Origin of the sequence: Rhodococcus sp. DMU1 (genome assembly GCF_012272955.1) — a bacterium.
GTDB lineage: Bacteria > Actinomycetota > Actinomycetes > Mycobacteriales > Mycobacteriaceae > Rhodococcus > Rhodococcus aetherivorans.
Map to the genome: position 1 here is coordinate 1,756,317 of NZ_CP050952.1, position 57,135 is coordinate 1,813,451.

The following is a 57,135-nucleotide window of genomic DNA, read 5'->3' on the forward strand; positions in this document are numbered from 1 at the left end:
ACGGCACGTTCTGGCCGTACCAGCCCGTCACCGCGGTGGGCACGGCGATGATCGCGGCCCACCCCGTGAGCTTCCTCATCACCATGTTCAGCCGCGCGTCCTGCAGCGACAGGTTGGTCTCGAAAACCGTGGTGACCATGTCGCGCAGCGACTCGGTCCACTCCGTCGCGCGGATCACGTGGTCGTACAGGTCGGTGTACCAGCCGTCGAGCTCGACGGAGTTTCCCCGCTCGGCCCGGTGCCGCATCACCGCGGCCACCACCTCCCGCATCGGCAGCACGACCCGGCGCAGCTGGACGAGTTCCTTGCGTACCCGGTAGGTGTGACGCTGGAGCGCGCGAATGTGCGCGCGCTCGTCGAACAACCCGTCCTCCAGTTCCTCGATCGCGTCGTCGAGCCCCTGAATGGTCTCGAACTGGCCGTCGACGACGACGTCGAGCAGCCCGTGCAGCAACGCGGCGGTGCCGTGCCGGAGCAGATCGGAGTTGTCGTCCCAGCGCCGCATCACCTCGCCGACGTCCAATCCGGTGCCCCGATGCACCGTGACCAGGCCGCGCGGGACCACGAACACCGAGACCCGCGTGATCCTGAGCCGTGACCCGTGCGCATCGGCCGGCTCGCTCTCGTCCGCCAGCGACGTGGCGTAGATCGTCATGAAGGTGTGGGTGGCGTAGCGGGTGACCTTCGTGCGTTCCGCGTGCGCCACGACGTCCTCGACGGCATGCGGATCGAAATCCAGCTCGTCCGCGACGTCGGACAGCTCGCGGTGCGTCGGATCGTGCAGGTCCACCCACACCAGGGCCCCCTCGTCCTGAAGGTGCTCGGAGACCTCGGCCAGCGGATAGTTCTCGGCGACGAGCCGTCCGTCGCGCCAGAGCCGGGTGCGGACGTGGTCGGGAACAGCAGCGGTCACGTTCGCAGTCTGCCCTACCCGTCCGCCGACGCGTGCCCCGACGGCCGGTGCTCAGAGCGCGGTGCTCGTGCCGCCCGACTCCGTCAGCCGCAGCATCTCGTCGAGAAAGGCCTCGTCCACCGCCGGCCAGTCCGGGGGCCACAGCAGAGTCTGCAGCCGGTCGCGGAGCAACGGGAGGACCTGCACCACATGGGCTCCACCGTCGACGAGATAGCGGAGCATGCCCAGCCGCCCGCACGTGGCCACCGCGGGGGCCAGCACCTCCTGGGCCTCCTCGAGACGTCCGGCCGCGTGCAGGCACGCCACGAGCAGCCGCGCCGCCTGCAGTTCGGCGCGGTACCGGCCGCGGCCGGACACCCGGCGATGCCACAGCCGGGCCCAGTCGCAGGCCCGGGCCACGTCCTCGGCCCGGCCCGTGCCGTAGAGGAGACGGATGGCGGTGGCGTCCTCCACCTGCGCGGTGATCTCCGCGATGCCGTCCGGATCCGGGGCGTCGGAATCCGGCATCTCCCGCGGGGCGGGCCGCGGAACCGGCAGGCCGAGCCGCACGCGTTCGTTGATCACCCGGGCACGCAGCCGCGGCAACCGGTAGTCGTCGGCGGCCCGCGCTCCCTCGTCGAGCAGTGCCGCCGCCGCGGCGCGGTCGCCGCGCAGCGCCTTGAGCCGCGCGGCCGTGACGAACCGGGCGATCATGAAGTCCGGTACGCCGCCCTCGGTTCCGAGCTCGTGACTCTCGTCGAGCAGAGCCTCGGCCTCGGCGATCCGGCCCTGCTCGTAGAGCAGCTCCCCGAGCATGGCGGCGGCCAGGCGCGCGGCATGGGTGTGGACGCCGCCCCCCTTGCGGGCGGCCCGCAACCCCGCGCGGAAGTGCCTTTCGGCCGTGGCGACGTCGAGCTGCTCGTTGGCCGCGATGCCGAGCAGGCACAGCCCGTACACGAGGCTGAAGGGGCCGTTGGTGGCCCGGTGGTACGGCTCGGCCCACCGCTGCCGTCGCCGCGCCGCCTCGAAGTCGAACCGGTAGACGTCCACGAAGGTCGCCACGTTCGCCGCGACGGACACCACCCAAGGGCGGAAGGTGTCCGGGTCGTCCAGGCACGGCGCGACCTTGTCCGCGACGCCGGCGGTGTGGTCGGTGGAGGCGGCGACGACACCGTCGACGACGTCGGCCTCGACCTGCAGGACCGCGATGTCCTCCTCGGGCGCGTTGCAGCAGCTCAGGCATCCCCGGGCCGCGGCGAGGGCGACGCGGGTCTGGTCGGCCCGTTGCAGCAACGCGTTCGCCCACGCGACGGTCATCTGCAGCTGCGGATGCGCCGCCACCCCACGCGGCGGCAGTTTCGCGACCAGCGCCAGCAGCGTCGTCATGTGGGAGTGCTCGACCAGGAGCATCCCGTCGGCGGCGACCATCTCGACCGCGAGTTCCGGCTCGTCGGCGCTGAGCGCATGGTCCACGGCCTCGCGCAGCATGTGCTGGCGCGCAAACCATTCCGCGGCGGCGTGGTGCAGCGCGCCCACGCGTTCGGGGTGATCGCGTTCGAGCCGGCGGCGCAGGAAGTCCGCGAACAGCCGGTGGTAGCGGAACCAGCGGCCCTCGTCGTCGACCCGGCGCAGGAACAGGTCCCGCTCCTCGATCTGCTCGAGCATCGCCTGCCCGTGCGGGTCGCCGGTGAGCGCGGTGGCGAGGCTGCCGGTGATCTCCTCGGTGATCGACGTCGCGAGCAGGAACTCGTACACCTCCGGCTCGAGGGTGTCGAGCACGTTGTCCGCGAGGAACTCGCCGATGGCGTGGTGCCGGCCGGAGAGGTTCTCGATCAGCCCGGTCGGATCCTCACTGTCGCGCAGCGACAACGACACCAGTTGCAGCGCGGCGACCCAGCCGTCGGTGACGTCGGTCAGGTCGCGGACGTCCTCGGGCTCGAGGTCCAGGCCGCTCACGTCGCGCAGAAAGGCATCGGATTCCTCGGCGTCGAAACGCAGGGCGTCCGAGTCGATCTCGATGAGCTCGTCGAGGACCCGCATCCGGCTGAGCGGTAAGCCGGCCTGGCTCCGGCTGGTCACCACGATCTGCAGGTGATGGCACCCGCGGTCGAGGAGGAAGTCCAGTGCGGCGACGGTCCCCGGGGCGGTGACGAGGTGCCAGTCCTCGATCACCAGGGCCATCGGCGCCTCCTCCCGGTGGATCTCGTCGATCAGGGTGGACAGCACGTACCGCTCAGCGTCGTCGCCGTGGGCCTCGAGCACCTGCCGCAGCTGACGGGCGAACTGCGGACGCACCTGCCGGAACGCCTCGATCAGATGGGTGAGGAACCACACCACGTTGTTGTCGTCCCGATCGACCGCGAGCCACGCCACCGCAACACCCTCGGCGGTGAGTACCTCCCGCCACTGGGCGGCCAGCGTCGACTTCCCGAACCCGGTCGGGGCGTGGATCGCGACGAGGCGGCGGCGCCGGCCGAGGCGCAGCCGGTCGATGAGCCGGGTGCGCTTCACCAGCGGCCGGGTGGGTGCCTGCGGCCGGAATCGGGTTGCCGGCACCGGCGGCGTGGTGATCGCGGTGGGCGTGGGGTGCGGTCCGGTGGTGTGCGTGGTCCCCGCGACCGGCAGCGGCCCGAGACTGTCCGGACCCACGGGCAGCGCCATCTCGTCCACGTCGCAGCCGCCGCGCTCCTGCGCCTGCTGCAGCAGCTCCCCGAACTCCGCGGCGGACTGCGGACGGGCATCCGGCTCGGTGGCCATGCCGCGCTCGAGGGCCGAGCACACGTCGTCCGGGACGCCGGTGCTACGCAGATCCGGGACCGGTTCGGTCGTGATCCGCAGGAACTGTGTGACGACCTGCTCGCCGCGGCGCCGCTCGAACGCCGCGTGCCCGGTCAGCGCACAGAACAGGGTGGCGGCCAGGCCGTAGACGTCGGCGGCCGGGGTGGGCGGCGTGCCGGCCAGGATCTCCGGCGCGGTGAACGCCGGGGAGCCGGTGATCGCGCCCGACGAGGTGTGGAAGCCGTCGCCGATGCGCGCGATGCCGAAGTCGGTCAGCTGCGGTTCGCCGTACTCGGTGAGCAGGATGTTCGCGGGCTTGACGTCGCGGTGCAGCACGTCGGCCCGGTGTGCCGTCTCGAGCGCCCCGGACAGCTTGACGCCGATGCGCAGCACGTCCGGCCACGGCAGCGGTCCGTAGCGGCGGATGCGGGCCTCGAGCGAGTCGTGCGGGTGGTAGTGCATCACCAGGTAGGGCCGGCCGCTGCCGGTCGTGCCGACCTGCAGCACGGTGACGATGTGCGGGTGCCCGGAGAGCCGGCCCATCGCGCGCTGCTCGCGGAGGAACCGTTCGAGGTTGTCGGCGTCGAGCGTCGCGGTGAGCACCTTCACCGCGACGGTGCGGTCGAGTGCCGTCTCCCGGCACCGGTACACCACCCCGAAACCGCCGCGGCCGATCTCCACGGCGTCCGCGAACCCCGCGAGGCGCAGATCTTCGACGGTCTCGTCCTCCGCCGCGCCGGCGTGGGAGACCGGGGCTCGCCGGGTGGCGAGTGGATCGTTCTCTGCCATCGGGGCACTCACCTCACGTGGATTCCTCCAGGATAGTCCCGGGTGTGGCGGGCACGACACGGATCGATCGCCGGTTCTCCATTACCGTTGTCCGGCCGGGCCTCCCGGCAACGACGGCCGGAAACTCCGGGAAACGACACTGCGATCGGAATTGGGAAACGATGAAGAAGACTCTCGCGGCGCTGTTCGGTACGGGTGCGGTGCTGCTCGCGGCGGCCTGCGGATCGTCCGGCGACTCCGGCTCCGCAGGCGAGGGGACCACCGAGTCCACCACCGCCGCGCCGAGCACGAGCCAGGTCACCGGAAGCACCGGCATCGAGCTGGGCCAGAGCTACGACCAGATCTGCAGCGCCCTGGTGCCGTACTTCGACCAGCTCGAATCCTGGGGGCAGGACCGCACCCAGGCCGCGACCTCCGTCGCCGACGCGCAGAAGTCGCTGCCGGGTTGGGCGGAGCTGAGCGAGGAACAGCAGGCCGAAACGCTGCGCGCCGTCGAGAACGCCGGCAAGGGGCAGTGCTGACCGGCGACTCAGCTGCCGGCGACGAGTTGTTCGGCCGGTTGCGGCGCCTCCCGGACGTGGAGGCGCCCAACCTGGTCGCCGTCGACGCCGCCGACAGGTTGATCCTCGACGAAGCCGACGCCGCGCTCGCCGCGGCGCCGGCCGGGACCGTCGCGGTGATCGACGACCACTACGGCGCCCTCACCCTCGGCGTCGCCGTGCGGTACTCCGCGTCGGGGATCCGGGTGCACCAGGACTCGGTGGTGGGGGAGCGGGCCCTGGCCGCGAACGCCGCGCGCGAGGGCCTGTCCGATCGCTTCACCGTGCACGGACTCGGGGCCGATCTGCTCACCGGGGCCCGGGTGGTGCTGCTGCAGCTGCCGCGGTCGCTCGCCGCGCTCACCGAGATCGCCGAGACCGTCGCCCGGCACGCCGACCCCGGCGTGACGGTGTTCGCCGGTGGCCGCGACAAGCACATCACGCCCGCGATGAACGAGGTGCTGGCCCGGAGCTTCACCGAGGTCCGGGCCTCCCGGGGCCGGCAGAAGTCACGGGTGCTCACCGCCCGCGGCCCGATCGCCGCCGAGCCGACCTACCCGGTGACCGAGACAGTGACCGACGTCGGGCTCACCGTCGTCGCGCACGGGGCCGCGTTCGCCGGTTCCCGCCTGGACATCGGCACCCGATTCCTGCTGGACTTCCTGCCCCGGCTGCCACGCGACGCGAAGACCGCCGTCGACCTCGGCTGCGGCACCGGCATCCTCGCCGTCGCGGTGGCCCGGCGGTTCCCCGGGCTGCGGGTGATCGCCACCGATCAGTCGGCCGCGGCGGTCGCGTCGGCCGCCGCCACCGCCGCCGCGAACCACGTCGCGGACCGGGTCGAGGTCCTGCGCGACGACGTGGCCGGGTCGCTGCCGGACGCCTCCGTCGACGTGGTGCTGTGCAATCCGCCGTTCCACGTCGGCGCCGCCGTGCACACGGGCGCGGCCGTGAAGATGTTCGACGCGGCCGCCCGGCTGTTGCGCCCGGGCGGTGAACTGTGGACCGTCTACAACACCCACCTGAACTATCGTGGGATGCTGCAGCGGACGGTCGGCCGCACAGAAGTTGCAGGACGCAACCGTAAGTTCACCGTGACCCGCTCCGTGCGCACCCGGTAGAGTCCGGTTTGTCCGTGCTCGGCTCCGGTCCGGGGAACTCCCGGCGTCCGCGGATCGTTGAACGGACAGAACCGACCACGAGAAGGGATGTGCACGGTGCGCACCACCAGTAACCCGGTGTTCCGCAACCTGCCCAAGCAAGAGGGCGGCGGATACGCCACGTTCGGCTCTGCGACGGCGGGCGCCGCGCAGGTCACCCAGCAATTCGGCCAGCCGCAGTACGCGCAGGCGGACCCCTGGGCCCGGCCCACCACCGAGCGGTCGATGACGATCGACGACGTCGTCACCAAGACCGGCATCACGCTCGGCGTGCTGGCGATCTCGGCGCTGATCTCCTACGTCCTCGTCAACGGCAACGTGAATCTGGCCGCGCCGTTCGTCATCGGCGGTGGTCTCATCGGCCTGGTCCTGGTCCTCGTGGCCACCTTCGGCCGCAAGATGGACAACCCGGCCATCGTCCTGGCCTATGCCGTCGCCGAGGGCTTCTTCCTGGGTGCGCTGTCGTTCATGTTCACCGACATCACCTTCGGTGGCGCCGGCGGCGGAACCCTGATCGTCCAGGCGGTGCTCGGCACGTTCGGCGTGTTCTTCGGCATGCTCGTCGTCTACCGCACCGGGGCGATCCGCGTGACCCCGCGTCTGACGCGCATGATCGTCGGCGCGCTGATCGGTGTCCTCGTCCTGGCGCTGGGCAACCTGGTGGCGAGCTTCTTCGTCGACGGCGGCCTGGGCCTGCGCGACGGCGGCACCCTGGCGATCGTCTTCAGCCTCGTCTGCATCGGCATCGCCGCGTTCAGCTTCCTGCTGGACTTCGACGCCGCCGATCAGCTCATCCGCGCCCAGGCGCCGGAGAAGGCCGCGTGGGGCGTTGCCTTCGGTCTGACCGTCACCCTGGTCTGGCTGTACGTCGAGATCCTGCGCCTGCTGTCGTACTTCCAGAACGACTAGCCGATCTCTCCGGCCACCGTGCCGACCGCGGGCCCCGGGAACAGCCGTTCCCGGGGCCCGCGGCGTGTCCGGGGCAGCCACAGCCGGGCAGCCGCCGACGTCAGCGGCGGCTCCGGCACCGGACCGCCCGCCCAGTGACCCAGCGCGGCGGCCAGCACCGGCAGCAGGTGACGGGCCGCCAGCTCGTATCCCGCGGCCGAGGGATGGAACCCGTCCGCGGAGAACAGGCGGTCCGGCGCGGAGAGGAACTCGGGCGTCAACAGGTCTGCCAGCGGCACCGGATGCCCACCGGCCGCGCGCGTCGCCGCGGCCTGCGCGCGGGCCAGTTGCCGCCCCCACGTCCGCACCACCGTGCGCAGCGGCTGGGGGATCGCGCCGACCACCCCGAGGTCGGGGCACGTGCCGACGACCACGACGGCGCCGCCGGCGCGCAGCCGGTGCACCGCCGAGCCCAGCCGCTGCGCCGAACGATGCAGCGACTGCTTCGCGGTCACGTCGTTGGCACCGACCAGGATGACGGCCGCGTCCGGCGGCGGTCCCGCCACGTACATCGCGTCGACCTGCCCCGCCAGGCCCCGCGAGGTGGCCCCCGCGATCGCCTTCGTGCTGAGCCGGACCCGGCGACGGGACTCGTCGGCCAGGGCGCGGGCCAGCAGCACCCCGGGCACCTCGGCGGCGCTCGCGCAGCCCAGGCCGGCCGCCGTCGAATCCCCGAAGATCATCAGGTGCAGGTCGAACGGCACGTCGCGGCGCCACGGCACCGGGGACTGCGCTCCGGGCAGGTACACCCCGTCCGCCTCGGGCGGCTTCGCCCAGGTGCGGCCGATGACGCCTCTCGCTTCCGTCGCCTGGCGCATCAGGTACGTGTACGTCAGCCACGAGGCGCCGCCGGCGCCGGAGCCGGCGGCGACGGCCGTCGCGCCGGCCAGCGCCGCGGCACGCCACGAAGTTCGGGGCACGGTGGATCACCTTTCCGAGAGGACGGCCACACCCTGAAGTTGCCGTGTCCAGTGTGCGTCGTATGCGTCGCTCGAGCAGCCGGAACGGCGTTGCGCAGAGGCATCTGAGACCATGGAGGAATGCGCATAGCGGATTCCGTCGTCGGTCTCATCGGAAACACGCCGCTGGTCAAGCTCAACTCGGTGACGAAGCCGGGTTCGGGGCTGGTCGCGGCGAAGGTCGAATACTTCAACCCCGGTGGCAGTTCCAAGGACCGCATCGCGGTCAAGATGGTCGACGCCGCCGAAGCCTCGGGTGCGCTGAAACCGGGCGGCACCATCGTCGAGCCGACCTCCGGCAACACCGGCATCGGTCTCGCGCTCGTCGCGCAACAGCGCGGCTACAAGTGCGTGTTCGTGTGTCCCGACAAGGTCAGCGAGGACAAGCGCAACGTGCTCCGCGCGTACGGCGCCGAGGTCGTGGTGTGCCCGACCGCGGTGCCCCCGGAGCATCCCGACAGCTACTACAGCGTCTCCGACCGGCTCGCCCGGGAACTGCCCGGCGGCTGGAAGCCCGACCAGTACTCCAACCCGGCCGGGCCGGAGAGCCACTACGAGACCACCGGCCCGGAGATCTGGCGCGATACCGACGGCAAGGTGACCCACTTCGTCGCCGGCGTCGGCACCGGCGGCACCATCACCGGCACCGGCCGCTACCTCAAGGAGGTTTCCGGCGGCAAGGTCAAGGTGATCGGCGCCGACCCGGAGGGCTCCGTCTACTCCGGCGGCACCGGTCGCCCGTACCTCGTCGAGGGTGTGGGCGAGGACTTCTGGCCCAGCGCCTACGACCCCTCGATCCCCGACGAGATCATCGCCGTCTCCGACGCGGACTCGTTCGACATGACCCGGCGTCTCGCCCGCGAGGAGGGCCTGCTCGTCGGCGGGTCGTGCGGCATGGCCGTCGTCGCCGCCCTGAGGGTCGCCGAGCGCGAGGGACCGGACGCGCTCGTCGTGGTACTGCTTCCCGACGGTGGGCGCGGCTACATGTCGAAGATCTTCAACGACAAGTGGATGGCCTCGTACGGTTTCCTGCGGGCCCCGCTCGACGGCAAGCCGGACGATTCGACCGTCGGCGACGTGCTGCGCAGCAAGTCGGGGGAGCTGCCCGCCCTCGTGCACACGCACCCGTCGGAGACGGTCCGCGACGCCGTCGAGATCCTGCGCGAGTACGGGGTCTCGCAGATGCCGGTCGTGGGTGCCGAGCCGCCCGTCACCGCCGGTGAGGTCGCGGGCAGCGTCAGCGAGCGCGAGCTCCTCAGCGCCGTCTTCGAGGGCCGCGCGAGGCTGGCCGACCCCGTCGCGAAGCACATGAGCCCGTCGCTGCCGCTGATCGGTGTCGGCGAGTCGATCGCCGCCGCTACGAAGGCGTTCGGCGACACCGATGCGCTGCTGGTCATCGACGACGGCAAGCCCGTCGGCGTGATCACCCGTCACGACCTGCTCGGGTTCATCAGCGCGGGCTCGTAGCGGCCGCGCCGGTGGCCCGGGGTGTGTTCCCCGGGCCACCGGCGTGTGCCCCCGACTAGGCTGAGCCGCATGAGTGAGCAGCGCAGCCACGGCTTTTCCACCCGAGCGATCCACGCCGGATACGATCCCGACCCGGCGACCGGCGCCGTCAACGTCCCCATCTATGCGAGTTCGACGTTCGCGCAGGACGGGGTCGGCGGGATGCGCGGCGGATTCGAGTACGCCCGCACCGGAAACCCCACCCGCAAGCCGCTCGAGGCGAACCTCGCGGCCATCGAGGCGGGCACCTTCGGCCGGGCCTTCAGCTCCGGCATGGCCGCCACCGACTGCCTGCTGCGTTCGGTGCTGCGGCCCGGCGATCACCTCGTCATCCCCAACGACGCCTACGGCGGCACCTTCCGGCTGATCGACAAGGTGTTCACGCAGTGGGGCATCGAGTACACGCCCGCGCCCATCTCGGACGTCGACGCCGTGCGCGAGGCGATGCGCCCCACCACCAAGCTGGTGTGGGTCGAGACCCCGACGAACCCCCTGCTCAACATCGGCGACATCGCGGCCCTCGCCGACGTCGCGCACACCGGTGGGGCGAAGATCGTGGTCGACAACACGTTCGCGTCGCCGTACCTGCAGCAGCCGCTGGCCCTGGGGGCCGACGTCGCACTGCACTCGACCACCAAGTACCTCGGTGGCCACTCCGACGTGGTCGGCGGCGCGCTGGTCACGAACGACGAGGAACTCGACACCAGGTTCGCGTTCCTGCAGAACGGTGCGGGCGCCGTCCCGGGCCCGTTCGACGCGTACCTGACGATGCGCGGCATCAAGACGCTGGCACTGCGGATGGAACGGCACAGCGACAACGCCGAGAAGATCGTCGAGCTGCTCGACGGGCATCCCGCCGTCGCCCAGGTGATCTACCCCGGCCACGAGGCGCACCCCGACCACGCCGTCGCCTCGAAGCAGATGCGCCGGTTCGGCGGCATGGTCTCGCTGCGCCTGGCCGGCGGCAAGCAGGCCGCCCTCGACTTCTGCGCACGAACCGAGATCTTCACCCTCGCCGAGTCCCTCGGTGGTGTCGAGTCGCTGATCGAGCACCCGGGCGCGATGACGCACGCCTCGACCGCCGGGTCGCTGCTCGAGGTCCCGGAAGACCTGGTGCGCCTGTCCGTCGGCATCGAGGATGCCGCCGACCTCGTCGCGGACATCGAGCAGGCACTGGAGGCGTAAACCCGGATGTGACTGCGGCGAGGGGGCGGATGTGGGCGCCTCTTCTCGCATGTGGCCGCAGGAACCGCCCTCTCGACCCCCGAACCTCCTGGTCGACCGCGCGGTGATCGAGCGCCGCATTTCCTGTTGATGTAACTTCGAGTTCGCTGTGTGGCGCGTCACAACAGCCAAACTGGAACAGGTTCTTACATATATATGATATCCAAGTAACGAAACCGCACCGGTGACAGAGATCACAAGTACGGTGAAGGCGGTCGTCTGAGGGATGGGGAGTTCGCGTATGTCAGTTGACCCGTCGGCGGTGATTGTGGCGGTGGCCACGGCGGCGAGTGCCCTGGTACAGGGAGCGGACATCCCGGATCAGATCAAGGAACAGGTGACGCAGGCGGTCGAGTCGTTCCAGACATCGGCCGAAGCCTCCGCCGCGACCACGGACCGGCAAGTCGCCGATCTGGTGGCGGGGTTGCCCGAGCCGATGCGTCCGGCGGCGGAGCAGGCCGTGGCGGACGCGACGTCGGCGGCGAAGGACGCGCTGATGCCGCACCTGCCGGCGGAGGCGGCCGCGGTGCTCGAACCGCCGCCGGCGCCGGTGGAGAACCCGGTGCAGGCCGTGCTCGAACAGGTGCCGTCGGTGCTGGCGCCGGCCGCGCCGGCGGGACGGCCGTCGGTGTTCGGGGCGCCGGCCACCGGGGCGACGGGCAGCGACGCGTGGGCGCCGGGTCCGGCGTGGGGTGGCGGCGCGGTGACGTTGCCGTCGATCCCGGCGATCCTGCCCGGGACGAACCTGGCGCCGATCGGCGCGATCGCGGTGTTCGCGCCGTGGCTGCGCAAGGCCGGACAGTTGTGCGACGGGGTCGGCGCGCCGGTGCTGGCGGCGCTGTACTCGGCGGAGAACGGCTTCCGGTACGGGCCCAGCGCCCCGGTCTCGCCGGTGGGGGCGAAGGGGCCGGGGCAGTTCATGCCCGGAACCTGGGATGCCTACGGCAAGGACGCCGACGGGGACGGGCGGGCCGATGTGCTGGGCATCGCCGATCCGGTGATGGCGTCGGGGAATCTGTTGTGCGACAACTACCGGCAGATCGAGCAGTGGAAGGCGCAGGGGGTGGTGCGCGGGGACACCCTGGACCTGACGTTGGCGGCGTACAACGCCGGGCTGGGGGCGGTGCGCCGGTCCGGGGGGATGCCGTCCGGGTCGCCGGACTACGAGAACCAGACCAAGCCGTACGTGGCGAAGATCCGGGCGACGGAGATGGTGTTCGCGCGGCTGCTCTCGCCGTTCTTCGGGCTGGGGTTGCCGGGGATGACCGAGACCGGCAACCGGGTGGTGGACCTGGCGTTCCGGTATCTGGGGCTGCCGTACGTGTGGGGTGGCGGCAACGTCAACGGTCCGTCGGGGGGAGGGTTCGACTGCTCGGGCCTGACGTCGTACGCGGTGTACGCGGCGACCGGGGTGAGGTTGCCGCGCACCTCGCAGACGCAGTGGCGGGTCGGCACCGAGATCCCGATCCAGCTGGCCCGGCCGGGGGATCTGGTGTTCGGCAACTGGCAGTCCGACGGGCCGGGGCACGTGGGCATCTACATCGGCGGCGGTCAGATGGTGCACGCCCCGACGTTCGGGGACGTGGTGCGCGTCGGCGCGGTCTTCCCCGGCATGAAGGCCCGGCGCCTGCTCTGAACCGCCTGCCCCGGGCGCGCGAGAAGGGCCCGACCGGAGACCGGTCGGGCCCTTCACGTCGTGCCGGCCGCGCCGCGAGGCGGCTGCCGCCGATCAGCTGTGGTACGGCTCCGCGCTGACGAGCGTCACCTTCATGGTGCTGCCGTTGGGGAGCGTGTACTCGCGGGTCTCGCCGACCTTCGCGTCGATCAGGGCACCGCCCAGCGGGGAGCTGGGCGAGTAGATCTCGATCTCGTTGCCCCGGGCGCCTTCCTCACGGGTGGCGATGAGGAACGTTTCCTTGTCGCTTTCGTCGCCGTCGTAGTACACCGTGACGACCGAGCCGGGCAGCGCGACGCCGGACTGGGTGGGCGCAACACCGACCTTCGCGTTGTTCAGCAGTTCCTGCAGCTGACGAATCCGGGCCTCCTGCTGACCCTGCTCCTCGCGAGCGGCGTGGTAACCACCGTTCTCCTTGAGGTCGCCCTCTTCACGGCGCTCGTTGATCTCGGCCGCGATGACGGGACGATTCGCGATGAGCTGGTCGAGTTCTGCCTTGAGTCGGTCGTACGACTCCTGTGTCAGCCAGGTCACCTGGGTCTCGGTCATCCTCGATCACTTCCTTCGGGTTGGAGCCCCCGGCTCCGTCGACTGGTCGCCGCACTCGCAGCGACGACGGCAACGCGGATCCCTCGAACGTTCCCCCCAAGCCAGTGGCGAACAGGACCGCACTGCTTCCTATGCAGCAATACACGGCCCCAAAGGGTGGAACCGTGTATCCGGCGATTCTAGCACCAACGTGGTCTCCACCACGGAATCCGCAGCGTGCGGTCAGTGTGCGCGCAGGTATTCGGGCACGTCGAAGCTGCAGCCGTACATGTCCGCCATGCCCGGGCGCTGCGACGTCACCACCGGTGCGTCCATCAGCAGGGTGCCGGACTCGGACGAGGGGATCAGCACCTCGCGGCGGCCCGTTTCGGACCCGTCCTTCGACCGCGAGCGGATGATGCACACCGCCTCCTGCGACGGATCCTTCCGCGTCACGGTGAACTGCACCTGGACGGTGGAGTCGTCGACGACGGTGTAGGTGACGACGTCGCTCTCGATCTCCGGGGTGCCGAACTTCTGGTAGAGCAGGAACGCCCCGACCACCCCGACGACGAGCCCGACCGCGACCAGCGCCCACAACCAGGTGCGGCGGGATCCGCCCGTCGCCGGGTAGCGGCCGGTCGGGTAGCGGTCGATCGGGGTGGTGTCGGTCATCACATTTACTTTCGTGCACCCGCGAAGGCCGCGGGGGCGTGGCTGACGATGGACGTGTCAGGTGGAACTATAGGGGAGGAACCCAGGACGCCGGCTCGCAGTGCCGGTGGTCCGGGCCGCGACGATGCAGCCGACGGCGAGGTGGAGGAAAGACGTGAGCGGACTACGGCTCATGGCCGTGCATGCCCATCCCGATGACGAGTCGAGCAAGGGTGCCGCCACGACGGCCCGCTATGCCGCGGAAGGGCACGAGGTGCTGGTGGTCACCCTCACCGGGGGTGAACGCGGCGACATCCTCAATCCCGCCATGGACATCCCCGGGATCCAGGACCGCATGCCCGAGGTCCGGCGCGAGGAGATGGCCGCGGCCGCCCGCATCCTCGGCGTGCAGCACCGCTGGCTCGGCTTCGTCGACTCCGGGCTGCCGGAGGGCGACCCCAAGCCGCCGCTGCCCGAGGGCTGCTTCGCGCTGGTGCCCCTCGAGGAACCGACCCGCAAGCTCGTCGAGGTGATCCGCGAGTTCCGGCCGCACGTGATGACCACGTACGACGAGAACGGCGGCTACCCGCACCCCGACCACATCCGCTGCCACGAGGTCTCCGTCGCGGCGTACGAGGCGGCCGGCGACCCGGATCGGTTCCCCGAGGCCGGCCCGGCGTGGAAGGTGCAGAAGCTGTACTACTCGCACGGGTTCATCCGCAAGCGCCTGGAATTGTTCCGCGAGGAGTACGAGCGGCGCGGCGAACCGTTCCCCATGGAGGAATGGCTCAAGCGGTGGCGCACCGAGCAGGGCGACATCATGGCGCGGGTGACCACGCAGATCACCTGCAGCGACTACTTCCCGAAGCGGGACGACGCACTGCGCGCCCATGCGACGCAGATCGACCCCAACGGCTCCTTCTTCGCCGTGCCGCTGGACATCCAGCAGAAGGTGTGGCCGACGGAGGAATTCGAATTGGCCAAGACCCGCGTGCACACGGCGATCCCCGAAACGGATCTGTTCGCGGGCCTCGAGGACGGACAGGTGAGATGACGGTAGGCATGCTGGCGGCCGAGGTTCTGGCCCAGGACCCCACCGGCCCCGAATTCGGCAAGGCGTCGCCGCTCGGTCTCGCGCTCATCGTGATCCTGCTCGTGGCGACCGCCCTGCTGATCCGCTCGATGAACAAGCGGCTCGGCAAGCTGCCCGAGACGTTCGAGCCCGAGCATCCGGAGCCGGACCAGGCCGCGGACGAGGGGACCGATCGCGGGGCCGCGGAGAGCCGCAAACCCGACCACCCCCAGCCCCCGATGGCCACCAACTGACGGGCGCGTCGTGACACCCCCGGAGCCGTCGGTGCCCGGCACCCGCAACCGGAACACCCTCGGCGAGGCGACCAGCCCCTACCTGCGGCAACACGCCGGCAACCCGGTGCACTGGCACCAGTGGGGTGACGAGGCGCTGGCCTGGGCCCGGGAGCGGGACGTGCCGGTCCTGCTGTCCGTGGGGTACGCGGCGTGCCACTGGTGCCACGTGATGGCGCACGAGTCGTTCGAGGACGAGGCCACCGCCGCGCTGATGAATGAGCACTTCGTGTGCATCAAGGTGGACCGGGAGGAACGCCCGGACATCGACGCGATCTACATGAACGCCACCGTCGCGATGACCGGGCAGGGCGGCTGGCCGATGACGTGCTTCCTCACCCCGGACGGCGCCCCGTTCTACTGCGGCACCTACTACCCGAAGATGCCGCGCGGCGGCATGCCGTCGTTCACCCAGCTGCTCGAGGCGATCGCCGAGACCTGGCGCAACCGTCGCGCCGACGTGCACCGGTCCGCCGTCGCCATCGTCTCCGAGCTGCGCCGCGGCAGCGGCGGCCTCGCTCCCGGCGAGCGCCCGGTGGACGCCGCGCTGCTCGACGCCGCCGACGCCGCCGTCGCCGCCGACGAGGATGCGGTGCACGGCGGGTTCGGGGGCGCCCCGAAGTTCCCGCCGTCCGCGCTGCTCGAGGGTCTGCTGCGCGGATACGAGCGCAGCGGGAACCCGGCCGTGCTGTCCCTCGTCGAGCGGACGGCCGAAGCGATGGCGCGGGGCGGCATCTACGACCAGCTGGCCGGCGGCTTCGCCCGTTACAGCGTCGACGCCGGGTGGGTGGTCCCGCACTTCGAGAAGATGCTCTACGACAACGCGCTGCTGCTGCGGGTGTACGCCCACCTCGCGCGACGGACGTCGGCGCCCTGGGTGCGACGGGTCACCGAGGAGACCGTCGAGTTCCTGCTGCGGGACCTGCGCACGGCCGGGCGCTGCTTCGCCTCCGCTCTCGACGCCGACACGGACGGGGTCGAGGGCCTGACCTACGTGTGGACCCCCGGGCAGCTGGCCGAGGTCCTCGGCGACGACGCGCAGTGGGCGGCCGAGCTGTTCACCGTGACCGACGCCGGCACCTTCGAACACGGCTCGTCGGTGCTGCAGCTGCTCGCCGACCCGGACGATGCCGAGCGCTACGAGCGGGTGCGGGCCGAGCTGTTCGCCGCCCGGCTGCAGCGGCCGCAGCCCGGCCGCGACGACAAGGTCGTCACGGCGTGGAACGGTTTCGCGATCACCGCGCTGGCCGAGGCCGGTGCCGCGTTCGGCCGCACCGACTGGGTCGACGCGGCCGTCGACTGCGCCCGGGCCCTGCTGGACCTGCACCTGGTGGACGGACGGCTCCGCCGTGCCTCCCTCGGCGGCACGGTCGGCGCCCCGGCAGGTGTGCTCGAGGACTACGGCGCCCTCGTCACCGCCCTGCTGGCGGTGTACCAGGCGACGGGCGACGCCGCGTGGCTCGACCCGGCCCGGGCCCTCGCCGACGTCGCGTTGACGCACTTCCAGGATCCGGCGCGGCCCGGAAGCTGGTTCGACACCGCCGACGACGCCGAGACCCTGGTGGCGCGGCCTCGTGACCCGATCGACGGCGCCACCCCGTCGGGGGCGGCGCTGATCTCCGAGGCCCTGCTCACCCTCGCCGCGGTCGTGCCCGAGGACCCGCGGTACGCCGACGCGGTGGACGCGTCGCTGCGGTCGGCGGTGGTGCTGCTCGAGCGGGCGCCGCGCTCGGCCGGGCACTGGCTGACGGTCGCCGAGGCGGCGGTGCGCGGCCCGATCCAGGTGGCCGTGGTCGGCGGCGGCGAGCTGCTCTCCGTCGTGCGGCAGGCGGCCCCCGGCGGCGCCGTCGTGGTCGGCGGGGACCCGGACTCGTCCCCGTTGCTGGCCGACCGCCCGCTGGTCGACGGAGGGCCGGCGGCGTACGTGTGCCGCGGATACGTGTGCGACAGGCCGGTCACGACGGAGGCCGAACTGCGCGCGGCGCTCTCGGCCTGAGCGGTCCGGGGCTCAGCCGGCGCGGGACGGAGTGAGCAGCGCCGGCAGCGGAGCGTCGATGCCGTTGCCGTCGAACGCCTCGAGCACCGCGCGGGCGATCGCCCGCTGCACGGCCCACTGCTTGCCGGCACGCGTGCGCACGGTGATCCGCAGCGTCACCGACTCCGGGGTGACGGAGTTGACGCCGAGCATCTCGGGCGGCTCGAGGATGTCGCCGGCCAGGTCGTCGCGTTCGACCGTCTCGAGGGCCGCGCGCAGGGCCACCTCGCAGGCCCGGTGCACGTTGGCGGCGTGGGCGATGGGGGAGTCGACGACGGCGACGGCGTAACCCTGGCTCATGTTGCCCACGCGCAGGATCTCGCCGTTGCGGCAGTACCAGAGGGTGCCGCTGATGTCGCGGACGGTGGTGACCCGCAGGCCGACGGATTCGACGGTGCCGACCGCGTCGCCCAGGTCGACGACGTCGCCGACGCCGTACTGGTCCTCGAGCAGCATGAACATTCCGGAGATGAAGTCACGCACCAGGTTCTGCGCACCGAAACCGAGGGCCACGCCGACGATGCCGGCGGACGCGATGAACGGCGCGACGTTGAGTCCGAGCGTGCCGAGGATCTGCAGGACGCACCAGACGAGCACCACGACGGAGACGCCGGACTTGAGCACCGAGCCGATCGTCTCGGCGCGCTGCGTGCGCCGCTCGTTGACCAGCACGCCCGGCAGGCCCCTGGGGGCGCGTTCCTGGAAGGGCCGGAGCAGGCCGGGTTTGCCGTTCTGGTGCCGCGGCTTCGTCATCCGGTCGATGAACCGGTGCAGCACATACCTCAGGATCAGCGCTGCCACGAGGTATCCCGCGATCGTCAGCGGCCGCTCGACGAGCCACTCCCGGTTGGTTTCGGTCAGTTCGAATGCCAGTCGCTGAACAGTCATCCCGGCCGAGTCTACGGATCCGTGCCGCGGCTGCCACCGATGTGATCTTCGTCCGAACGGGTTTACCCGAACACCACCAGCCACACGGCAACGGCATGGCACAGCGCGGCGAGCACAGTCGCCGCGTGGAAGAACTCGTGGTAGCCGAAGACGTGCGGCCACGGGTCGGGCCACTTGGTGGCGTAGAGGATCGCGCCGATGCTGTAGAGGATGCCGCCGACGAGCAGCAGCACCATCGGGACGATGCCCGCCTCGTCGATCAGCTGACCGGCGACGGGGACGATCGCCCAGCCGAGCAGCAGGTACAGCGGGACTCCCACCCAGCGCGGCGCGGTGGGCCAGAGCATCTTCAGCGCGACCCCCGCGAGGGCGCCGGCCCACACCACGAACAACAGGGTGCGGCCGGTCTCCGGCGGCAGGGCGAGCGTCGCGAAGGGGGTGTAGCTGCCGGCGATGAACAGGAAGATCATCGAGTGGTCCGCACGCTTCATCCACGTGCGTGCCCGCGGATTGTGCCAGTGGACGCGGTGATAGAGGGCGCTCACGCCGAACACACCGCAGACGGTGAGGCTGTAGATCACCGTCGACCAGCCCGCGGGCGGATCGGCCACGGTCTGCGACAGGACCACCAGCGCGATGCCGGCCACCACTGCGACGCCGAACGCCCACAGATGGATCCAGCCGCGCATCCGCGGCTTCACGGGCAGTTCGTCGATCCCGAAAACCGTCATGGTCGGGCCTCCCTTCGATACCGAAGAGTAACCTACGCTTCCGTAACTTTCGCGGTGTGCCGGATCCGCGACGGGGCGGAGGCCGGCGCACGGGCGTCGGCCACGACCGCCGCTGCGACCGGAGACGACCGTGAGCGTAATGTGACCCGCGTGGTGATCTCGGGGTGAACGCGCGCGGCCTGCTGTATCAGCTCTACGAACGACGGCTGCTGAGCAAGCTGGACGGCGCGCAGCACCCCCGGCACGTCGCCGTGATGTGCGACGGCAACCGTCGCTGGGCCCGCGAGAACGGGTTCACCGACGTCAGCCACGGGCACCGCATGGGCGCACTGAAGATCGCCGAACTGCTGAGCTGGTGCGACGCCGCCGGCATCGAGCGGGCCACCATCTACCTGCTCTCCACGGAGAACCTGCAACGTGAGCCCGAGGAGCTCGAGGCGCTGCTCGAGATCATCACCGACGTCGTCGAGGAGATCTCCGGGCCGGAGCAGAACTGGAGCGTCAAGATCGTCGGCACGCTCGACCTGCTGCCGGACGAACTGGGCCGGCGGCTGAGCGAGGCCGCCGAGCGCACGCAGGGGCGCACCGGCACCCACGTCAATGTCGCGGTCGGCTACGGCGGCCGGCAGGAGATCGCCGACGCCGTACAGGCCCTGCTCCGGGCCAAGCAGGCCGAGGGGCTCGACGGCGAGGGCCTGGTCGAGGCCGTCACGGTCGAGGCCATCAGCGATCACCTCTACACCTCGGGGCAGCCCGATCCCGATCTCGTCATCCGGACCTCCGGCGAGCAGCGGCTCTCGGGCTTCCTGCTCTGGCAGAGCGCGTACTCCGAGATCTGGTTCACCGAGGCCTACTGGCCGGAGTTCCGCCGCGTGGACTTCCTTCGCGCCCTGCGCGACTTCGCGGCGCGGCACCGCCGGTTCGGGACGTAGCCGCGGTGTGTCCTTCGGGCTGTTTCCGCCGCCCGAAGGACACACCGGCGGCGAAGCCGCCTACAGCTTCCGCAGGCGCAGGCGGTTGACCGAATGGTCGGAGTCCTTGCGCAGGACCAGCGTTGCGCGCGGCCGCGTCGGCAGGATGTTGTCCACCAGGTTCGGCCGGTTGATCGAATGCCAGATCTCCTTCGCGGCCCCCACGGCGTCGCGGTCCGACAGGTTCGCGTAGTGGTGAAAATGCGCGTCGGGGTCGGAGAACGCCGTCTTGCGGAGCGCGAGAAACCGCTCGACATACCACTTCTCGATGTCCTCGAGGCGGGCGTCGACGTAGATCGAGAAGTCGAACAGATCCGAGACCATCAGCCGTGGACCGGTCTGCAGGACGTTCAGGCCCTCGATGATGAGGATGTCCGGTTGCCGCACCACGTGGTACTGGCCCGGGATGATGTCGTAGGAGATGTGCGAGTACACCGGAGCGGCCACCTCTGCGGCGCCGGACTTGACCTCCGTGACGAACCGCAGCAGCTTGCGACGGTCGTAGCTCTCCGGAAAGCCCTTGCGGTGCATGATGTTCCGACGCATCAGCTCCCGGGAGGGGTACAGGAAGCCGTCGGTGGTCACCAGGTCCACCCGGGGATGGTGCTCCCACCGCGCCAGCAGTGCCTGCAGCACGCGTGCCGTCGTCGACTTGCCGACCGCGACCGACCCGGCCACCCCGATCACGAACGGCACCTGCTGGTCCGGGTGCTTCTCGCCGAGGAACGTGGCGGTCGCGGCGAACAACCGCTGCCGGGCGGCGACCTGCAGGTGGATCAGACGGGCCAGCGGGAGGTACACCTCCGCCACCTCCGCCAGATCGATCTGCTCGCCGAGGCCGCGCAGGCCGCGCAGTTCCTCCTCGGTCAGCACCAGCGGCGTCGACTTGCGCAGCGTCCGCCACTGCTTGCGATCGAACTCGACGTACGGACTCGGCTCGCTCAGACGCGCCACCGGCACACTCCCGACTCGACGACGGGCCCGGCGGCATACCCCGGGTATGGCTGGCGGCGAAGGATGTCCATATCGGCCGATTGTGCTCGCTGACACATCCGCTCGCCGCGCGGGGTCCGGTTTCCGGGTTCGCCGGCAGGCACGGGGCCGATCCGGGGGACTAGGGTGCCAGGGCATGGACCCGGACTCGTTGGTGCGCGAATATCTCCTGCTCGGCCTGGCATTCGACCGGCTCGAGGAGGGTTTCGTCGACGCCTTCACCGGCGACCCCGCCCTGCGTGGCCGGGTGGAGAACGCGCCGGCCCCCGATCCTCGTGATTTATCCCACACCGCGCGCACACTGCGGGCCGCGCTGCCCGTCTCCGGGCTCTCCGACGAGCGCACCCGCTTCCTCGACGTGCACCTGCGCGCCCTCGAATGCTCGGCCCGCAAGTTCGCCGGTGCGGACATCGCCTTCGTCGACGAGGTCGAGGCCTACTTCGACGTGCATATCGACATGGGCGACGAGGACGCGTACCGCGAGGCCCACCGCCGCATCGACGCGCTGCTGCCCGGCAGCGGCCCGCTCGCCGAGCGAGTGCAGGCCCACCGCAAGTCCGAGGTCGTCCCCGCCGACCGCCTCGCCGAGTGTGTCGACGCCTTCTCGAGCGCCCTGCGCGACAGGGTCCGCGCGGTGTTCCCACTGCCCGAGACCGAAACCGTCGAATACGAGGTGGTCGGCGACAAACCGTGGTCCGGGTTCAACTACTACCTCGGCAACTACCGCTCCCGCGTCGCGATCAACTCCGACCTCGAACAGCACATGTCCCACCTGCCGCGGCTGATCGCGCACGAGTCCTACCCCGGCCACCACACCGAACACTGCCGCAAGGAGGCCGGACTCGTCGCCGGCGGGCACGACGAGCAGACCCTCTTCGTCGTCAACACCCCGCAGTGCCTCATGGCCGAGGGGCTCGCAGACCTCGCCCTCGAGACGATCGTCGGGCCCGGCTGGGGACAGTGGGCGCAGGACATTTACGCCGACCTGGGCCTGCGGTTCGACGGTGAACTCGCCGAGAAGCTGCACGAGGCGTCCGCCGGCCTGCTCGGCGTCCGCCAGGACGCCGCCCTGCTCCTGCACGACCGCGGCCGCACCGGCGACGACGTCGTCGCCTTCCTGCAGCGCTGGTCGCTGTCGAGCCCGGAGCGGGCCCGGCAGTCGCTGCGCTTCCTGTCGTCGCCGTTGTGGCGCGCCTACATCAGCACCTACGTCGAGGGTTACCGCCTGCTCGGTGGCTGGCTGGCGCAGGCCCCTGCGGGCGCGGAACGCATCGAACGGTTCCGTCGCCTGCTCGACGAACCGCTGGTGCCCAGCGCCCTGCGGTAACGAGCGGGCGTGACCTGGTCCATTGCCCGAGGGGACCGGGTTCCTCGACCGGGGGTGAGGTTCGTAGACTGGTAGGTGAATTCCTGCCGTCCCCAGCTTGGAGAATCCTCGATGACCGTTGTGCCCGGCACCGACGTCAACACCGCCTCGCTCTCAGACCTCGACCCCGAGCTGGCGCAGGCCATGGCCGGCGAGCTGTCGCGCCAGCGCGACACGCTCGAGATGATCGCGTCGGAGAACTTCGTGCCGCGCGCGGTGCTCCAGGCGCAGGGCAGCGTGCTCACCAACAAGTACGCCGAGGGCTACCCGGGGCGCCGCTACTACGGCGGCTGCGAGAACGTCGACATCGTCGAGGACCTCGCCCGCACCCGCGCCAAGGAACTGTTCGGTGCCGAGTTCGCGAACGTCCAGCCGCACTCGGGCGCGCAGGCCAACGCCGCCGTGCTGATGGCGCTGATGAACCCGGGCGAGAAGCTGCTGGGGCTCGACCTCGCCCACGGCGGGCACCTGACCCACGGCATGAAGCTGAACTTCTCCGGCAAGCTGTACGACGTCGCGTCCTACGGGGTCAGCAAGGACGACCACCGCGTCGACATGGACGAGGTCCGCTCCATCGCGGTGGCCGAGAAGCCGAAGGTCATCGTCGCGGGATGGTCCGCGTACCCGCGGCACGAGGACTTCGCCGCGTTCCGCTCCATCGCCGACGAGGTCGGCGCCTACCTGTGGGTCGACATGGCGCACTTCGCCGGGCTCGTCGCCGCGGGCCTGCACCCGTCGCCGGTGCCGTACGCCGACGTCGTGTCCACCACCGTCCACAAGACCCTCGGCGGCCCGCGCTCGGGTCTGATCCTCGCCAAGCAGGAGTGGGCCAAGAAGATCAACTCCGCGGTGTTCCCGGGCCAGCAGGGCGGCCCGCTCATGCACGTCATCGCCGCGAAGGCCGTCGCGCTGAAGATCGCCGCGAGCGAGGAGTTCAAGGACCGGCAGCGCCGCACCGTCTCCGGTGCGCAGATCCTCGCCGAGCGCCTGATGCAGTCCGATGTCACCGACAAGGGCATCACCGTGCTGACCGGCGGCACCGACGTGCACCTCGTCCTCGTCGATCTGCGCAACTCGCAGCTCGACGGCCAGCAGGGCGAGGACCTGCTGCACGAGATCGGCATCACCGTCAACCGCAACGCGGTTCCGTTCGACCCGCGTCCGCCGATGGTCACGTCCGGTCTGCGCATCGGCACCCCGGCACTGGCCACCCGCGGCTTCGGGGACGAGCAGTTCACCGAGGTCGCCGAGATCATCGCGGCCGCGTTGACGGGGTCGTCCGACACCGCGACGCTGCGCGGCCGGGTGAGCAAGCTTGCCGCCGACGCTCCGCTGTACCAGGGTCTCGAGGACTGGAACCTGGTCTAGGCGCGACGCCCGGCAATCTGTCCGGATCGTCTCGTTTACCCAATCTTCACCGACACGCCTCGTCGCTCATCGAGCGGACGGGGCGTGTCGGCGTTAGCGTCGGGGGTGTAGACGGCGCAGTTGCCGGCTACGCGGGAGGTCCTGATCGTGACTGTGACAGGCAGAGCGAGGGGCCGGCACCCGGCCCTCGTGTCCCTCGTGGACACCAGGTTCGACCGGCCCATCGAACGAAGTCTGTGTGGTGCTGCACAGATCTAGGAGCCTCACGTGACTGCAACACGCTCCGTCCCCGCCCGCCGCTCCGGCAGGACCCCGGCGAAGAAACCCGATGTACGCACCTTCGTACTGGACACCTCCGTGTTGCTCTCCGATCCGTGGGCGGTGACCCGCTTCGCTGAGCACGAAGTGGTGCTGCCCCTCGTAGTGATCGGCGAACTCGAAGGCAAACGGCACCATCACGAACTGGGTTGGTTCGCGAGGGAATCGTTGCGGCTGCTCGACGACCTGCGCCTGCAGTACGGCCGGCTCGATCAGCCCATCCCCATCGGGACCGCGGGAGGCACCCTGCACGTCGAGCTCAACCACACCGACCCGGAGGTGTTGCCGGCCGGATTCCGCACCGACACCAACGACTCCCGGATCCTCGCGTGCGCGTTGAACCTCGCCGGCGACGGCCGCGACGTGGTGCTGGTCAGCAAGGACATTCCGCTCCGGGTCAAGGCCGGTGCCGTCGGGCTGACCGCCGACGAGTACCACGCCCAGGACGTGGTGACGTCGGGCTGGACCGGCATGACCGAGCTCGAGGTGGACAGGGCGCTGATCGACGACCTGTTCGCCGAGGGGATCGTCGACCTCGACACCGCGAGGGATCTGCCGTGCCACACCGGGATCCGGCTGCTGGGCGGCTCGTCCAGCGCCCTGGGCCGGGTCACGCCGGACAAGCGGGTGCAGCTGGTGCGCGGAGATCGGGAGGCGTTCGGGTTGCACGGCCGTTCCGCGGAACAGCGGGTGGCGCTGGACCTGCTGCTCGACGAGTCCGTCGGCATCGTCTCGCTCGGCGGGAAAGCCGGGACGGGCAAGTCGGCGCTGGCGCTGACCGCGGGCCTCGAGGCCGTGCTGGAGCGTCGCACCCAGCGCAAGGTCGTGGTGTTCCGGCCGTTGTACGCCGTCGGCGGACAGGAACTGGGCTATCTGCCCGGCAGCGAGAGCGAGAAGATGGGGCCGTGGGCGCAGGCCGTGTTCGATACCCTCGACGGTCTCGCGAGCCCGGAGGTGATGGACGAGGTCATCAGCCGGGGCATGCTGGAAGTGCTTCCGCTGACCCATATCCGGGGCCGGTCGCTGCACGACTCGTTCGTCATCGTCGACGAGGCCCAGTCCCTCGAGCGCAACGTGCTGCTCACCGTGCTGTCCCGGCTCGGCGCCGGCTCGCGGGTGGTGCTCACCCACGACGTCGCCCAGCGCGACAACCTGCGGGTGGGCCGCTACGACGGCGTCGCGGCGGTGATCGAGAAGCTCAAGGGGCATCCGCTTTTCGCGCACGTCACCTTGACCCGCAGTGAGCGCTCGCCGATCGCGGCGCTGGTGACCGAGATGCTCGAGGAGTTCGCCCCGGGCGCCTGACGCCGTCGGCTGGTGGGCCGAATGTCACACCGGTGCGATGTGATCGACCCGATGTGACATTCGGCCACCGCCCCGCGCGGGCGGGTCAGTCCTGCGAGGGGCGCGGGCCGAGTTCGGCCTCGAGGACCTCCTGGACGACGCGCATCGCGGCCAGGCCGGCCGGGGCGCCGCAGTAGGCGCCCGCGTGGATGACCGCCTCGACGATCTCGGTGCGGGTCAGACCGTTTCGCAGGGCGCCGCGCACGTGCCCGCGCAGCTCGTTCTCCGCGCGCAGCGCGATCAGCATGCCCAGGTTGAGCAGGCTGCGGCTGCGACGGTCGAGTCCCGGCCGGGTCCACACCGAGCCCCACACGTGCTCGGTGACGAACTCCTGCATCTCCTCGGAGTCGGTGCCGCGGGCGCGGTCGAAGGCCCGCTCGACGAAGTCGGCGCCCATCACCTCGCTGCGGACCTGAACTCCGGCCTCGAACGCGGGCGTCCGGTCGGCGTCGGTCATCGTCGTGCTCCCTGCCTCGTCGCCGTCGAACGGTTCGGCGGCCGGGGAGATTCTACGACCGGCGCAGCACCGCCCGGAGCGCGCCGGCGCCCAGTGCGCCGACGATCGTGCCGACGTTGTAGTGGTCGTCCCACACCGCGATCTTCCCGTCGCGCAGTTCGAACGTGCCGCACACCCAGAACCGGGTGGAGACGGGGCCGAGGCGCAGGACGTCGGTGCGCTCGGTGAGCACCACGTTTCCGGTCGCGGCGATGTGATGGATGGTGACGTCGAAGCCCAGCGACGGCCGGCGCAGGCCCTCGAGGATGCGCCGCACGCGGGGCAGGCCCCGCACGGTCGGCAGCGACGTGTTGTGCCAGGCGATGTCCGGGTCGAGGAGGGCGACGGCGCGCTCGACGTCCTCGGCGACCATCGCGTCGAGGAACTCGCGGACGACGGCGACGGACTTCTCGTCCACGGAGGTGTGCGGCTCGGTCATGACGCTCCTGTTCGGGTGAAGGTTCCCAGGCCGTTCTCGTTCCAGTACTCGAACGTGACGCCGTCGGGGGTGAAGGTGGCCGTGGAGATCGTCCCGTCCGGGGCGTTCTCACCGCCGTAGATCGGGAAGGTGAACACGTCGCCGTCCCAATGGTCGAGCCGGTAGGTCTGCCCGGCGGGACCGATGGTGAGCACCAGTGTGCCGGCGCGATCGTCGATCCGCGCGGGACCGTAGTACTCGCTGGTGTAGACGCCGGTGTACTGCCCGAGGGGGCGGGCCGGGGCCGGATTCGTGGGAGCGGGGCGTCCGACGAGCGAGCCCTTCGGGTCGTCGAACGATGCGAACGCCTTCTCGTAGAGGGCGAACCAGTCCTCGCGGATCTCGCCGAACTGCACGAGATCGGCGAACTCGGCGGCGAGGGTCTCCGGCACGCCGATCGGGGCGGCGTTGGTGAGCGCGACGATCGCGACGTCCGCCGACGGCAGGGCCGTGAACGCGGTCGCGGCACCCAGCGAGAACGCCCCGGAATGGCTCAGCGTCACCCGCCCGGCCGGGCTCGTGCCCACATTGAACCCGTACCCGTAGAACCCCGCCCGGCTGTCGACGGTGCCCGGCGGGCTCGACACGGCCTGCGGGGACACCGCCGGCAGCAGGGCGTCCGCGTCGACGATGCGCCGGCCCTGGTACTCACCGTCGCCGAGCAGCATGGTCAGCCACCGCGCGACGTCGGTGACCGAGGCGCTCACCCCGCCGGCCGGGGACTGGGCGTCGGGATCCCGGACGGCGCGCGCGACGTAGTCGCCGTCGACGAGCTGATGACCCACGGCCCGGTTGGGCCGGGCCTCGTAGTCCTCGAATCGTGAACTGGTGGAGGTCATTCCGAGGGGTTCGTACAGCACGCGCGCCGACAGGTCCGCCCAGTCGGCCCCGGACGCGTCGGCCACCGCCTGCGCCGCGGCCGTGAGCCCGAAGTTGGTGTACTCGTAGGAATCCCGGAACGGCCCGAGCGGCAGCAGGCGGAACCGGTCGAACACCTGCTCGCGGTCGAAACCGAGATCCTCGAGCTCGTCGCCGGCGTGGTCGGGAAGCCCGGAGCGATGGGCGTAGAGATCGCCGACGGTCACGCGGCTCGTCACGTACGGGTCCGCGAGGGCGAAGCCCGGCAGGCGTTCGATCACCGGGGTGTCCCAGCCGATCACGCCCTCGCCGACCTGGTGTGCGACGACGGTTGCGCCGAGCGGCTTCGACATCGACGCCAGCTGGAAGACGGTGTCGGCATCCACTGCGGCGTCGCGGCCGGCCTCGCGCACACCGAACCCCTTCGCGTACACGATCTCACCGCGGTGCACGACCGCGACGGCCATCCCGGGGATGGCGGTCCGATCCATCAGTTCGCGTGCGAGGTCGTCGAGGCGGCCGACGGCGTCGTCGACCTGCCCGTCCGGGATGTCGACGCCGGCAACCTGCGGGGGAGTGAGCGACCGGGACTCCGGCGAGGCCGGTGCCGAGGACGTCGGGGAATCGGTGTCGACCGAGACGCACCCGGCCGACAGGGTCGCCACGAGGGCGAGGGCGGCGCCGATCCGGCGACGACGGGGTGCGCGCATGTCACGGCCTTTCTCGTCCGTCGCATGGTAAGCCCTGCGTCCGTGGCGCGGAAGCGTTCTGTTCCGCGTCACGGGCGCCGGTGACGGCGACGGACGCCGGTCGCAGCCTCGTTCGCCGATCGTTGTCCGACTGTGACGAGGAGAGCGGGCCGGGACGGTCGAACCGCCGCACCGGGCGCGACCTGCGCCGATGCTGCGATCGCGGCGGGGCGCGGACGGGCACCGGCCGCGCGGTCCGGTCCGGCGCGAGGAAACCGCCGCACGGGACGGCACGGGATGGTTAGCGTCGAGGGGCCGGTGTTCGGATGCCAACGAGGAGTGATCCCATGAATCGAATCCCGCGTCGTTCTGCCACTGTCGCCGCGGCCGTCGCCGCTGCAGGGCTGGTACTGGCCGGCTGCAGCAGCGACGACGGCACCACCGCAGAGGATGTGGTCGGCAGCGCCACGAGTGCAGCGCAGTCCGCGGTCGAGGGGGCAACGTCCGCCGGCCGGTCCGCGGTCGAAGACGCCACCGGAACCGGAGGCCCCACGGAACCGGGCGCCTCCGTGGAGGAGACGACCACGCTGCCGGGTGCGGGCGGCGCCGAGTACACCATCAGCGGGCCGATTCTCGCGAAGTACAACGAGATCGGCGGGGCGAACAGCCCCCTCGGGGCGCCGACCGCGGATCAGCAGGACGTCGGCGACGGCTACATTGCGGAGTTCGAGGGCGGCATCATCGCCTGGAGTCCCGACACCGACTCGCACGTGGTGTGGGGCGAGATCCGCACCGCCTGGGAGGCCCAGGGCGGCGCGGAGGGTGAACTCGGCTTCCCGATCAGTGACGAGCGCCCGATCCCGAACGGCCTGGAGAGCGAGTTCGAGATGGGCACCATCACCTACGTCGCGGGTGCGACGCAGGTGATCCCGAAGTAACCCGTCCCGATGTAGCCCGCGCCGGCTACGGCTGGAACACGAGCCGGCCGACGGTGTGCCCGTCCCCGAGGCGGGCCACCCCGTCGGCGACGTCGTCGAGGGAGAGCCGCTCGCTGATCAGCGGCTTGATGGCGCCGTCGTCGGCGAGGCGGCACAGTTCCTCGTGGCACGCCTCGATCGCGGCACGGTTGTACTGCCGGTACAGGCCCCAGTGCAGGCCGATGATCGAGTAGTTCTTGATGAGCGCGTGGTTCAGCGCCGGTTGCGGGATGGTGCCCCCGGCGAACCCGATCACCAGGATGCGGCCCTCGAACGCGATGCACTTGGTGGAGCGGTTGTACGAGTCGCCGCCGACGGGGTCGTAGATCACGTCCGCGCCGCGGCCGGCGGTGACGTCCTTGACGACGTCGACGAAGTCCTCGCGGTGCCGGTCGACGACGACGTCGGCGCCGAGAGCCCGGCAGTAGTCGGCCTTCTCGGCACCGCCGACGACACCGATCACGGTGGCCCCGGCGGCCTTGCCGAGTTGCACTGCGGCACTGCCGACCCCACCGGCGGCAGCGTGCACGAGCAGGGTCTCCCCGGCCCGCAACTGCGTACGGCGGTGCAGGGCGAACCACGACGTCTGGTACCCGATCGACAGCGCCGAGGCCTCGGCGTCGTCGAGGGACGCCGGAGCGCGGTAGGCGTCCTCCTCCGGAACCACGGCGAGCTCGGCGAATCCGCCGAAGGGGAACTCGGGATTGCCGATGATCCGGTCGCCGACGGCGAAGCGGGTGACGCCCTCGCCGGCCGCGACGACGGTCCCGGCGAGTTCGACGCCCGGTGTGAAGGGCAGTTCCGGCTTCAGCTGGTACTGCCCGCGGCACAGCAGCACGTCGGGGAAGTTGGCCGGCGCCGCGGCGACGCGCACGACGAGCCGTCCGGGCCCCGCCTCGGGGTCGGGGACGTCCGTCAGCTGCAGCGCTTCCTTGGGCTCGCCCACTTCGTGAATTCGCCAGGCCTTCATAGGGTTACCTTTCGCTCGAGTTCGGTGTGCGGAGGTGCGCTCAGCGGGCGGCGACGCCGGTCTCGGCTGCGGCGGCGGTACCGAGCATCGCTCCACCGTCGACGACGAGGGTCTCGCCGGTGATCCAGCTCGCCGCGTCGGAGGCGAGGAAGGCCACCGCCGAGGCGATGTCGGCCGGCTCGCCGATCCTGCCGAGCGGCAGGGCCGCGTCGAGCCGGTCCTCGTGGTCCTTCCACAGGGCCTCGGCCAGGCGAGTGCGCACGACGCCCGGGGCGACGGCGTTGACCCGCACCCGCGGCGCCAGCTCGAGGGCGAGCTGGCGGGTGAGGTGGATCAGCGCCGCCTTCGAGGCGTTGTAGAGGCCGATGTTCGCTTCGGGTGCCATCCCGCCGACGGAGGCGGTGTTGACGACCGCGCCCCCGTGCTCGCCCATCCACTCCCGCACGGCCAGGGAGGTCCACAGCACCGGACCCCACAGGTTGACGTCGAAGGTCTTGGCGAACCGGGCGTGGTCCTGGGCGATCACCGGGCCGAACGCGGGGTTGGTGCCGGCGTTGTTGACGAGGATGTCCAGGCGCCCGAACCGCTCGACGGTGAGTTCGACGCACCGTCGGGCCGCGTCCTCGTCGACCGCGTGCGCGCCGACACCGAGTGCGGTGCCCCGCACCCCGGCCGCGGTGACCTGCGCGGCCGCGGCGTCGGCCGCGTCCTGCTTGCGGGAGGTGAGCACCACGTTCGCGCCGGCCGCCGCGAGGTCCCGGGCGACGGCCAGGCCGATACCGCGGGACGCCCCGGTGACGATCGCGGTGCGGCCGGTCAGATCGAGTCCGGTCATGGGTCAGCCCACCGTCACCTTGTGGCCGTTGACCGACGGGGCGCCGGCGGGAGCGGTGCGGTACTTGCGCAGCTCGGCGACGGCGATGGAGCGCTTGTGCACCTCGTCGGGGCCGTCGGCGAGGCGCAGCGTGCGCATGTGTGCGTACATCATCGCGAGCGGGAAGTCGTCGGTGACGCCGCCGCCGCCGTGCACCTGGATGGCACGGTCGATGATCTTCAGCGCCATCGTCGGGGCGGCGACCTTGATGGCCGCGATCTCCATGCGTGCCTGCTTGTTGCCGACGGTGTCCATCAGGTGCGCCGCCTTCAGGGTGAGCAGCCGGGTCATCTCGATCTCGATGCGGGCCTCGGCGATCCAGTCCTGGATGTTGGCGCGCTCGCTGAGGGGCTGACCGAACGTCACCCGGCTCGACGCGCGCCGGCACAGGAGCTCGAGGGCCCGCTCGGCCATGCCGATGGCGCGCATGCAGTGGTGGATGCGGCCGGGTCCGAGCCGGGCCTGGCTGATCGCGAAGCCCTCGCCCTCGCCCGCGAGGACGTCCTTGCTCGGCACCCGCACGTTCTCGAAGGTGATCTCGGCGTGGCCCTCGCGGTCGGCGTACCCGAAGACCGGCAGGTTGCGCACCACTGTCACGCCGGGGGCGTCGATCGGGACGACCATCATCGACTGCTGGCGGTGCGGGGCGGCGGTGGGATCGGTCTTGCCCATCACGATGAGCACCTTGCAGTTCTTGTGCATCGCGTTGGAGGCGAACCACTTACGCCCGTTGAGGACGTACTCGTCGCCGTCCCGGACCATGGACAGCTCGATGTTGGTGGCGTCGGAGCTGGCGACGGCGGGTTCGGTCATCGCGAACGCCGAGGCCATCGTGCCCTCGAGCAGCGGGCGCAGGTACTTCTCCTTGTGCTCGTCGGTCCCGAAGAGGGTGAGCACCTCCATGTTGCCGGTGTCGGGGGCGTTGCAGTTGCACGCCTCGGAGGCGATGTGGCTGCGGCCCATGATCTCGGCGAGGGGCGCGTACTCGAGGTTGGTCAGACCCGGGCCCCAGTCGGGGTGGGGGTGGAAGAGGTTCCACAGGCCACGCCGGCGGGCCTCGGCCTTGAGCTCCTCGAGGATCGGGGGCTGGAAGTGCGGGTCCCCGGAGGCGCGCATCTGCTCCTCGTACACCGCCTCGGCGGGGTAGACGTGCTCGTCCATGAAGGCGAGCAGGGTGTCGCGGTACTGCACGGTGCGCTCGGACATTTCGTAGACCGACATGGTCACTCCTGGCGGAAGGGGGGCAGGGCTGGGATCGCCCGTCGTCGAAGGCGGTGCGTCGCGAAGAGGATGGTGACGGACGTCTCCCTCTCTGTATAGTTGAACGCGGTTTCAACTTCAAGTTTTGATTCGGCGCGAGTCGTTCCGGCCGCGCGGAGAGGAAGCATCCATGACCGACGACATCACCACCCTGCCCGTGCGTCCCACGGGCCTCGACGACCTCCAGGCCCTGGTGGGACGGGATATCGGGCCGACGGACTGGGTGCCGGTCACCCAGGAACTCGTGAACGCCTTCGCCGAGGTCACCGACGACCACCAGTGGATCCACGTCGACCCCGAGCGCGCCGCGACGAGTCCTCTGGGCACGACGATCGCGCACGGTCTGCTAGTGCTCTCGCTGGGGCCGGGACTGTCCTACAAGCTCATGAGCTTCGACGGGTTCGCCCACGGGCTCAACTACGGCTACGACAAGGTGCGCTTCGTCTCGCCGCTGCCGGTGGGCTCCCGCATCCGGATGCGCATGCAGGTTCTCGGGGCCGAGGCCGCCGGCGGCGGCATCCAGATCCGGACGCTGCAGACGTTCGAGCGCGAGGGGCAGGAGAAGCCGGTCGCGGTGGCCGAGTCGCTCGCCCGCGTCGTCGCCTGAGGGGTATACGGCAAAGATGCTGCCGGCCTCCACGAGTGATCGTGGAGGCCGGCAGCACCCGTTCCGGTTACCGTGCGTGGGCGATGCCCGGGACGGCCTTCGGGTCGCGGCGCACCGCGGCGGGGTTGGTCTCCTTCAGCACCCACGCCGAGAACAGCGTGAGGGCGCCCATCAGGGCCACGAACACCGAGACCCACGTCGTCGTGCCGGTGTTGGCGATCAGGGCGGTCATGATGAACGGCGTGCCACCGCTGACGGTGACGGCGGCGAGCTGGTAGGCGAGCGACGCGCCCGAGAGCCGGACGTTCGGTTCGAAGAGCTCGCCCAGGTACGCCGCCAGTGGGCCGTACGTCATGGACTGGAAGATCGAGCCGACCGTGACGGCCACCGCGAACAACACGAGATTCGCGGTGTTGACGAGCCAGAAGTAGGGGAAGGCCCACAGCACGAGCGCCGCGGCCCCGATCATGATCATCGGCCGGCGGCCGACGCGGTCGGAGATCCACCCCGACCACAGGATGAACCCGAGACCCACCAGCGAGCTGGCCAGCGACACGGCCAGGATCGAGTTGCGGTTCATGCCGAGTTCGGTGGTGCCGTAGCTCAGGACGCCGGCGATGCTGATGTAGAACAGCGAGTTCGTCGCGGCGAGCAGGCCGCAGCCCAGCAGGATCTTGCGCCAGTGGGTGCGGATCGCCTCGGCCAGCGGGGCCTGGACGACCTGCTGCTCGGGCCGGGTGGCTGCGACTTCGGCCTGCAGTTCCCGGAATTCGGGGGTGTCCTCCACCTTGGTCTGGATGTAGAGGACGACGGGGAACAGCGCCGCGCTGGCGAGGAACGGGATCCGCCAGCCCCAGTCGAGGAACACCTCGTTCGGCATCGCGGCCGTCGCCGTCAGGAAGGCGACGTTGCCCAGGATGACGCCGCACGGCACACCCATCTGCCCGAACGTGCCGGCGAAGCCGCGCCGCTTGGGATCCGCGGACTCGGTGAGCAGCAGGACGATTCCACCCCACTGTCCGCCGCAGGCGATGCCCTGCAGGAAGCGCAGCGTCACCAGGAGGATGGGGGCGAGGACGCCGATGGAGGCGGCGGAGGGCAGGCAGCCGATGAGGAACGTCGCCAGGCCCATGAGCAGCAGGGAGACCACGACGACGGGTTTGCGGCCGTAGCGGTCACCGAAGTGGCCGGCTACGAGTCCGCCGATGGGACGGGCCACGAATCCGGCCCAGAAGGTGCTGAAGGACAACAGCGTTCCCATCAGGGGTGAGCTGTCGGGGAAGAACACGTGCGGGAAGACCAGCGCCGCGGCGGTGCCGTAGAGAAAGAAGTCGTACCACTCGATCGAGCTGCCGATGAGCCCGGCGGCGAGCAGCTTACGATGAGCGCGCGTGTGGTGCGACGTGCCGGCGGGCGCGATGCCGGTCGGACTCACGGATGACGATGTCACAGATCAATTCCTCCGGTCGGACGGGCCGAGAAACAGCACTCAAACATGAATTCGGGTTCAGGCTGTGGTGCTAGTCTGGGGCATCCGTCATGTGATGTCAATCACGAGCGGGCCTCCCCCCAAAATGTCACTCGACGAAGGGAAACCAGTCATGGCCAGTGTTCTCGACCCCGTCCTCGCCCATGCGGACGCGGCGCCGGAACGCATCGCCCTGCGCACGCAGGACGGGCAGCGAAGCTATCGCCGGCTTCGCGACGACGCGCTGCGCTACGGCGCACTGCTCCGCGGTCGCGGCGTCACCACCGGCGACCGGGTGCTCCTGCTCGCCCCGTCGGTACCCGAATTCGTCGTGGCCTACCTGGGCATCCAGGCGGTCGGCGCCGTGGTGGTTCCGGTGAACACCATGTCCACCGCGGCCGAGCTGAGCTATACGCTCGGGGACTCGCGGGCCGTGCTCGCGATCGCCTGGCACGGCGCCTCCGCCTCGGTGGCCGAGGCCGCGGAGGGTCTCGGCGTGCCGTGGCTGCCGCTGGAGCCGGGCGCCGCGGTCGGGGAGGACCCCATCGACCCCGTCGACCGTGCCGACGGCGACATCGCGGCGGTGCTGTACACGTCGGGCACCACCGGCCGCCCCAAGGGGGCCCAGCTCACCGTCTCGAATCTGCTGTCCGCGGGCCGTATTTCGTGCACATTGTCCGGATCGGGACCCGAGGACCGCGTGGGGACCGGATTGCCGCTGTTCCACATCTTCGGCCAGGCCTCGGTGATGATGTCGGCGTTCACCGCCGGATCCTCCCTGTCCCTGCTGTCCCCGTTCGACCCGGCGGCGATGCTCGATCTCGTGGTCCGGGATCGGCTGACGGTGGTGTGCGGGGTTCCGACCATGTGGAACGCGATGCTGCATGCCGAATCGCCCTACGGCCCGGCGGATTTCGAGGGGCTGCGGCTGGCGGTCTCGGGGGGAGCGTCGCTGCCGGGTGAGGTGGCCCGCGACTTCGAGCAGCGCTTCGGCTGCACCATCCGGGAGGGCTACGGCCTGACGGAGACCACGGCCATGGCGACCTTCTCGTGGGGGGACGTCCCGGCGCGCATCGGGTACAGCGGAACCGCGGCCCCGGACATCGAGGTCGAGGTCTACGGGCCGGACGGTGCCCCGTGCGGGTCCGGCGAGGTGGGGGAGGTGTTCGTCCGCGGACCCGTCGTCATGGCCGGCTACTGGCAGCGCCCGGCCGACACCGCGGCCGTGCTCGACGAGCAGGGCTGGTTCCGCACCGGCGACCTCGGAGAGTTCGACGAGCAGGGCCGGTTGCGCATCGTCGACCGGGTCAAGGACCTCGTCATCCGCGGCGGCTACAACGTGTACCCCAGCGAGGTGGAGGAGGTGCTCTACGAGCATCCCGACGTCGTCGAGGCCGCCGTGGTGGGCGTCCCGGACCGGCACTACGGCGAGGAGATCGCCGCGGTGGTCGTGCTGCGCGACGGCGGCGGCGCCGACGCCGAGGACGTCGTGCGATGGTGCCGGGAGCGGTTGTCCGCCTACAAGGCACCCCGCATCGTCCGCTTCGTCGACGCACTGCCGAAGGGGGCGTCCGGGAAGATCCTCAAGCGGGCCATCGACCGGGACGAGTTGTCCCGGTTCGTCGTACGCCGCTCCGAGTCGGCGGTGTGATCCGCGCCGTCCGCTGCCGGGTGCCACACCCGGCAGCGGACGGCACCCGACTCAGTACGTGTCGCGGCGTTCGAAGATCTCGCGCGGGTTGTCGATCAGCATCCGGTCGATGTCCGCCTCGCTCACCCCGGCCTCCCGCAGGGCGGGCAGCACGTCGTTGTGCAGGTGCATGTAGCTCCACCGCGGCGTCTCCACGGCGAGCATCTTCGGATCGAGCCAGTCGTTGAGGGTGGCGTAGTCCTGCGACAGCAGCATCCGGCCGGCATAGCCGCGCTCGACGAGGGTCGCGATGGTCTTCACCCGCTGCTCGAATCCGAGGTAGACGTCGACGCCGCAGCGGTCCATGCCGATGTACGACCCGGCGTCCATCAGCGACGTGAGGTAGCCGATGTCGTCGGAATCGCCGCTGTGGCCGACGATCACACGGGAGAGGTCGACACCCTCCTCGGTGAACAGGCGCTGCATCACCAGCCCCGACTCGGAGTGGGCGTGGGTGTGCACGGTGATCGGCACGCCGGTGCGGCGGTGGGCGACCGCCACGGCCCGGGCCGTGCGTTCGACGCCTGCGGTCAGGCCCGGGGCGTCGATGGCGCACTTGAGCATTCCGGCGCGCACTCCGGAATCGAGGATGCCCTCCTCGATGTCGCGGACGAAGAAGTCCACCAGGGGTTCCGGGCCACCGAACAGGGTGCCGGGACCGCGGTAGTGGAAGTAGTGCGGCAGGTCCATGTAGGTGTAGAGACCGGTCGCCACGACGATGTTCATGTCGGTGGCCTCGGCGACCCGCCGGATCAGGTCGATGTTGCGGCCCGTGCCGACCACGGTGAGGTCGACGAACGTGTCGAAGCCGGCCGCGTGCACCTCCCGGACGCGGTCGATCGCCTCCGCGACCGCCGCGTCGAGGTCGACGCCGATGTCCCAGTTGCCGTGCAGTTCGGGGGAGAGGACGAACAGGTGCTCGTGCATCAACGTCCGGCCGAGGCTGCCGCTGTCGACGGTGCCGGTGACGGTGGGGACGGTGGTCATGGCGTCTCGCTTCCTGAAGACCTGAATTGGAATTCAGCTTCATATGAGACCACGATGAGACGCCTGTCACAAGACCCACCGGCGTCGGGCGCAGTCAGCCCTGCGGCTCGACCCGCGTCATCGCCAGCACGTCGAGCCGCCGGTCCAGCTCCTCCTCGCTCAGGCCGTCGCCGATCAGGCCCCGGTCGATCACCGCCTGCCGGATCGTCTTCTTCTCCCGCAGCGCCTCCTTCGCGACCGCGGCGGCCTCCTCGTATCCGATCGCCGAGTTCAGCGGCGTCACGATCGACGGCGACGACTCCGCCAGGGTGCGCAGGTGCTCGGTGTTCGCCACGAGACCGTCGACGCACCGCTCGGCGAACAGGCGCGAGACGTTGGCCAGTAGGCGCAACGACTCGAGCAGGTTGCGGGCCATCATCGGGATGTACACGTTGAGCTCGAACGCGCCCGCGGCGCCGCCCCACGCCACGGCCGCATCGTTGCCCACGACCTGCGCCGCCACCTGGGTCACCGCCTCCGGCAGCACGGGGTTCACCTTGCCCGGCATGATCGAGCTGCCCGGCTGCAGGTCCGGCAGCTGGATCTCGGCGAGACCCGTCAACGGACCCGACCCCATCCACCGGATGTCGTTCGCGATCTTCGTCAGCGAGACCGCGATGGTCCGCAGCGCCCCGGACGCCTCGACCAGACCGTCGCGCGCGGCCTGCGCTTCGAAACTGTTCTTCGCCGGCGTCAGCGCCTCCACCCCGGTCGCGCGCACCAGTTCGGCGACGACGCGGGGGCCGAACCCCTCGGGGGCATTCAGGCCCGTCCCGACGGCGGTGCCGCCGATGGCCAGCTCGCCGAGCCGCGGCAGCGTCGCCTGCACCCGCTCGATGCCGGCCTCGATCTGCCGGGCGTAGCCCCCGAACTCCTGCCCGAGCGTGACCGGCACGGCATCCATCAGATGGGTCCGGCCGGACTTGACGACCCGCTTCCACTCCTCCGCCTTCACGGCGAGGGACGCCCGCAGCTGGTCGAGGGCCGGGATGAGATCCTTCACCGCCGCCTCGGTGGCGGCGACGTGCGTCGCGGTGGGGAAGGTGTCGTTCGACGACTGCGACATGTTGACGTGATCGTTGGGATGCACCGTCACCCCGCGCTGCGCGGCGAGGCTCGCGATGACCTCGTTGGCGTTCATGTTCGAGCTCGTGCCCGAACCGGTCTGGAACACGTCGATGGGGAACTGGTCGTCGTGCAGGCCCTCGGCGATCTCGGTAGCGGCGGCGACGATCGCGTCGGCCTTCTCCGCGTCGAGCAGGCCCAGGTCCTGGTTGACCCGGGCACACGCCGCCTTGAGCAGGCCCATCGCGCGGATCTGGGTGCGTTCGAGGCCGCGGCCGGAGATCGGGAAGTTCTCCACGGCCCGCTGGGTCTGAGCGCGCCACAGGGCGTCGGCCGGGACCCGGACCTCACCCATGGTGTCGTGTTCGATTCGGAACTGCTGCTCGGGATTTTCGGCCATGGCTTCACAGTAGGCGGCTCGCGCCGCAGGGGCGCCCCTTCGGACCGGCGGAGATCCGAAAGGACACCACGACCGCGAAGCGGGTCACGGCATGGGAGGAACGGCCCCCGCGACGCCGTGGAAATCGATCGACGTGAACTCGCTGAGCTTCTTCAGACGGTGGTACGCCTCGACCATCCGGACGGTGCCGGACTTGCTGCGCATCACGATCGACTGCGTCGTCGCGCCGCCGCCGTAGTAGCGGACACCCTTGACGAGTTCGCCGTCGGTGACGCCGGTCGCGCAGAAGAAGATGTTCTCACCCTTGACCAGGTCCGTGGTGGTCAGCACGCGGCCCGGTTCGTGGCCCGCGTCGATTGCCTTCTGCCGCTCCGCGTCGTCCTTCGGCGCCAGCCGGCCCTGCAGCGCGCCACCCATGCAGCGCATCGCGGCCGCGGCGATGATGCCCTCCGGGGTGCCGCCGATGCCGAGCAGCATGTCGACACCCGAACCCGGGCGCGCCGCGGCGATCGCGCCGGCGACGTCACCGTCGGAGATCAGGCGGATGCGCGCGCCGGTCGCGCGCACATCGCTGATGAGCTGCGCGTGCCGGGGACGGTCGAGGATCGTGACGGTGATGTCGGAGATCTCCGAGTGCTTCGCCTTCGCGACCCGGCTGATGTTCTCGGCGACGGGCGCGGTGATGTCGATGACGTCCGCGGCCTCCGGGCCGACGGCGATCTTGTCCATGTAGAACACGGCGGACGGGTCGAACATGGCGCCGCGCTCGGCGACGGCGAGCACCGCGATGGAGCCGGGCGCACCCTTCGCCATCAGGGTGGTGCCGTCGATCGGGTCGACCGCCACGTCGCACAGCGGGCCGTCGCCGTTGCCGACCTCCTCGCCGTTGTAGAGCATGGGCGCCTCGTCCTTCTCGCCCTCACCGATCACGACGACGCCGCGCATCGACACCGAGCTGACCATGTGACGCATGGCGTCGACGGCGGCGCCGTCGCCGCCTTCCTTGTCACCGCGGCCGACCCAGCGGCCCGCAGCCATCGCCGCGGCCTCGGTGACACGCACCAGCTCGAGGGCGAGATTGCGGTCCGGGGCCTGGCGGCGGGTCGGGGTGCTGGCCGTCATGGGCTACTGCCTCCTGATGCAGTCGGTCGGCGCGGACGCCGACGCGGGACGGCCGCCGAGGGGACAGCCGCCGGGTTCCGATGGTTTCGAGTGGTAATTCTCTCATCACCGCCCCGTCGGCGGGGCTCGGACCCGGCCACGTGCGGGTATCGGTGCGGACGGCTGTCAGACTGGAAGCGTGGCCTCCCAGAAACCCCGCATTCTCCACGACACGCGCGACATGGCGTGGTCGCTGATCCCGCTTCTGCTGATCATGGTCGTCGTGGCCGCGATCGCCAGCCAATGCTCCTTCAGCCCCGGCGGCCCCACGGCGGGACCCGTGCCCAGCTTCGACGTCGACGCCGGCCTGAAGTACGACGCCCGCGAGCTGGACTTCCCGATCCGGCAGCCGAAGGTGCCCGAGGACTGGCAGGCCAACTCCGGCAGCCGCAGCATCATCACCGGCGAGCAGGGTGGCGATTCGAGCACCGTCGGATTCATCACCCCTGACGGCCGGTACGTGCGGTTCACCCAGTCGAATGCGGGGGAGGACGAGCTGGTGCGGTTCGTCGCCGGGGAGCCGCGTACCGCGACCGGGGCGCAGAGCCTCGCCGGCCGCGACTGGGTGGTCTACGGCGGCGAGGGCGTCGAACCGCTGTGGGTGTCCGACTTCGGCGACGTCCGGATCCTCATCGGCGGCTCCGGCGACGAGGCCGAGTTCCGCGAGCTGGCGACCGCCGCGGGTGCGGCCGAACCGCTGCAGCCCTAGCAGCCGCTCCGCTCACTCCTCGTCGTCGTCGGCGTGCGACAGCGCGGTCTCCACACGCTGCCGGGCACCGGCGAGATGCTCCTCGCAGCGCCGCGCGAGCGCCTCGCCCCGTTCCCACAGCGCCAGCGAATCGTCCAGGTCCAAGCCACCCTGTTCGAGCATCTTGACCACGTTGACCAGTTCGTCGCGCGCACGCTCGTAGCCGAACTCCGCCACGTCGTCGTTCGGGCCGCTCGCGGAGGTGGTCTTCGGGCCGCTCGCGGAGGTGGTCTTCGGGCCGCTCGCGGCCGTGTCCTTCGGGCCGCTCGCGGCCGTGGTCTTCGTCTCGCTCATCCGTTCCCCGTCACTTCTCTCGTCCGATGACGGCGGCGCGCAGCGCCCCGTCGGTGACCCGCACCCGCAGCTGGGTGCCGGGCGGTGCGTCGCCGGCCGACCGCAGCACCTCCGGATCCCCGTCGGGGACCACCCGCTGGACCACCGCGTAGCCGCGGGCGAGGGTGGCGGCGGGACCGAGGGTCGCGAGCCGCGCACCGAGGTGCTCGATCCGGGCGGCCTCGGCGTCGATCGCGCGGGTCACGTCGCGACGGGCGCACTGCCGCAGCCGCTCGATCTCCTCGCTTCGCCGGTCGACGGTGCGCAGGGGGTCTGCGAGCACCGGCCGGCTGCGCAACTGCTCGATCACGTGCTCCTCCCGGCGCACCCAGTTCCGCAGCGCCGCCGCCGACCGCCCTCGTAGCTCGTCCACCAGGTCCTGTTCGGCCACCGCGTCCGGCACGATCCGTTTGGCGGCGTCGGTGGGGGTCGCCGCCCGCAGGTCGGCGACGTGGTCGGACAGCGGGCTGTCCGGTTCGTGCCCGATGGCGCTGACCACCGGCGTCGTGCACCGGACGATCGCGCGGCACAGCGCCTCGTCCGAGAACGGCAGCAGGTCCTCCACGCTGCCGCCGCCGCGCGCGAGCACGATGACGTCGACGGACGGGTCGGCGTCGAGTTCCTCGAGCGCATCCAGGATCTGCGGGACCGCGGTGGGCCCCTGGACGGCGGTGTTGCGGATCTCGAAACGGACGGCCGGCCATCGGCGCTGCGCGACGCTGAGCACGTCCCGCTCGGCGGCGCTCGCGCGCCCGGTGATCAGACCGATCCGCTGCGGCAGGAACGGCAGGGGCCGCTTGAGCCGAGGGTCGAACAGTCCCTCGGCCGCGAGCAGCGCACGCAGCCGCTCGATGCGGGCGAGGAGTTCGCCGATACCGACGGCGCGGATCTCGGTGACCCGCAGGGCGAGGGTGCCGCGGCCGGTCCAGAACGACAGCTTGCCGAACATCACCACCCGGCTGCCCTCGGTGAGCGGTACGGGGGAGTTCTGCACCAGTTGCGGCGAGCACGTCACCGACAGCGACATGTCCGCCGACGGATCCCGCAACGTGAGGAACGCGGTGCGGGTGCCGGGACGCACGTTGAGCTGGGTGATCTGGCCCTCCACCCAGACCGAACCGAGCCGGTCGATCCAGCCGGCGACCTTCTGCGAGACGGTCCGGACCGGCCACGGATGCTCCGCGGAGTTGGACGGGGTGACCGTGGGCGCGGAGGTCACTTGGTGCTTGCGTTCGCGATCCGGTTGGACAGCATGGTCTCGAACGGGTCGCGTGCGCGCGTGGCGCTCTCGTACTCGAGCAGCGCCCGCAGGTCCTCGACCGACAGGGTGCGCATCCGGGCCCGCAGCTGTGCCAGGGTCAGCGACGGGTAGTCGAGCAGTTCGACGATCTCGGGCACCTCGGATCCTGCCGCGCTCCCGGCGGCTGTCTTCTTCGCCGCCTTCTTCGCGGATTTGCCCCCGGCCGCGTCGGCGCCGCCGACGGCGGTCTTGCCGGCGCTGATCTTCGCGGCGGTGGACTCGGCGGGCGACCCGGTCTCGGCGGCGCCGGAGCCGGCGGTCTCCGTCTCGGCGACGGGGGACTTGCCCGCCTTCGGGCCGGCGGCCACCGGCACCGCGGCCTCCGCGGCCGGCGGCATCGAGTAGAGCGCGAACCGCCCCGGCGCTGCGGCGGTCGACATCTCGGCAGTGCCCGCCGGCACCTCGGCGTCGTCGTCGAAGGTGGCCCACGACGGCTCCTCGGCGGGGGCCGCGCCGAGCAGCTCGAACAGCTGGTCGCCCTTGATGGCGAGCGACGTCATCGTCTGCTGGATCCGCATCGTTGTCTGAAGGATCTGGCTGACCGTGGTCATCGGCAGCGCGACCGCGGTGGACGGCAGCTTGAGGGTCTCTTCGTACGCGGTGACGGCCAGCCCGGCCGCCACCCGCGCCATGAACGGTGGACGGATCATGAGAAACAGACTGCCTCACGTGCCGCCCGATTGGTAGCCGACGAGGGCCGACCCCGCGAACGGCCCGTACCCTGGAGGCATGTCTGCGCCTGTTCCCCTCGAAGTCGGAATCACTCGGTCGGCCGGTTCACCTGCTGCCGGTAAGCGCGTCCTGCTCGCCGAGCCGCGCGGGTACTGCGCCGGCGTCGACCGGGCCGTCGAAACGGTGGAGAAGGCACTCGAGAAGCACGGTGCCCCGATCTACGTCCGCAAGGAGATCGTCCACAACCGTCACGTGGTCGAGACCCTCGCCGAGCGTGGCGTGGTCTTCGTCGACGAGACCGACCAGGTGCCGGCGGGCGCGGTGCTGGTGTTCTCGGCGCACGGTGTCTCGCCCGCGGTGCACGCCTCCGCCGCCGAACGCAACCTGCGCACCATCGATGCCACGTGCCCGCTGGTGACGAAGGTGCACCAGGAGGCCAAGCGCTTCGCCCGCGACGACTACGACATCCTGCTCATCGGTCACGAGGGTCACGAGGAGGTGGAAGGCACCGCCGGCGAGGCTCCCGACCACGTCCAGCTCGTCGACGGGCCCGACGCGGTCGACCACGTCACCGTGCGCGACGAGGCCAAGGTGATCTGGCTGTCGCAGACCACCCTCAGCGTCGACGAGACCATGGAGACGGTCCAGCGGCTGCGCACGAAGTTCCCCCTGCTGCAGGACCCCCCGAGCGACGACATCTGCTACGCCACCCAGAATCGGCAGGTGGCGGTCAAGGCGATGGCGCCCGAATGCGACCTCGTCATCGTCGTGGGCTCGCGCAACTCGTCGAACTCGGTGCGGCTCGTGGAGGTGGCGCTGGGTGCCGGTGCCCGGGCCGCGCATCTCGTCGACTACGCCCGCGAGGTCGACCCGGCCTGGCTCGAGGGCGTGCAGACCGTCGGGATCACCTCGGGCGCATCGGTGCCGGAGGTTCTGGTGCGCGGCGTGATCGACCTGCTCGCCGAGCACGGCTTCGCCGACGTGCAGTCGGTGACCACGGCCAACGAGACCCTGGTGTTCGCGCTGCCCCGGGAACTGCGCTCCGCGCGGCGCGCCTGATCGGGCACGCTCAGTCCTCGTACCGGTCCCGGTAGCGCACCCGGGGCCGCCGGTATTCCGGGGTCTCCGGAACCGGGGACTGCCTGCGGGGCGGCGGGGGAACATCGCCCCGCTCGTAGGGCCGGTCGGTGCGGGTCCGGTGGTCGCCGCGCCGGTCGTATTCCCGGCGGGCCTCGGCGGCCCGTCGCGGTGCCGGTTCGCTGCGCCGCGGCCGGTCGGCGACGTCACGTGCCGCGGCCGGTTCGGTTGCGCCGCGACGGACCGCGTCCGGAGCCGGGGCCGGGGCCGTGGTGCGGCGCCGCACCACCGGGTTGTCGCGCGTGTCCGCCACCTGCCGCACGCTGGCCTTGGTGGAGGCGGGCGGCCGCGCGGCCGGGCGCCCGCGACGGCCCCGCGCCGGCTTCGCAGGCACGGCGGTGTCGCGGTCCTGCTGCGCGGCCCGCGACGGGGCCTTGGCCGCACGCGCTGCCGCGCGTGCGCTCCTCCTGCCCGCTCGGGCCGGAGCCGGCACCGGGGGCCGGCTCAGGAAGATCCGCAGGCCGCCGACGACCAGGACCGCCACCGTGGCGGTGAGCATCACGGGGAAGCGGTTCACCAGCGGATACGCGACGTTGAGCGCCAGATCCTTCAGGCCGCCGCCGCCGGATTCGACGAGGAACTCCTGCGCGATCGGGACGGCGACGAGGAGCAGCAGCGGCGGCTGCGCCATCGCCGTGAACAGCGCCCGGTGCTGCACGGCCGCCACCGCCGCGATGCATCCGAGCACGTAGAACGCGGAGAACGCCGAGCCGAGCTCGTTACCGCGTGCCGCGTCGATGAGGAAGCCGAGCAGGGTCGAGCCCGCCGCGACGAGGATCGCGCCCCACCACGGGACGCCAGGCACAGTGGGCGCCACCGACCGCATGTCGAGCGGCACCGCCGAGCGAGCACGTTGCGTTGCAGACACATGTCGACACTAGACCCATCGGGTCAACTTGCTTCGTCGACAGGACCGCCGGACTCGGAGATGTCGGTCGGAGTCGTGCGGCGCGGCCACGCGTCGACCGGTCGCACCTCCGGGTGCTCGCCGTCGAAGATCTCCAGTTCGCTCAGCTTCCGCGCCGTCACCGCCACCCGGGACTCCATCGACGCGACGGTCAGATTGAACGAGTCGACGGCCTTGCCCAGCTGGGATCCGAGCCGATCGAGGTGCCCCCCGACGACGCCGATCCGCTGGTACAGCTCCCGGCCGAGCTGGTGGATCGTCGCGGCCTCCTTCGACAGGGCCTCCTGCCGCCACGTGTGCGCGATGGTGCGCAGCAGCGCGACGAGGGTGGTGGGGGTGGCCAGGATCACGTTCCGGGCGAACGCGTACTCGAGCAGCTCCGAATCCGCGGCCAGCGCCGCATCGAGGAACGGGTCGCCGGGGACGAACAGCACCACGAACTCGGGCGTCGGATCGAACGACTCCCAGTAGGCCTTCGCCGAGAGCTGATCGATATGCGTGCGCACCTGGCGGGCGTGCCGCACCAGGTGCTGGTCCCGCCGGGCGACGTCCTCCTCCTGGGCGGCGTCGAGATAGGCGGCGAACGGCACCTTCGCATCCACGACGATCTGCTTGCCGCCGGCGAGATACACCAGCAGATCCGGGCGCACCCCGTCCTTGGCGACCTGGGTGTCGAAGTCGCAGTGCCGCACCATCCCGGCGAGCTCGACCACGCGTTCGAGCTGGATCTCGCCCCATCGTCCGCGCACCTGCGGGGCGCGCAGGGCCGTCACCAGCTGCTGCGTCTGCGTCGAGAGCAGCTGCGAGGCGCGGTGCATGCCCTCGACCTGCTCGGTCAGGCCGGCGTAGGCGTGCACCCGGTTCCGCTCGACGTGCTCCACCTGCCGCGCGAGGGCTCCCACCGCCTCCTGCAACGGCCCGACGAGACGTGAGACCTGCTCGCCGATCGCACCGGAATGCCGGCGGGCGGAATCCTCGCTCACGGCACCGAGCGCCTGCCGTAGTTGCGCTTCGTTCTCGCGCAGGGCCGCGAGCTGGGCCTCCGCCCGCGCGGCGCGGTCGCCGCTGCGCGCGGCGTGCAGCAACCAGCCGAGAACCGCGCCGAGTGCGAGGGCGGCGAGCAACGCGAGTGCCGTGAGTGCCGTCATGGTGCGCATGATGCCCGAGACGACCGACAGGCTCACCCGGACCGGGAGATGTCGTGTCGGTGCGCTGCTCTACGGTCTGACGGCATGCGGATCCTGCACACCTCGGACTGGCACATCGGCCGCACCTTCCACGGCGTGGACCTGTTGTCCGACCAGGCGCAGGCCCTCGCTGCCCTCGCCGACCTCGTCGCCGAGCGGCGCGTCGACGTGGTGGTGGTGGCCGGCGACGTCTACGACCGGTCCATCCCGAGCGCGGATGCCGTCGCGGTGTGCAACGCGGGACTCGAGGCGATCCGCCGGGCCGGCGCCGTCATCGTCGCGACGTCCGGCAACCACGACTCGCCCGTCCGTCTCGGCGCCGCCGCGGCATTCGCCGCCGAGGGCGGGCTGCACCTGATCACCCGGGTCTCCCAGGTCGACCGGCCCGTCCTGCTCGACGACGCCTACGGCACCGTCGCCTTCTACGGCATCCCCTATCTGGAGCCGGAGATCACCCGCGCCGAACTGGGGGTGCCCGAGGCCCGCTCGCACGCGGAGATCCTCGGGGCGGCGATGGACCGGGTCCGCGCCGACGCGCGCGCCCGCGGCGTTCGCGCAGTGGTGCTCGCCCACGCCTTCGTCGTCGGCGCCGAGGCCGCCGGCTCCGAACGGTCGATCTCGGTCGGCGGCGTCGAAACCGTCCCGGCGTCGGCGTTCGACGGCGTCGACTACGTCGCGCTCGGTCACCTCCACTCCCCACAGACCGTCGCCGAGCACATCCGCTACTCGGGCTCGCCGCTGCCGTACTCGTTCGGCGAACGCACCCACCGCAAGGCCGTGTGGCTCGTCGATCTGGACGCCACCGGGCGGGCGGCCGTCGAGCGCGTCGACCTGCCGGTCGTGCGGGGCCTGAGCCGTCTCACCGGCGTCCTCGACGACCTGCTCACCGACGTCGCGCACACCGGGGCGGAAGACCACTACGTCTCGGCCGTCCTCACCGACGCCGTGCGCCCCCTCGACGCGATGCGTCGGCTGCAGTCCCGTTTCCCCCGTGCCGTCCACGTCGAGTGGGAACCACCCGTCGCGGCATCGACCGTCACCTACCGGCAGAAGGTGCGCGGCCGAAGCGACCTCGACGTCACTCGCGGATTCCTGGCCGATGTGCGATCGGAGCCGTCCGAGCGGGAGCTGCGCTGGGTGCAGCAGGCGCTGCGCGACGTCGACCGTGCCGCGGGCGTCGGGACCGAGCAGACCGTCGCACCGGGGGAGGCGTCCGCGTGAGGCTGCACCAGCTGGAGATCACCGCGTTCGGGCCGTTCGCCGACACCGTGCGGGTGGACTTCGACGAGCTCGGCGCGGACGGGCTGTTCCTGCTGCACGGCCGCACCGGCGCCGGCAAGACCTCCATTCTCGACGCGGTGGCGTTCGCCCTGTACGGCACGGTGCCCGGAGCCCGCGCCGACGGACGCCGGCTGCTGTCGGACCACGCCCCCGCCGGCACCGCACCGCAGGTGAGTCTCGAGGCGACCATCGCGGGCCGGCGGCTGCGGATCGTGCGCAGCCCCGACTACGAGCGCCCGAAGCTGCGCGGGACCGGGACCGTCAAGCAGAATGCCAAGGCGAGCCTGACCTGGCTCGACGGCTCGGGCGAGCACCTCTCGCGGCTGCCCGACATCGGGGAGGCCGTCCGGCGCCTGCTCGGGATGAGTGCCGAGCAGTTCTTCCAGGTGGTGCTGCTGCCGCAGGGCGAGTTCGCGAAGTTCCTGCGCGCCGACAGCGAGGACCGCGGCAAGCTGCTCGAGCGGCTGTTCGACACCACGCGATTCGGCTCCGTCGAGCGCTGGTTCAAGGACCGCCGCAGCACCGCCGCCAAACGCCTCGAAGAACAGCAACGCGCCGTCGACCTGCTGCTCGCCAAGGTCAGCGCCGCGGCCGGCCTCGAGGCCGGCGCCGACGCCGAACCGGTCGTGTGGGCGCACCGGCTGCGCGACGACGCCGCCGAGAGCCGCGATCTCGCGCTCGCGGCGCTCGACGTCGCGCGCGCCGACGACACCCGCGACCGGGCGGTCCTCGCCGAGGCGACCGAGCTGCGACGGTGCCAGGAACGACGCGCCCGCGCGGTCACCGAACTCGCCGACCTCGATGCCGCGGCCGGCGAGCTGCAGACCCTGTCCACGGAACTCGAGACGGCCCGGCGGGCGGCGCCGGTCGTCGACGTCGCCCGCGACGCGCGCCGCGCTGCGGAGGCCGCCGCTGTCGCACACGCCGCCGCGGTGGCCGCGGCCGCCCCGCTCGCCGCCGACGGGGAGGGACAGGCCCTCGTCGCCGAGCTCGACGGTTCCCCCGCCGAAACCGACCGCGCTCTGATCCGCCCCCACGAACAGCGGTGGTCGGCAGAGGTGGTCCGCCTCGACGCCCTGCTCGAACAGGAGCAGCGCCTGACCCGGCTCGAGGCCGACCGCGTCGCCCTGCAGCAGCAGCGGCGCGACCTGGCCGTGCGCGCCGAGCGGATCGCCGCGGAACTGGAGGGACTTCCGGGCCGCCGCGACGCCGCGGAGGAGGCCGCGCGCCGGTCCGAGCGGGCCGCGGCCACCCTGCCCCGGCTCGAGGCCGAACTGGCGCGGGCCACCGACGCCCTCGCGGCCGCCACCGAACTCCAGGACCGGGCCCCCCGGCTGCGACGCCTCGAGGACGAGGTCGTCGCCCTGCGCGACGCACACCACGACGCCCGCACCGCCCTGCTCGACGTGCGCGAGCGCCGCATCGCCGGGATGGCCGCCGAGCTGGCCACCGATCTGGTCGACGGGCGTCCGTGCGTGGTGTGCGGAGCCACGGCGCACCCGAACCCGGCCCGGCCCGCCTCGGACACCGCGACCAAGGCGGACGAGGACGCCGCCCGGGAGGCCGAGCAGCGAGCCGCCGCGGAACTGACGCGGGCGCAGGCGGCGGTCGCGGACGCGGCCAACACCGTCGCGGTGCTGCGGCAGCGCTGCGGTGACGCCGGTCTCGACACGCTCACCGGGATGCGGGCCGCGGCCGCCGCCACGCACGCCGCGACGGCGGCCACCGCCGCCGAACGCGAGCGCCATCGCGGCGAGATCGCCCGGCTGCGCGGGCTCGACGCGGACCTGCGCGAGCAGGCGCACGCGGTGGACGTCGAAGTCGCCCAGGCCGCGCACCGCGAGGAGAGCGCCGCGGCAGAGGCCGACGAGATCCGCACCCGCATCACCACGGCGGCCGGTGCCGAGGACTCCCTCGCCGCCCGCCGACGTCGGATCGCGGCGCTCGCCGGCGCCGCGGCGAACCTGCTCGACGCCCGGGTGCGGGCCGCGAACGCCGCGACGGTCGCGCGCGAGCGGGCCCAGGAGGCGGCGGCAGCCGCCGAACGGGCCGGGTTCGCGAGCATCGAGCAGGCACTCTCGGCGGTGCGCCCCGATTCGCGCCTCCGCGAGATCGAGCAGGCCCTGCGCGCGGCGGCGGACCGGCGTGCGGCCGCGCAGGCCGTGCTCGACGACCCGGAGACCGCCCGGGTCGGCGACGACCCGGTGGACCTGACGGAACCGGAGGCGGCGGTCACCCGGAGCGCGGCCGCGCTGGCCGCGGCGGTGTCCGCGGCCTCCGAGGCCGAGCGGCGCCACGCCGACATCGAGAAGTTCGCGGCGCGCCTCGAAGAGGAGTACGCCAAGCTGGTGCCGCTGCGGGACGAGCAGGCCGAACTCGCGGCGCTCGCCGACGTCGTCGCGGGCACCGGGCAGAACACGCGCAAGATGTCGCTGCGTTCGTACGTCCTCGCGGCTCGCCTCGAGGAGGTGGCCGAGTCGGCGTCGGTGCGGCTGCGGCGCATGTCCGGTGGCCGCTACGAGTTCGTGCACACCGATGCCGCCGGCACGCACGGCAAGCGCGGCGGCCTCGGCCTCGACATCCACGACGAGTACACCGGTGCGGTGCGGTCGACGAAGACCCTCTCGGGCGGCGAGTCGTTCCAGGCGTCGCTGGCGCTGGCCCTCGGGCTCGCGGACGTCGTCGCCGCCGAATCCGGGGGACTGGTGCTCGACACGATGTTCATCGACGAGGGGTTCGGCACGCTCGACGCCGACGCGCTCGACGCGGTGATGGGGGTGCTCGACGAGCTACGCGCCGGCGGCCGCGTCGTCGGCGTGGTCAGCCACGTCGACGAGATGCGTCAGCGCATCCCCAGCCGCCTGCACGTCGTGCGCGGCCGCACCGGATCCACGGTGGAGATCGCGAGCTGAGCCCCGCCGATCAGGCCGGGCCCGGCTCGGCTGCCGCCGGTCCCGGCGGCAGCGCCGGGGTCTCCTCCCCGGCAGTTTCGGGCTCCTCCGGCGCGGCGCTGCGTTCGTCGATCTGCTCGCCGACGTAGCGCAGCACCACCGCGGCGACGGCCGCGACGGGGACGGCGAGGAACGCGCCGATGATCCCGAACAGCGACGTCCCGGCGGTGACGGCGAGCAGCACCACCACCGCGTGCAGGTGCATGCTGCGTGACTGCAGCACGGGCTGCAGCACGTTCCCCTCGAGCTGCTGCACCGCGATGATGATGACGAGAACGATGATCGCGGTGGTCAGACCGTTCGCGACCAGCGCCACGAGGACGGCGAGCGCTCCGGCGACGAAGGCACCCACGATCGGGATGAACCCGCCGATGAACGTGAGGATCGCCAGCACGGGCGCGAGGGGCACCCCGAGGATGACCAACCCCAGGCCGATGAAGAACGCGTCGATGAAGCTGACGAGCGCCTGGGTGCGGATGAAACCGCCGAGGGTGTTCCACATCCGGATCAGCACCTCCTCGAGGTGCCGCCCGGCGCGACCGCCGCCGACGGCGTGCACCCACGGGATGAACCGCGGGCCGTCCTTGATGAAGAAGAACACCAGGACGAGTACCAGACCGATCGTCACCAGCAGGGAACCGGCCGTGCTGACACCGGTGAACACGCCGCTGGCGATGGTCGCGCCGCTCTCCTGGACCTTGTCGATCACCACCTGCGTGGCGTTCTCGAGCTGCTCGTCCTTCAGATTGACCGGGGGGCCCTGCACCCAGTCCAGCACCTTGTTGATGCCGTCGGTGGTCTTGTTCGCAAGCTCCGGCGCCTGCGCCACCACCGACGGGACGATGCCGGCGATGATGCCGCCGAGAATCGCGAAGAACAGGAACAGGGTCAGGCCCGCCGCGGCCGCCGGCGGCACGCCGCGCTTCATCATGCCGCGGGTGGGCGGCCACAGCATCGTGGCGATGACGATCGCCAGCGCCACGGGCAGGACGATCACCCACATCTTCTCGATGATCCAGCCGATGACCAGTGCGCCCGCCGCGATCACCACCAACGCCGCCGACCACTTCGCCAGCGTCAACCCGCCGGAGGCGATCAGCGTGGTGCGGTCCGGTTTCGGTGCCGGTGGCTTCCGCTCGGTGCTCTGCACATCGCTCAACGGACGGTCCTTCCGATGCTCTCGACGACGTGGATCGGGCTCGTCTGCAATCTACGGGAACCGCGCCCCGCGGGGCGGTTCACCGGCGCGAACACCCGGATCGTGGCAGGCTCTGATCATGAGGAAGCTCACCGCCGTGCTGGCCGCGGGTGCCGCGGCCGTCGTGCTCGTGTCCTGCAGTTCCGGTGACGACGCGTCGAACGAATCCGATGCGGCGCGCACGACGCTCGGCGGGGCGGCCTCGAGCCTCGCCTCCGCCGCGTCGAGCGTGGCCGAGCGGGCGCGCGGCGCCTTCGACGAGGCGAAGCTCGCGACGTTCGTCGCCGCGTTCCGCACGGGCTATCCCAACCTCGCCGCCGACCGCGACGACGCCTCCATCGAGGCGATCGTCATCGAGACGTGTCCGCTGATCGACTCCGGCGCGAGCGATCAGGAGGTGATCGCGAAGGTCGGGGAGCTGGCACAGAACGGGGACACCGCTCCCACCGAGGAGCAGGCCGGCCGGATCTCGCAGCTCGTCCGCGTCGCCTGCTGACGCCCGCGGCCCGGGCTAGCATCGGGCCCATGTCCGCGACGCGATGGCAGTCCGAGCGCAGTGCCGGGGATTCCCGGGCCTACATCGAGCGGTTCGCCGAGCTTGCCCATGCGGGGACGGATCTGCACGGGGAGGCCCGGTTCGTCGACGTGCTCGTTCCGCGCGGCGCGCGGATCCTCGACGCCGGCTGCGGCACCGGCCGTGTCGGGCTCGAGCTGGCCCGGCGTGGCCACAGCGTGACCGCCGTCGACCTCGACCCGGTGCTCGTGGAGGAGGCCCGGGCGCACCCGGAGCTGACCGTGCATCTCGCCGACCTGGCACAGCTGGATCTGCCGGGCGAGCGGTTCGACGCGGTGGTCTCGGCCGGCAACGTGATGGTGTTCCTCGCGCCCGGTTCGGAGCGGACCGTGCTCGAGCGGATCGCCACGCATCTGCGTCCCGGTGGGGTGTTCGTCGCCGGCTTCACCACCGGCGCGGCATACCGCCCGTCGCAGTTCGCCGCCGACCTCGCGGCCGCCGGCCTGAGCCTCGAGCACCGCTTCGCCACCTGGGACCTGCGGCCGTGGCACGACGACGCCGAGTGGCTGGTGGCCGTCGCACGCCGTGGGGATGGAAGGGGCGCGACCGCGACCACGTAGAATATCGATTCCGTGAGCCTAACCCTCGGAATCGTCGGTCTTCCCAACGTCGGAAAGTCGACGCTGTTCAACGCGCTGACCAAGAACGAAGTGCTTGCCGCGAACTACCCGTTCGCCACCATCGAGCCGAACGTCGGCGTCGTCGAACTGCCGGATCCGCGGCTGGAGCGGCTCGCCGAGATCTTCGGGTCGCAGCGGATCCTGCCCGCGACCGTGTCGTTCGTCGACATCGCCGGCATCGTCAAGGGCGCCTCCGAGGGTGCCGGGCTCGGCAACAAGTTCCTCGCCAACATCCGGGAGGCCGAGGCCATCTGCCAGGTCGTGCGGGTGTTCGCCGACGACGACGTCGTCCATGTCGACGGCCGCGTCGATCCGCTCGCGGACATCGAGATCATCGAGACGGAGCTGATCCTCGCCGACCTGCAGACCCTGGAGAAGGCCCTGCCGCGCCTCGAGAAGGAGGCGAAGAAGAACAAGGAACTCAAGCCGCAGTTCGACGAGGCCGTCAAGGCCCAGGGCGTGCTCAACGAGGGGAAGACCCTGTTCGCGGCGAAGGACTCGCTCGACTTCGGCCTGCTGCGCGAGCTGAACCTCATGACGACCAAGCCGTTCCTGTACGTGTTCAACGCGGACGAGGCGGTGCTCACCGACGAGGCGAAGCAGCAGGAACTCCGCGCGGCCGTCGCCCCGGCCGACTGTGTGTTCCTCGACGCGAAGGTCGAATCCGAGCTGATCGAACTCGAGCCCGACGAGGCCCAGGAGCTCCTCGAGTCCATCGGCCAGACCGAGCCGGGCCTGCACTCGCTCGCCCGCGTCGGCTTCCACACTCTCGGCCTGCAGACCTACCTCACCGCCGGGCCGAAAGAGGCTCGTGCATGGACCATCCCGCAGGGTGCGACCGCACCGCAGGCCGCCGGCGTCATCCACTCCGACTTCGAGCGGGGCTTCATCAAGGCCGAGGTCGTCTCCTTCGAGGACCTCGACTCGGCCGGGTCGATGGCCGAGGCGAAGGCCCGGGGCAAGGTCCGCATGGAGGGCAAGGACTACGTGATGGCGGACGGCGACGTCGTGGAGTTCCGCTTCAACGTCTAGATGTATGAGGCCACGACGTTGGCGGCACCGGCTCGGCGTCTGCTCACGAGCCGGTGTCGGTGACGATGTGGTGGATGTGCCCGATGCCGTGGCCGGCCCGAGGGCGAGACGCCGCGCCGACCGCTTCTGCTCGCGTCGCAACTGCTCGATCCGGGCGGCGACCTCGGCCGTCGCGTCCACCGGGTTGCCGAGCGCGACGTCACCCGGCCGCGCGCGGCGCTCAGCGCCCCGGCACGGGTGCCTCGCTCAGCGTCCGGCGGGTGACGAACCGTCGCGGCGTCCCCGACAGCGGATCGCTGAACTCCAGTTCCCGCGCGAGCAATTGGAGTGGGAGGGAATGATCGTCCGGGGCCTCGGGCACCAGGTCGGGATACCAACGGTCGCCCAGGATCCCGGCGCCGAGCGCTGCCAGATGCACCCGCAACTGGTGCATCCGTCCGGTGTGTGGACGCAGAACCGTGTGCAGCACAGCACGTCCGGAGGCGCTCACGCCGGTCCCGCTCACATCGACCACCGTCTCGGCGTTGGGCTCACGGAAGTTGTCGACGACCACCCGTAACTCCCCGCGCCGCGCCTCGATGTGGTTGCGGTAGACGATGGGCAGGGCGCGCCCGGCAAGCGCCGGTGCGTCCGGGTCCCACCCGGGCGGTCGCGCCGACACCGCCTCGTAAACCTTGACGACCCGCCGCTTTTCGAACAGCGACTGGTATGCGCCGCGCGTCGCGGGACGGGCCGAGAACATCACCAGGCCGGCGGTCGCTCGGTCGAGTCGATGGATCGGCGTCAGGTCCGGGTTGTCGAGGCGGGTCCGCAACCGGACGAGCGCGGACTCGCGCAGGTATCGTCCGCCCGGAGTGGTCGGGAGGAAGTGCGGCTTGTCGATCACGACGAGGTCGTCGTCGACATGCAGGATCTCCTCGTGGAACGGCATCGGTTCCTCCACCGGCAGATCGCGGTAGTACCAGACGAACCGATGCGCGCCCAGCGCGGTGCCGCGACCGATCGCACTGCCGTCGGAGCCCACGATCTCGCCGGCGTCGAACCGCCGGTACAGGTCGTCGGCGTCCAGGTGGTCGAACCTCGCGACGACGTACGCGGCGATCGTTGCCCACGGACCGGACGTCGGGACGCGCAGGCGCGTCGGTCCGACCCCGTTCTTGACGGGGAGCGGTGAGGGCATCGGCACGCCCGTCATCATCCCACCGCCTGCCGTCTCGTCCCGCCGCGGGTCGCGACGAGACGTGGGGCGATGCGGCAGATTCCTCGGTGTGCCGCCGACGTCCGAAACCGGATGCTTCCGGGACGAGGGTGCCCGGGGGTCCTGTGGTTCGTGGTTGATCCCTTCCGGCACCGGGATTCGCAGCCGGTCGCGCGGTGCGTCGAATCATCCACGTACGCAATGGGACCGGGGGAGATTCCCGCCCGCGCGGGACTGCCCGGCTCACAAGCGACCGCCGGGCCCCGCGGCGCGGAACCCGGCGATCTCCTGGGGCGTGTGATCAGTGGAGCCCGACGACCTCCTGGGCGATGGCGGCCAGGCGGGTCTGGGCGGCCGACACGACGCCGTGCCGGTTCTTGTGGGCCTCCTCGTACGCGACGATCGCGCGCACGTCGGCCGGTTCGGTCAGTTCCTTGACGGCGGCGACCGCCTGGGAGACGTTGAGGCTGTCGTAGTCGGGGATCGGGAGTTCCTCGGCAGTGAGGATCCCGGTGGCACTGCGGGCCGTGTGGATCGCCCGGGCGGTCCCGTCCGCACCTTCGCGGCGGGTGATCCGTTCGGCGGTCTCGAGCGCGGCGTCCCGGCTGGCCGTCAGGGTCTTCGTGGCGACGTCGCCGGCGTGGGCGCCGCGCGCCAGCAGCGCGCCGAGGGCGGGCCGCGTCGAGCGGGCGGCGTCGATCGCGCGGTCGATACCGCGCGTGGACCACGTCACGGGCAGGTTGACGATGCGGACCGCGGCGCCCGCGGCGGCCTGCAGCGGGGTGCGCCGCAGCGCGGCGGGTCCGCCGAGCGCATCCTCGGCCAGGACGGTGGTCAGCCACTCCACGGTCGCGCTGTGGGCGGTGATCAGCCGGTCGGCCAGGCCGACGACCGCGGGGGCCTGGGCCGCCGTGGCGAGGGCCTTGAGGTAGCGGGCGCGGTCGAGAAGCTGGTGCTCGAGCGCGAGGTCGCCCAGCAGTGCCTCGTCGAACGGCTGGGCCTGTTCGGCCATGGCCTTCACCGCGGCGGCGGCGCGGCCGACGAACGGGCCGATGACGTCGGGCAGGCCGCCCAGCTCACGGACGGTGCGCTCGATGGCTTCGGCGCGGGCCCGGCCGTTGGCGGCGTTCTCGGTCAGTTCGCGGCGGACCGCGTCGGTGCGGGCCTGGGGAATGCGGGTCTCGGCGACCTGGATCTCGGTGTTGGTCAGGTCGAGCAGTGCTCGCAGCTGTGTGAGCAACGTAGCGGTGTCGGTCTTGGTCATCGTGCGTTCGCTCCTTCGGTCGATGTCATCGATGGGGCTCACCGACGTGACACGATTCGGCTACCCGGCTCCTACCGACGGGTAACACGATGTGAGGGAGGACACATTCAGCGGGATGTGATCGGGGGCCTGCTGGTCCGGCCCTGACGCCGGCGATCAGTCTGCGCGCGACATCACCGCCACCAGGAACTCGGACTCGTCGGTGAACGGGCGCAGATCCCAGGTCGAGAGTTTCAGGTCCACCACGAGACCGTTGGCTGCGGCGTCGGCGAGGAACTGCGGGAACTCGTAGCCCCGGTTGGCCCCGAACCCCACGACCGCCCGGCCGGTGGGCGCGAGATGACGGGCGAAGCTCGCCAGTACCGCACCCCGGGTGGACGGCGCCAGGAACGTCATCACGTTGCCCGCGCAGACGATGACGTCGAAATCGGCCGCGACCCCGCGGGCCGGCAGATCCAGCTCGGCGAGATCACCGACGAGCCAGGTCGGACCGGGATGATCCTCCTCCGCGGCGGCGATCAGCACCGGATCGACATCGACGCCGACCACCACGTGACCGGCATCGTGCAGATAGCCACCGAGCCGGCCCGGTCCGCACCCCGCGTCGAGGACCCGTCCGCCGCGGCCGAGCATCGCGTCGACCAGGCGTGCCTCCCCGACGATGTCCTTGCCCTCCGCCGCCATCGACCGGAAACGCTCCACGTACCACGTGGAATGCGCGGGATCGGCAGCGGTGATCTCCTCCCACTGGCTGGGGGTGCGATCGCTGGGAGTACGTGCACTCATCGTCGGTTCCTCCTCGATTCGACCGCGCGGCACGCCGCGGTCACCTGTGCGGCCCACCTTAGGCACCCGGGGCGTCGGCCCGCCGATGCCCGCCCGCCCGATGCCCGGTCACCGACCTGTCTCGGGCAGGTTGACATTTCCGCGCCCGGGGGCAAATCTCCGGTGGGACGAATCCGACGACGGCGGCCGTGGTGGGAGTCGTGCACCCTGCTCGCCCGATCTCCGGCGCAAAGGAGCGCGATGTGAGTTCCCGCGATGTGAATTCCCCTGCCCAGCCCGACCGTCCGGTTCCGGACGAGGGGCCCGGCGCCGGGAACCGCCCCGGCGCGGCGCGGCCGATCCGCCGGTATCGCAGGGGCCGGGCTCATCGCCTGGAGAACGCCCTGATGAGCGCGCTGGTCCGGGCCGGCGTCGTCCCGCACTCGTACCTGCTGACCACCCGGGGTCGTCGCACCGGCCGGAAGCGCGCCAACCCGGTCACGGTCGTCGAGCATGCGGGCCGACGTTGGCTGGTAGCGCCCTACGGTGTGGTGCCCTGGGTGCTCAACGCGCGCGCTTCCGGCCGCATCGGCCTGACCCGCAGGTTCCGCACCCGTCACTACACGATCCGGGAGGTGTCGGCGCGGGAGGCCGGACCCGTCCTGCAGAAGTACGTGGCCATCGCATCCGCGACCCGGGACTACTTCCAGGCCGACAAGAATGCCTCCCCGGAGGAATTCGCGGCCGAGGCCGACCGCCACCCGGTGTTCGAACTCGCCCCGTGCGGGACGTCCGAGGGCTGAACCGAACCTCTTCCGGCACCGAACCTCTCCGGCACCGAACCTCTCCGGCACCGAACCTCTCCGGCACCGAACCTCTCCGGAACCGAACCTCACCGGAACCGGGGCCCCCCGGAGA

51 protein-coding genes (1 of these 51 cut by a window edge) are annotated in these 57,135 nt (G+C 71.2%); 24 read left to right on the forward strand and 27 right to left on the reverse strand.

Features of this window, described 5'->3' with window-relative positions:
• Both HFP48_RS08345 and HFP48_RS08350 read right to left on the reverse strand, forming a co-directional pair.
• On the reverse strand, positions 1-913 hold the 5' portion of the coding sequence (locus tag HFP48_RS08345; RefSeq protein ID WP_006935791.1) for a magnesium transporter CorA family protein. 104 nt of this gene lie to the left of the window's left edge; only the first 913 of its 1,017 coding nucleotides appear in the window; the start codon lies at positions 911-913; its stop codon lies beyond the left edge, outside the window.
• Between the two features lie 51 nt (positions 914-964).
• Positions 965-4,459 carry a serine/threonine-protein kinase gene (locus HFP48_RS08350; protein WP_065922860.1) on the reverse strand — a complete coding sequence of 1,165 codons (3,495 nt, stop codon included), beginning with the start codon at positions 4,457-4,459 and terminating at the stop codon, positions 965-967.
• Between the two features lie 161 nt (positions 4,460-4,620).
• Between HFP48_RS08350 and HFP48_RS08355 the strand changes: the two genes are divergently transcribed.
• From HFP48_RS08355 to HFP48_RS08365, 3 genes are all read left to right on the forward strand, one after another.
• Positions 4,621-4,980 carry a hypothetical protein gene (locus HFP48_RS08355; protein WP_006935793.1) on the forward strand — a complete coding sequence of 120 codons (360 nt, stop codon included), beginning with the start codon at positions 4,621-4,623 and terminating at the stop codon, positions 4,978-4,980.
• On the forward strand, positions 4,974-6,119 hold the full coding sequence (locus tag HFP48_RS08360) for a methyltransferase (protein WP_168579346.1): 1,146 nt from the start codon (positions 4,974-4,976) through the stop codon (positions 6,117-6,119). The genes HFP48_RS08355 and HFP48_RS08360 overlap by 7 nt, the downstream gene beginning before the upstream one ends.
• Positions 6,120-6,215: 96 nt before the next feature.
• On the forward strand, positions 6,216-7,067 hold the full coding sequence (locus tag HFP48_RS08365; protein WP_029542200.1) for a Bax inhibitor-1/YccA family protein: 852 nt from the start codon (positions 6,216-6,218) through the stop codon (positions 7,065-7,067).
• Here the strand turns inward: HFP48_RS08365 and HFP48_RS08370 are convergent.
• The gene (locus HFP48_RS08370; RefSeq protein ID WP_050034817.1) at positions 7,064-8,026 is read right to left on the reverse strand and encodes an SGNH/GDSL hydrolase family protein; all 963 of its coding nucleotides are present in this window, start codon (positions 8,024-8,026) and stop codon (positions 7,064-7,066) included. The genes HFP48_RS08365 and HFP48_RS08370 overlap by 4 nt on opposite strands.
• 120 nt (positions 8,027-8,146) lie before the next feature.
• Here HFP48_RS08370 and HFP48_RS08375 point away from each other — a divergent pair, with 120 nt between their 5' ends.
• The 3 genes from HFP48_RS08375 to HFP48_RS08385 all read left to right on the forward strand — a co-directional run bounded on the left by HFP48_RS08375 (position 8,147) and on the right by HFP48_RS08385 (position 12,431).
• The gene (locus HFP48_RS08375; protein WP_006939058.1) at positions 8,147-9,532 is read left to right on the forward strand and encodes a cystathionine beta-synthase; all 1,386 of its coding nucleotides are present in this window, start codon (positions 8,147-8,149) and stop codon (positions 9,530-9,532) included.
• Between the two features lie 69 nt (positions 9,533-9,601).
• Entirely contained in the window at positions 9,602-10,756 is a 1,155-nt protein-coding gene (locus tag HFP48_RS08380; RefSeq protein ID WP_006939059.1) for a cystathionine gamma-synthase, read from the forward strand.
• Between the two features lie 280 nt (positions 10,757-11,036).
• A complete protein-coding gene (locus HFP48_RS08385) occupies positions 11,037-12,431 on the forward strand; it encodes a bifunctional lytic transglycosylase/C40 family peptidase (protein ID WP_168579347.1) in 1,395 nt (464 codons plus the stop codon).
• A 93-nt stretch (positions 12,432-12,524) separates the two neighbouring features.
• Here the strand turns inward: HFP48_RS08385 and greA are convergent, their stop codons facing one another.
• Positions 12,525-13,019: a transcription elongation factor GreA gene (greA, locus tag HFP48_RS08390; protein WP_003935085.1), complete on the reverse strand. Its 495-nt coding sequence runs from the start codon at positions 13,017-13,019 to the stop codon at positions 12,525-12,527.
• A 222-nt stretch (positions 13,020-13,241) separates the two neighbouring features.
• The gene (locus HFP48_RS08395) at positions 13,242-13,673 is read right to left on the reverse strand and encodes a DUF4307 domain-containing protein (RefSeq protein WP_029542204.1); all 432 of its coding nucleotides are present in this window, start codon (positions 13,671-13,673) and stop codon (positions 13,242-13,244) included.
• 154 nt (positions 13,674-13,827) lie between these two features.
• On the opposite strand from HFP48_RS08395, the gene mca reads away from it, so the two are divergent.
• From mca to HFP48_RS08410, 3 genes are read left to right on the forward strand one after another with little or no spacing between them, the layout of a single operon-like run.
• Positions 13,828-14,706, forward strand: a complete 879-nt coding sequence (gene mca, locus HFP48_RS08400) for a mycothiol conjugate amidase Mca (RefSeq protein WP_029542206.1) — start codon at positions 13,828-13,830, stop codon at positions 14,704-14,706.
• On the forward strand, positions 14,703-14,978 hold the full coding sequence (locus HFP48_RS08405; protein WP_006940388.1) for a hypothetical protein: 276 nt from the start codon (positions 14,703-14,705) through the stop codon (positions 14,976-14,978). The genes mca and HFP48_RS08405 overlap by 4 nt, the downstream gene beginning before the upstream one ends.
• Before the next feature lie 10 nt (positions 14,979-14,988).
• The gene (locus HFP48_RS08410) at positions 14,989-17,013 is read left to right on the forward strand and encodes a thioredoxin domain-containing protein (RefSeq protein WP_168579348.1); all 2,025 of its coding nucleotides are present in this window, start codon (positions 14,989-14,991) and stop codon (positions 17,011-17,013) included.
• Between the two features lie 12 nt (positions 17,014-17,025).
• Here the strand turns inward: HFP48_RS08410 and HFP48_RS08415 are convergent, their stop codons facing one another.
• Both HFP48_RS08415 and HFP48_RS08420 read right to left on the reverse strand, forming a co-directional pair.
• Positions 17,026-17,940 (reverse strand): mechanosensitive ion channel family protein, encoded by a 915-nt coding sequence (locus HFP48_RS08415; RefSeq protein ID WP_043799699.1) that lies wholly within the window; start codon positions 17,938-17,940, stop codon positions 17,026-17,028.
• 62 nt (positions 17,941-18,002) lie between these two features.
• The gene (locus HFP48_RS08420) at positions 18,003-18,671 is read right to left on the reverse strand and encodes a hemolysin III family protein (RefSeq protein ID WP_006940391.1); all 669 of its coding nucleotides are present in this window, start codon (positions 18,669-18,671) and stop codon (positions 18,003-18,005) included.
• Positions 18,672-18,835: 164 nt separating this feature from the next.
• Here HFP48_RS08420 and HFP48_RS08425 point away from each other — a divergent pair, with 164 nt between their 5' ends.
• Positions 18,836-19,603, forward strand: a complete 768-nt coding sequence (locus HFP48_RS08425) for an isoprenyl transferase (RefSeq protein WP_006940394.1) — start codon at positions 18,836-18,838, stop codon at positions 19,601-19,603.
• 60 nt (positions 19,604-19,663) lie between these two features.
• Here HFP48_RS08425 and coaA read toward each other — a convergent pair whose 3' ends face one another.
• Positions 19,664-20,596, reverse strand: coding sequence for a type I pantothenate kinase (gene coaA / locus HFP48_RS08430; RefSeq protein WP_006940397.1), 933 nt, complete (start codon positions 20,594-20,596; stop codon positions 19,664-19,666).
• A 175-nt stretch (positions 20,597-20,771) separates the two neighbouring features.
• On the opposite strand from coaA, the gene HFP48_RS08435 reads away from it, so the two are divergent.
• The 3 genes from HFP48_RS08435 to HFP48_RS08445 all read left to right on the forward strand — a co-directional run bounded on the left by HFP48_RS08435 (position 20,772) and on the right by HFP48_RS08445 (position 24,992).
• The gene (locus HFP48_RS08435) at positions 20,772-21,962 is read left to right on the forward strand and encodes a hypothetical protein (RefSeq protein ID WP_006940398.1); all 1,191 of its coding nucleotides are present in this window, start codon (positions 20,772-20,774) and stop codon (positions 21,960-21,962) included.
• Positions 21,963-22,073: 111 nt separating this feature from the next.
• Positions 22,074-23,369 (forward strand): serine hydroxymethyltransferase, encoded by a 1,296-nt coding sequence (glyA, locus tag HFP48_RS08440; protein ID WP_006940399.1) that lies wholly within the window; start codon positions 22,074-22,076, stop codon positions 23,367-23,369.
• 345 nt (positions 23,370-23,714) lie between these two features.
• A complete protein-coding gene (locus tag HFP48_RS08445; RefSeq protein ID WP_072634868.1) occupies positions 23,715-24,992 on the forward strand; it encodes a PhoH family protein in 1,278 nt (425 codons plus the stop codon).
• Between the two features lie 85 nt (positions 24,993-25,077).
• Here HFP48_RS08445 and HFP48_RS08450 read toward each other — a convergent pair whose 3' ends face one another.
• Genes HFP48_RS08450 through HFP48_RS08460 form a run of 3 tightly spaced genes read right to left on the reverse strand, consistent with a single transcriptional unit; the run spans position 25,078 to position 27,573 of the window.
• Positions 25,078-25,488: a carboxymuconolactone decarboxylase family protein gene (locus tag HFP48_RS08450; RefSeq protein ID WP_006940401.1), complete on the reverse strand. Its 411-nt coding sequence runs from the start codon at positions 25,486-25,488 to the stop codon at positions 25,078-25,080.
• A 52-nt stretch (positions 25,489-25,540) separates the two neighbouring features.
• On the reverse strand, positions 25,541-25,966 hold the full coding sequence (locus tag HFP48_RS08455; protein ID WP_006940402.1) for a limonene-1,2-epoxide hydrolase family protein: 426 nt from the start codon (positions 25,964-25,966) through the stop codon (positions 25,541-25,543).
• Positions 25,963-27,573, reverse strand: a complete 1,611-nt coding sequence (locus HFP48_RS08460) for a serine hydrolase (RefSeq protein ID WP_168579349.1) — start codon at positions 27,571-27,573, stop codon at positions 25,963-25,965. The genes HFP48_RS08455 and HFP48_RS08460 overlap by 4 nt, the downstream gene beginning before the upstream one ends.
• A gap of 326 nt (positions 27,574-27,899) precedes the next feature.
• Between HFP48_RS08460 and HFP48_RS08465 the strand changes: the two genes are divergently transcribed.
• Entirely contained in the window at positions 27,900-28,490 is a 591-nt protein-coding gene (locus tag HFP48_RS08465) for a hypothetical protein (protein WP_006940404.1), read from the forward strand.
• Between the two features lie 25 nt (positions 28,491-28,515).
• Here HFP48_RS08465 and HFP48_RS08470 read toward each other — a convergent pair whose 3' ends face one another.
• The 3 genes from HFP48_RS08470 to HFP48_RS08480 are packed head-to-tail and all read right to left on the reverse strand — an operon-like array spanning position 28,516 to position 31,594.
• Complete coding sequence (locus HFP48_RS08470; protein ID WP_006940405.1) at positions 28,516-29,499, reverse strand: NADPH:quinone oxidoreductase family protein; 984 nt, start codon at positions 29,497-29,499, stop codon at positions 28,516-28,518.
• Between the two features lie 40 nt (positions 29,500-29,539).
• Entirely contained in the window at positions 29,540-30,334 is a 795-nt protein-coding gene (locus tag HFP48_RS08475) for an SDR family oxidoreductase (protein ID WP_006940406.1), read from the reverse strand.
• A gap of 3 nt (positions 30,335-30,337) precedes the next feature.
• Positions 30,338-31,594, reverse strand: a complete 1,257-nt coding sequence (locus HFP48_RS08480; protein ID WP_029542219.1) for an acyl-CoA dehydrogenase family protein — start codon at positions 31,592-31,594, stop codon at positions 30,338-30,340.
• 169 nt (positions 31,595-31,763) lie between these two features.
• Here HFP48_RS08480 and HFP48_RS08485 point away from each other — a divergent pair, with 169 nt between their 5' ends.
• On the forward strand, positions 31,764-32,240 hold the full coding sequence (locus tag HFP48_RS08485) for a MaoC family dehydratase (RefSeq protein ID WP_029542221.1): 477 nt from the start codon (positions 31,764-31,766) through the stop codon (positions 32,238-32,240).
• A gap of 67 nt (positions 32,241-32,307) precedes the next feature.
• On the opposite strand, the gene HFP48_RS08490 is transcribed toward HFP48_RS08485, so the two are convergent.
• Positions 32,308-33,690: an MFS transporter gene (locus tag HFP48_RS08490; RefSeq protein WP_029542223.1), complete on the reverse strand. Its 1,383-nt coding sequence runs from the start codon at positions 33,688-33,690 to the stop codon at positions 32,308-32,310.
• A 151-nt stretch (positions 33,691-33,841) separates the two neighbouring features.
• Here HFP48_RS08490 and HFP48_RS08495 point away from each other — a divergent pair, with 151 nt between their 5' ends.
• Entirely contained in the window at positions 33,842-35,359 is a 1,518-nt protein-coding gene (locus tag HFP48_RS08495) for an AMP-binding protein (protein ID WP_168579350.1), read from the forward strand.
• 51 nt (positions 35,360-35,410) lie between these two features.
• Here the strand turns inward: HFP48_RS08495 and HFP48_RS08500 are convergent, their stop codons facing one another.
• The 3 genes from HFP48_RS08500 to glpX form a co-directional block, all read right to left on the reverse strand.
• A complete protein-coding gene (locus HFP48_RS08500) occupies positions 35,411-36,385 on the reverse strand; it encodes a phosphotriesterase (RefSeq protein WP_006932897.1) in 975 nt (324 codons plus the stop codon).
• A 94-nt stretch (positions 36,386-36,479) separates the two neighbouring features.
• Entirely contained in the window at positions 36,480-37,889 is a 1,410-nt protein-coding gene (locus HFP48_RS08505) for a class II fumarate hydratase (protein WP_006932904.1), read from the reverse strand.
• 84 nt (positions 37,890-37,973) lie between these two features.
• Positions 37,974-39,011 carry a class II fructose-bisphosphatase gene (gene glpX / locus HFP48_RS08510; RefSeq protein ID WP_006932905.1) on the reverse strand — a complete coding sequence of 346 codons (1,038 nt, stop codon included), beginning with the start codon at positions 39,009-39,011 and terminating at the stop codon, positions 37,974-37,976.
• 178 nt (positions 39,012-39,189) lie between these two features.
• Between glpX and HFP48_RS08515 the strand changes: the two genes are divergently transcribed.
• Complete coding sequence (locus HFP48_RS08515) at positions 39,190-39,759, forward strand: DUF4245 domain-containing protein (RefSeq protein ID WP_072634681.1); 570 nt, start codon at positions 39,190-39,192, stop codon at positions 39,757-39,759.
• Positions 39,760-39,771: 12 nt separating this feature from the next.
• Here the strand turns inward: HFP48_RS08515 and HFP48_RS08520 are convergent, their stop codons facing one another.
• The 3 genes from HFP48_RS08520 to HFP48_RS08530 form a co-directional block, all read right to left on the reverse strand.
• A complete protein-coding gene (locus HFP48_RS08520) occupies positions 39,772-39,975 on the reverse strand; it encodes an exodeoxyribonuclease VII small subunit (protein WP_037201491.1) in 204 nt (67 codons plus the stop codon).
• A gap of 127 nt (positions 39,976-40,102) precedes the next feature.
• A complete protein-coding gene (gene xseA, locus HFP48_RS08525; protein ID WP_168579351.1) occupies positions 40,103-41,350 on the reverse strand; it encodes an exodeoxyribonuclease VII large subunit in 1,248 nt (415 codons plus the stop codon).
• The gene (locus HFP48_RS08530) at positions 41,347-42,081 is read right to left on the reverse strand and encodes a lipid droplet-associated protein (protein WP_050034827.1); all 735 of its coding nucleotides are present in this window, start codon (positions 42,079-42,081) and stop codon (positions 41,347-41,349) included. Before HFP48_RS08530 ends, xseA begins: the two co-directional genes overlap by 4 nt.
• Positions 42,082-42,160: 79 nt before the next feature.
• Here HFP48_RS08530 and HFP48_RS08535 point away from each other — a divergent pair, with 79 nt between their 5' ends.
• Positions 42,161-43,162: a 4-hydroxy-3-methylbut-2-enyl diphosphate reductase gene (locus HFP48_RS08535; protein ID WP_006932912.1), complete on the forward strand. Its 1,002-nt coding sequence runs from the start codon at positions 42,161-42,163 to the stop codon at positions 43,160-43,162.
• A gap of 10 nt (positions 43,163-43,172) precedes the next feature.
• On the opposite strand, the gene HFP48_RS08540 is transcribed toward HFP48_RS08535, so the two are convergent.
• Both HFP48_RS08540 and HFP48_RS08545 read right to left on the reverse strand, forming a co-directional pair.
• Positions 43,173-44,078: a DUF6542 domain-containing protein gene (locus HFP48_RS08540; protein WP_050034828.1), complete on the reverse strand. Its 906-nt coding sequence runs from the start codon at positions 44,076-44,078 to the stop codon at positions 43,173-43,175.
• Positions 44,079-44,131: 53 nt separating this feature from the next.
• On the reverse strand, positions 44,132-45,295 hold the full coding sequence (locus tag HFP48_RS08545) for a DNA recombination protein RmuC (RefSeq protein ID WP_029542241.1): 1,164 nt from the start codon (positions 45,293-45,295) through the stop codon (positions 44,132-44,134).
• Positions 45,296-45,379: 84 nt separating this feature from the next.
• Here HFP48_RS08545 and HFP48_RS08550 point away from each other — a divergent pair, with 84 nt between their 5' ends.
• Entirely contained in the window at positions 45,380-46,555 is a 1,176-nt protein-coding gene (locus HFP48_RS08550) for an exonuclease SbcCD subunit D (protein WP_168579352.1), read from the forward strand.
• Positions 46,552-49,527: an SMC family ATPase gene (locus HFP48_RS08555; protein ID WP_168579353.1), complete on the forward strand. Its 2,976-nt coding sequence runs from the start codon at positions 46,552-46,554 to the stop codon at positions 49,525-49,527. Before HFP48_RS08550 ends, HFP48_RS08555 begins: the two co-directional genes overlap by 4 nt.
• A 10-nt stretch (positions 49,528-49,537) precedes the next feature.
• Here the strand turns inward: HFP48_RS08555 and HFP48_RS08560 are convergent, their stop codons facing one another.
• Entirely contained in the window at positions 49,538-50,716 is a 1,179-nt protein-coding gene (locus HFP48_RS08560; protein WP_043799175.1) for an AI-2E family transporter, read from the reverse strand.
• A 127-nt stretch (positions 50,717-50,843) separates the two neighbouring features.
• Between HFP48_RS08560 and HFP48_RS08565 the strand changes: the two genes are divergently transcribed.
• The 3 genes from HFP48_RS08565 to ychF are packed head-to-tail and all read left to right on the forward strand — an operon-like array spanning position 50,844 to position 52,990.
• On the forward strand, positions 50,844-51,260 hold the full coding sequence (locus HFP48_RS08565) for a hypothetical protein (RefSeq protein ID WP_029542247.1): 417 nt from the start codon (positions 50,844-50,846) through the stop codon (positions 51,258-51,260).
• Positions 51,261-51,289: 29 nt separating this feature from the next.
• Complete coding sequence (locus tag HFP48_RS08570) at positions 51,290-51,898, forward strand: class I SAM-dependent methyltransferase (protein ID WP_006934884.1); 609 nt, start codon at positions 51,290-51,292, stop codon at positions 51,896-51,898.
• Positions 51,899-51,910: 12 nt separating this feature from the next.
• On the forward strand, positions 51,911-52,990 hold the full coding sequence (ychF, locus tag HFP48_RS08575) for a redox-regulated ATPase YchF (RefSeq protein WP_006934885.1): 1,080 nt from the start codon (positions 51,911-51,913) through the stop codon (positions 52,988-52,990).
• Positions 52,991-53,210: 220 nt separating this feature from the next.
• Here the strand turns inward: ychF and HFP48_RS08580 are convergent, their stop codons facing one another.
• The 3 genes from HFP48_RS08580 to HFP48_RS08590 all read right to left on the reverse strand — a co-directional run bounded on the left by HFP48_RS08580 (position 53,211) and on the right by HFP48_RS08590 (position 56,238).
• A complete protein-coding gene (locus HFP48_RS08580; protein WP_044475843.1) occupies positions 53,211-54,188 on the reverse strand; it encodes a pseudouridine synthase in 978 nt (325 codons plus the stop codon).
• 301 nt (positions 54,189-54,489) lie between these two features.
• Entirely contained in the window at positions 54,490-55,452 is a 963-nt protein-coding gene (locus tag HFP48_RS08585) for a ferritin-like domain-containing protein (RefSeq protein WP_168579354.1), read from the reverse strand.
• A gap of 156 nt (positions 55,453-55,608) precedes the next feature.
• The gene (locus HFP48_RS08590; RefSeq protein WP_044475844.1) at positions 55,609-56,238 is read right to left on the reverse strand and encodes a class I SAM-dependent methyltransferase; all 630 of its coding nucleotides are present in this window, start codon (positions 56,236-56,238) and stop codon (positions 55,609-55,611) included.
• A 242-nt stretch (positions 56,239-56,480) separates the two neighbouring features.
• On the opposite strand from HFP48_RS08590, the gene HFP48_RS08595 reads away from it, so the two are divergent.
• A complete protein-coding gene (locus HFP48_RS08595) occupies positions 56,481-57,020 on the forward strand; it encodes a nitroreductase family deazaflavin-dependent oxidoreductase (protein WP_231385873.1) in 540 nt (179 codons plus the stop codon).
• Positions 57,021-57,135: the final 115 nt, after the last annotated feature.

Bases quoted from the DNA above. Each gene is read 5' to 3' on its own strand.
- HFP48_RS08550 (WP_168579352.1), top strand. From the start codon at position 45,380: ATGCGGATCCTGCACACCTCGGACTGGCACATCGGCCGCACCTTCCAC.
- HFP48_RS08380 (WP_006939059.1), top strand. From the start codon at position 9,602: ATGAGTGAGCAGCGCAGCCACGGCTTTTCCACCCGAGCGATCCACGCC.
- HFP48_RS08460 (WP_168579349.1), bottom strand. From the start codon at position 27,573: ATGCGCGCACCCCGTCGTCGCCGGATCGGCGCCGCCCTCGCCCTCGTG.
- HFP48_RS08350 (WP_065922860.1), bottom strand. From the start codon at position 4,459: ATGGCAGAGAACGATCCACTCGCCACCCGGCGAGCCCCGGTCTCCCAC.
- HFP48_RS08450 (WP_006940401.1), bottom strand. From the start codon at position 25,488: ATGACCGACGCCGACCGGACGCCCGCGTTCGAGGCCGGAGTTCAGGTC.
- HFP48_RS08385 (WP_168579347.1), top strand. From the start codon at position 11,037: ATGTCAGTTGACCCGTCGGCGGTGATTGTGGCGGTGGCCACGGCGGCG.
- HFP48_RS08565 (WP_029542247.1), top strand. From the start codon at position 50,844: ATGAGGAAGCTCACCGCCGTGCTGGCCGCGGGTGCCGCGGCCGTCGTG.
- HFP48_RS08475 (WP_006940406.1), bottom strand. From the start codon at position 30,334: ATGACCGGACTCGATCTGACCGGCCGCACCGCGATCGTCACCGGGGCG.
- HFP48_RS08355 (WP_006935793.1), top strand. From the start codon at position 4,621: ATGAAGAAGACTCTCGCGGCGCTGTTCGGTACGGGTGCGGTGCTGCTC.
- HFP48_RS08505 (WP_006932904.1), bottom strand. From the start codon at position 37,889: ATGGCCGAAAATCCCGAGCAGCAGTTCCGAATCGAACACGACACCATG.
- HFP48_RS08545 (WP_029542241.1), bottom strand. From the start codon at position 45,295: ATGACGGCACTCACGGCACTCGCGTTGCTCGCCGCCCTCGCACTCGGC.
- HFP48_RS08415 (WP_043799699.1), bottom strand. From the start codon at position 17,940: ATGACTGTTCAGCGACTGGCATTCGAACTGACCGAAACCAACCGGGAG.
- HFP48_RS08570 (WP_006934884.1), top strand. From the start codon at position 51,290: ATGTCCGCGACGCGATGGCAGTCCGAGCGCAGTGCCGGGGATTCCCGG.
- HFP48_RS08435 (WP_006940398.1), top strand. From the start codon at position 20,772: ATGGACCCGGACTCGTTGGTGCGCGAATATCTCCTGCTCGGCCTGGCA.
- HFP48_RS08580 (WP_044475843.1), bottom strand. From the start codon at position 54,188: ATGATGACGGGCGTGCCGATGCCCTCACCGCTCCCCGTCAAGAACGGG.
- glpX (WP_006932905.1), bottom strand. From the start codon at position 39,011: ATGACGGCCAGCACCCCGACCCGCCGCCAGGCCCCGGACCGCAATCTC.
- HFP48_RS08485 (WP_029542221.1), top strand. From the start codon at position 31,764: ATGACCGACGACATCACCACCCTGCCCGTGCGTCCCACGGGCCTCGAC.
- HFP48_RS08585 (WP_168579354.1), bottom strand. From the start codon at position 55,452: ATGACCAAGACCGACACCGCTACGTTGCTCACACAGCTGCGAGCACTG.
- HFP48_RS08420 (WP_006940391.1), bottom strand. From the start codon at position 18,671: ATGACGGTTTTCGGGATCGACGAACTGCCCGTGAAGCCGCGGATGCGC.
- HFP48_RS08480 (WP_029542219.1), bottom strand. From the start codon at position 31,594: ATGTCGGTCTACGAAATGTCCGAGCGCACCGTGCAGTACCGCGACACC.
- HFP48_RS08375 (WP_006939058.1), top strand. From the start codon at position 8,147: ATGCGCATAGCGGATTCCGTCGTCGGTCTCATCGGAAACACGCCGCTG.
- HFP48_RS08470 (WP_006940405.1), bottom strand. From the start codon at position 29,499: ATGAAGGCCTGGCGAATTCACGAAGTGGGCGAGCCCAAGGAAGCGCTG.
- HFP48_RS08455 (WP_006940402.1), bottom strand. From the start codon at position 25,966: ATGACCGAGCCGCACACCTCCGTGGACGAGAAGTCCGTCGCCGTCGTC.
- HFP48_RS08465 (WP_006940404.1), top strand. From the start codon at position 27,900: ATGAATCGAATCCCGCGTCGTTCTGCCACTGTCGCCGCGGCCGTCGCC.
- glyA (WP_006940399.1), top strand. From the start codon at position 22,074: ATGACCGTTGTGCCCGGCACCGACGTCAACACCGCCTCGCTCTCAGAC.
- HFP48_RS08500 (WP_006932897.1), bottom strand. From the start codon at position 36,385: ATGACCACCGTCCCCACCGTCACCGGCACCGTCGACAGCGGCAGCCTC.
- HFP48_RS08535 (WP_006932912.1), top strand. From the start codon at position 42,161: ATGTCTGCGCCTGTTCCCCTCGAAGTCGGAATCACTCGGTCGGCCGGT.
- greA (WP_003935085.1), bottom strand. From the start codon at position 13,019: ATGACCGAGACCCAGGTGACCTGGCTGACACAGGAGTCGTACGACCGA.
- HFP48_RS08590 (WP_044475844.1), bottom strand. From the start codon at position 56,238: ATGAGTGCACGTACTCCCAGCGATCGCACCCCCAGCCAGTGGGAGGAG.
- HFP48_RS08395 (WP_029542204.1), bottom strand. From the start codon at position 13,673: ATGACCGACACCACCCCGATCGACCGCTACCCGACCGGCCGCTACCCG.
- HFP48_RS08530 (WP_050034827.1), bottom strand. From the start codon at position 42,081: ATGATCCGTCCACCGTTCATGGCGCGGGTGGCGGCCGGGCTGGCCGTC.
- HFP48_RS08495 (WP_168579350.1), top strand. From the start codon at position 33,842: ATGGCCAGTGTTCTCGACCCCGTCCTCGCCCATGCGGACGCGGCGCCG.
- HFP48_RS08405 (WP_006940388.1), top strand. From the start codon at position 14,703: ATGACGGTAGGCATGCTGGCGGCCGAGGTTCTGGCCCAGGACCCCACC.